Below are 51,371 nucleotides of genomic sequence, written 5' to 3' on the forward strand. Positions count from 1 at the left end.
ATCCAGGCCCATGCGCTTCAGCGACTGGTCGAGGCTGGCGATCAGGTACTTCCTGCTGCCGCCGATGCCGCCATACGGGCCCGGCCACATGTCCCAGCCGGCCTTGGTCGAGACGATCAGCTCGTCCCGGTACGGCGCGAGATCGCTCGCCATCACCCGGCCGAAATTTTCTTCGGCCGATCCGTAGGGCGGGCCGTAGTTGTTCGCCAGGTCGAAATGCGTCACGCCGCGATCGAACGCATGACGCAGGATGGCGCGGCCGGTCTCGAAGACATCGGTGCCGCCGAAGTTCTGCCACAGGCCGAGCGAGATGGCCGGCAGGTCGATGCCGCTGCGGCCGCAGCGGCGGTAAGGCATGAGGTTGTCGTAACGGTTGGAGGCTGCTTGGTAAGTCACGCTGGGGCTCCGGTGGAGGGCTGCGGGGACGGCCGGATGAAGCCCCTCATGTTACGCTTCCGGCGCATGCATCGACGACCTCCGCGCCACCCCGCATGACCACGTTCGCTTCGGCCCTGCGGCTGTGGTCGGTCATGCTCGCGTGCGGCCTGGCCGTGTTGCTTGCGTCCGTCCTTCTCGGCGGCGCGGATTCCACGCTGGCGGCGTCCTGGGGGGCGCTGGTGTCGCCGGCGGATACGCCCATGCATGCCATCGTCTGGGAGCTGCGCGTACCGCGCGCCGTGGCGGCCTACGGGGTTGGTGGCCTCCTGGCCGTCTCCGGTTGCCTCATGCAGATCCTGGTGCGCAACCCCCTGGCCGACCCCTATACGCTGGGCCTCTCCGGCGGGGCCGCCGTCGGCGCGCTGGGGGCCATGCTGGCTGGCGCCGGTGCGGTGGTCACGGCCATGGGCGCGGCCGCCGGTGCGTTGCTCGCCTGCGTGGCCGTCTTCGTGCTCGCCCACCGCGATCTGCTCGCCCGCGCCCGCGCGGCGCAGCGCGAGGATTCCACCGACCTGATCCTCATCGGCGTGATGCTCGCCTCGGGCTTCGGTGCCATCGTGAGCATGATGCTGGTCCTCGCGCCCGACAAGAACTTGCGCGGCATGTTGTTCTGGATGATGGGCGACCTGAGCGGCGTCGCGAACTGGCTGCTGCCGGTTGCGCTGCTCCTGGCCTGTGTCCTTTTCATCGTTCCGCTCGGCCGCCAGCTCAACCTGCTGATGCGCGGCGAGGAATCGGCCAGCGCCCTGGGCGTGCGCCCGAACGTGGTGAAGTCGGCGATCTTCGTCGTCGCCTCGCTCGCGACCGCCGTGGCGGTGACCACCGCGGGCACGGTCGGCTTCGTGGGCCTCGTGGTGCCGCATGCACTGCGGCGCATCATCGGCAACGACCAGCGCGTGTTGCTGCCGGCCTGCGCGATCGGTGGCGGCATCGTGGTCGTGATTGCCGACACGGTGTCGCGCGTCGTCGCCGACCCGATCCAGTTACCGGTGGGTGCGGTCATGGCGATCATCGGCGTGCCGACCTTCATGTTCCTGCTGGTGCGGCGCCGATGAGCCTGGAACTCGCCGCCGAATCGCTGGCCCTCTCGATGCGCGGCCGCACGCTGGTCGAAGCCCTCGACATGCGCGTGGCGCCGGGCGAGGTCTGGTGCGTGCTCGGTCCCAACGGCGCCGGCAAGTCCACGCTGTTGCGGACCCTGGCCGGACTGAGGGCCGCGGACGGTGGCCGCGTGCTGCTCGGTGACCGCGACATCGCCGCTTACCGCCCGATCGACCTCGCCCGCCGCCGCGGATTCCTTCCGCAGACGATCGTGGACGCCTTCAGCCTCACGGTGATGGAAGCGGTCATGGCGGCGCGCCATCCGCGGTTGCCCTTCTGGGCCTGGGGCGAGCGGGATACCGGCGCCGCCGAACAGGCCTTGCACACCTTCGAACTGGAAGCGATGGCCGATCGCGACGTCACCACGCTTTCCGGCGGCGAACGGCAGCGTGTGAACATCGCCGCGCTGTTCACCCAGGACGTAGATGTGCTGCTGCTGGACGAGCCGCTGTCGTCGCTGGACCTGCATCACCAGATGAAGACACTGCACGAGCTGATGCGTGCCGCGTCCACGCAGGGCAAGTCGGTGGTCTATACCGTGCACGACATCAACCTGGCCTTCCAGCATGCGACGCATGCGGTGCTGCTCGACGGCAGGGGCCATGCCCTGGCGGGGCTGAAGGACGATGTCGTGACCAGCGAGCACCTCAGTGCCGCCTTCCACCATCCCATCCAGGGCGTGACGCTCGGCGGCGAGCCGTTCTTCCGCGCCGGACGCCTGCACGGAACGCCGCCATGATCCGCCGCCTCGCCTGCCTGTGCCTGCTGGTCTCGACCTCGGCCATGGCCTCGGTGAGCGTGGTCGACGATGCCGGACGCACCGTCACGCTTCCCGCTCCGGCCCATCGCATCGTGAGCCTGGCGCCGAACGTGACCGACGCCCTGTTCGCCGCGGGCGCGGGAGCTTATGTGGTGGGAACCTCGCGCTTCACGGACTACCCCGCGGAAGCGAGGAAGGTACCGGTCGTGGGCGATGCGACCATGATCGACCTCGAACGCATCGTCGGCCTGAAGCCGGACATCGTCGTCGTATGGAAGAGCGGCAACGCAGCCGCACAGGTCGACAAGCTGGTTCGTCTGGGCCTGCCGGTGTTCTATGCGGAAACGACCCGCCTGGCGGACGTCGCTTCGGCCGTGCGCCGGTTCGGCAGGCTCGCCGGTACCAGCGAGGTGGCCGAACGGAATGCGCGTGCGTTCCAGGCGAGCGTCGAACAGCTGCGTTCGACCTACGCAGGGAAACGGCGCCTGAAAGTGTTCTTCCAGATCTGGGACCGGCCCCTGATGACGATCGGCCGTGAACAGATCATCGACGATGCGCTCGATCTCTGCGGCGGCGACAACATTTTCGCCGACCTCGCGCAGGCCGCTCCCGCCGTGAGCCGCGAAGCGGTGCTTGCACGCGATCCCGACGTCATCATGAGCGGCGGCGGGACCGGCGAGTCGCTCGAAAGCTGGAAACAGGCCGGTTTCCTCGCAGCGGTGAAAAACGGCAATGTGCTCTCCATCGATGCCCCGACCCTGGCCCTGCCCTCGCCGTCGATCCTGCCGGGTGTCATCACCCTGTGCCGCGCTCTGGACGGGGCGCGCAAGCGGGCCGCTCCATGAGCAGCGGGAACCGTTGCGCTCTTCGTCACATCGGCCTTCGCTAAACTCCGGTCCTCTTCACAGGATCGCAGCAGATGACCGCCCACCCCGGTGCCCCGCTGGACCAGAACCACCTCCAATGGCTCGAGCGAGGCGGCGAGACGGGCGCGCTGATCCGCGCCTTCGACTGGACCGCGACCGGTCTCGGACCGATCGAGACCTGGCCGCAGAGCCTGCGTACCGTCACCGGCATGCTGCTGCTTTCCCCCGTGCCCATCGTGCTGCTGTGGGGTGAGAAGGGCATCATGATCTACAACGACGCCTATTCCGTCTTTGCCGGCAGCCGTCACCCTGCCCTGCTCGGGTCGGAGGTTCGCAAGGGGTGGGCCGAGGTCGCCGACTTCAACGACAACGTGATGCGCGTGGGCCTGGCCGGCGGCACTCTGGCGTACAAGGACCAGGAGCTGACCCTCATACGGCACGGCAGGCCGGAGCCTGTGTGGATGGATCTGGATTATTCGCCCGTTCTGGACGAAAGCGGCAAGCCCGGTGGCGTGATCGCCATCGTGGTGGAGACCACCGAGCGCGTGCTCGCCGAAGCCGCGATACGTGAAAGCGAGCGTCGCTTCCGTGAAAAACTGGAAGCGAAGATGGCCGAGCGTACCGAAGCCCTGCGCCGCAGCGAGGAAAACATACGCAAGGCCGAGCTCGCGTTGATGCAGGCCCAGAAAATGGAGGCGCTGGGCAATCTCACCGGCGGTATCGCGCACGACTTCAACAACCTCCTCATGGCCGTGCACGGCAGCCTGGAAATGCTGCGCGAGCGGATGCCGCAGGATCCCCCGCTGCTTCGCCTGCTCGACAACGCGATGGCGGGCGCGCAACGCGGCAGCACCCTTACCCGGCGCATGCTCGCCTATGCCCGCCGGCAGGAACTGAAAACCGAGTGCGTCGACCTGCGCCACCTGGTCGAGGGCATGCACGAACTGATGCAGCGGACGATGGGCGGCACCGTCGTGGTGGAGACACGTTTCGCGCCGGAACTTCCTCCCGTGGAGGCGGATGCCAACCAGCTGGAAGCCGCCCTGCTCAATCTTGCCGTGAACGCGCGCGATGCGATGGACGGCGCGGGCACCATCGTCATCGCAACCGACGAACGCTGGGTAGAGGGCGCGGAAGGCGCGCTGCAACCGGGCCATTATGTCCGCCTGTCGTTATCGGATACGGGTGCCGGCATGGACGAGACCACGCTGGAACGTGCGACGGAGCCTTTCTTCACCACCAAGGGGGTGGGCAAGGGCACGGGCCTCGGCCTTTCGATGGTGCACGGTCTCGCCGAACAACTGGGTGGCGCATTGATCCTGCACAGCCGCAAGGATGAAGGCACCACGGCAGAGATATGGCTTCCCGCCGCCGCGCGCAGCAATCCGGCTGTGCCTTCGTCCACGCCCCCACCGGCCACCGGTCGCGTGCCGTCCACGCGTTCGCTGCGGATTCTCACCGTCGACGACGACGAACTCGTACGCGCCACCACGGTGGAGATGCTGGAAGACCTGGGCTACGCCGTCATCGCCGCACGTTCCGGCCCGGAAGCGCTGCGCCTTATCGACGGTGCCGGCGTGGACCTCGTCATCACCGACCACGCCATGCCGCAGATGACCGGCGCGCAACTCGCAACCCATCTGCGCGAGCGCTATCCGGGCCTCCCCGTCGTTCTCGCGACCGGCTACGCCGATCTGCCGGCAGGACTGCAGCTCGACCTGCCACGCCTCGCCAAGCCGTATTCGCAGGATGCGCTGGCGCGGATGGTGGCACAGGTGATGCCGTCATGAGCCTGGCCCCTGCTGGATAGCGCCGGCGGGTCGTCTCGGAGACACGCTGACTCGCTCCGGCGCCGCTGTAGTACCATCCACGCACTTCACCCCGCTCGAGGTATTCGTTCCATGCGCCAGTAATGCCTGCGCCCGACCACCGGGCGAACGTCGATCTTCTCCGTCACGGAGAAGCGCATGGCATTGCGGGAAACACGCATGACGAAGACCTTTCTGACGCTCGATCGCGTCACCTGTGTCCTGCCGGGCGGCAGGCTCCTCTTTTCCGATCTCAGCGAGTCCTTCGACGGACGCCGTACGGGACTCGTAGGGCGTAACGGCGCAGGCAAGAGCGTACTGGCACGCATCCTTGCCGGCCGGTACGAACCGACGCATGGACGCTGCACCCGCAACGATGCCGTGTACTACCTCGCGCAGCGCGCCGCGGACGACGGCGAGATGACCGTCGCGGAGCTTGCCGGTGTCGGTGAGGCCATGTCCGCACTGTCACGCATCGAGTCCGGAAGCAGCGAACAGCGCGACTTCGACGCCGTGGGCGACCGCTGGGACATTCGCCAGCGCCTGCGCGACCTGCTGGATGCCGAAGGGCTGGCGCATGTCGATGAAGCCGGCCGCGCACGCATGCTGAGCGGCGGTGAGGCGATGCGCGTGGCCTTGCTCGGTGCGCGCCTGCACGATGCCGGCTACCTCATCCTCGACGAACCCAGCAACCACCTGGACGGCGAAGGGCGGAGAGACCTCCGGCGCTGGCTGCGCGAGTGGACCGGGGGTTTGCTCGTCATCAGCCACGATCGCGAGTTGCTGTCCGATGTGGAACGCATCGTTGAACTGTCGCCGCTCGGTTTACGCAGCTATGGCGGGGACTATGCCTTCTACGCCGAGGCGCGCCGCGAGGAACGCGAGGCGGCGCAGCGCGCGCTCGACGCGAGTCGGGTGGAACGGAAACGCGGCGAGAAGGCACTGCGCGAACAGCAGGAGCACCAGGAGCGCCGCCAGGCACGCGGCCAGCGCGAGGCGGGCGAAGCCAACCTGCCGCGGATCATGCTCGGCGGCCGGAAGAGTCGCAGCGAGTCGACGGCCGGAAGACTGGGGCGCCAGCGGGATGCCGCACGCGAATCGCTGACGGGAAAGGTGGCCGAAGCTGCCAGGCACGTGGACAACGAGCCGATGCCCGCGGTGCTGACACCGCAGACGACCGGTGTGACGGGACGACGGGTTGCCGTCCTCGAGGGCGTGCTGCTTCCGCACGTCCGCGGCGCGGCGCGAACCGTCGATCTCATCCTCCGGGGAGGGCAGCGCGTCGGTGTCACGGGCCCTAACGGCAGCGGCAAGTCGACCCTGCTGCAAGTGCTGGCCGGACGCATCGCACCCCGTTCCGGGCGGGTGGACCTGCCGGTACGTACGGCGTGGCTGGATCAACGCCTCGCCACGCTAGACCCTTCGCGGCCGCTGATCGGGCAGATGCAGGAATGCGCTCCCCTGGCGAGCGAGGATGCGCTGCGCCTGCGCCTCGCCCTGCTCGGCCTGGATGCAGACAAGGTAACCACGCCGGTGGAAAACCTGAGCGGCGGCGAGCGCCTCAAGGCCGCGCTTTCCCACGCACTGGCGGCCGAGCCGCCAGCGCAACTGTTGCTGCTGGACGAGCCCGGCAACCATCTCGACATCGCTTCGCTGGAAGCGGTGGAAGCCATGTTGATGCAGTACGAGGGTGCCCTCGTCGTGGTTTCGCACGACGAGACATTCCTCGATCGCATAGGCCTCACGGATCGACTCTCGCCGACGCCGGCGGGGTGGGTGATGCAGCCGTGGTGAACGGCCGCACCGTTCAGTCCTTGGGCGCCTTGTCCGCCGCCTGCGGCAAGCGATAACGCTGCTTGCCGTAAGCCCAGCTGGGCCACAGTGCATGCGCCAGGGCCACCTTCTCCAACTGCGGGTCCACCGTCTCCGGGTCCAGCTTTTCGCCGTCCACGGTGTAGCGGTACTGCGTCGCGGGCTGGTTGGGGCGCAGCACCAGCAGCGTGTCGTTGCGCAGGTAACCGTAGTTGTCGCCGTACTGCATGATCGCGCGGTCCGGATAGCGCTGGGTGAGGTCGGCGCCGAGCATCGGGTGTTCGCTGCTGATGCCGATCAACGAAAGCAGCGTGGGTGCCAGGTCGACCTGGCTCACGATGTGGTCGTCCTTCTTCACCGGCACGCCGGCGCCGAGGATCAGTGCCGGAATGTGGAAGTGACGCACCGGCACGAGGCTGGCGCCGAACACGCGGGCGTCGTGGTCGGCCACTACCAGGAACACGGTGTGGTTCCAGTACGGCGACTGCTTTGCCTTGGCGAAGAACTGGCCGATCGACCAGTCGGCGTAGCGCACCGCGTTGGCGTTGCTCGCCGGATCGCCTTCGGCCTTGATGCGCCCGGCCGGGTATTCCCACGGCGTATGGTTGGATACGGAGAAGGCCACGGTCAGCGTGGGTTTGTCGCCGTCGTCGAGCAGGCGCTGGTGCAATTCGTTGAACATGTCTTCGTCGGACGCGCCCCAGGAACCGACGAACGCCGGCTTGGTCTTGAAGGTGGCGCGGTCCACCACTTCATTGAAGCCGTTGCCGAAGAAGAACGAGCGCATGTTGTCGAAGTGCGCCTCGCCGCCGTAGAGGAAGCGCGTGTGGTAACCGAAGGTATCCAGCAACGCACCGAGCGTGAAGAAATCGCGCTGGCTGCGCGGAAGTTTCAGCACGGCCTCGGCGGGCGTGGGCAGGAAACCGGTCGTCACGGCTTCCAGGCCGCGCGCGCTGCGCGTGCCGGTGGCATAGGTACGGGTGAGCCACCAGCCCTCGTTCGACAGCTTGTCCAGCTCGGGGGTATAGCCGGCGCCGCCGAGGCTGCCGACGAACTGCGCGCCGAGGCTTTCTTCCAGGATGATGACGAGGTTGAGCGGCTTGTCGCCCTGTTGCGTGGCCTGCTGGCGGTGCAGGCTCGGGTAGTGCGGATCCAGCGGCGCGCCGTCGAATCCGGCGGCGCTGCGCACGATGGATTGCATCTCTTCCTCGGGCATCTTCCCGTAGACGGCCGAGGCCGAGCGCTCGTTGCCCAGCGCGATGGCAGCATTGAGCACGTTGTACAGCGAGTTGAGCGGCAGAGTGTTCACCATGGCATCGTTGGTGAACGCCACCTGCGATGCATTCAGCGGGCGATGCTGCAGCGTGCCGCGGCCGGCGAGGAAGAGCACGACGAAGGCCAGCACCGTCGCCACCGGACGCATCCATCCGCGCATCGGCACGGGGTCGGGCCGGCGCGTGGGCAACAGGCGGAAACCGATCCACCCGATCAGCGCGAAAACGAGGAGCGCTCCGGCGACCACCAGCTTGTAACCGTGCCAGAGCATCGCCAGCACCTCGTTCGGGCTGGTGAGGTACTCGAAGTAGAGGCGGTTGGGACGGGTGTCGTACTCGACGATGAACTGTGGCGTCGACACCTCCAGCAGGACGAAGGCGAGCCACCAGAAACGGAGCCACCACGCGGCGATTCGCGTGGGCCACGCCCGGTGGCCCAGCCAGGGCGAGAGTAGCGCCGGCCATGCGACGATCATGGCGATCAGCGACAGGTCGATGCGCCAGCCGCCCAGCAGGATGGGCCACAATCCGCCGGCATCGTGCACGCGGGACCATTGCCACAGCGACAGGCCAAGGCGCGACAGGGTCAGGAACACGAGGGCGGCGACGATGAAACGCCAGGTAAGCTTGCGCACGGTGGTCGGTCCGGATCACGTTACAGGGCCATGACTTTACACTGAGCGCCCTTTCGACAACTTACGACGGCCTTTCGGCCGCCGCGCGAGGAACCACGATGTTCAGACTGGCCGAGGCCAAGCCGATCGCCACCGGGCACGTCCGCGAGGTGTACCAGCACCCGGACGATGCCGACCTGCTGATCAAGGTGATCGCCAGCGATTCCATCGAGGAACGCTGGAATAAGGCGCCGTGGTACCGCCGCATGGCGCGCAGCGGGCCGTATAAGGATTTCGTCCGCGAATTCCGCGAGTACGTCACCGGGATCTACGTGGGCGGGTATGCCACGTCCCCGGTCGCCCGTGTCGTCGGCCTGGAGATGACCGACATCGGCCTCGGCCAGATCGTGGAGAAGGTGCGCGCCCCGGACGGGCGGCTGGCACCCACGCTGCACGACTGGGTGAAGGCCGAGGGCTTCACCGCGAAGACGCAGGCGGAGCTGGAGGCGTTCTACGCGCGGCTGCTCTCGCACAACACCATCGCCGCCGACCTGCACGCGTGGAACGTGGTGTACGGCGAGGACTCCCGCGGCGGGCCGCGCCTCATCATGATCGACGGCTTCGGCGAGAAGAACATCATCCCGCACTGCTCGATGAGCCGCGCGCACAACGCGTCGCGGACGAAGAAGAAGTACGAGCGGATGCTGCGCCGGACGAAGGCAGAAGCCCCAGCGCACCTGTAGGAGCGCGCCTGCGCGCGACATCTTTTCGCGTCAGTCCCCCAGCTGGCGCGCCAGCTCTAAGTCACGGCCTCAAAAGATGTCGCGCGCAGGGCGCGCTCCTACCGTTCGGGTGCGCTGGGTTTGCAGCCGGGTTTCGACGCCTCCGCCGGCAGCAGTGCGAAGCGGGTGCGGTTCGCCACGCCGAGCCGCACGACCTTGCCGTCCACGATGCACTCGTCGAAGGCCTCCTCGTTGATGAGGAGCCAGCGATGCGCGGGATCCGCCTGCTGCCAGGCACGGGCATCGCGCAGCTGGGCGGCCGAGTCGCGGGCGAAGCCGAACTCGGTCACCGGCCGGCGCGCCTGGTACATCAGCTCCTCGCGCCAGACCACGAGGCCGAGCTGGCCGTCCTTACCGATCGCGGCGTCGGCCTTCTCCATGAGCTGCCGCGTCGACTGGTTGGCATCCAGCAGCGGATAGGTGCCTACCGGCCAGATGATCCAGGCCAGCGCCATGCCGCCCAGCAGGGCGGCAACGCCGCGGCGTGGACGGAAGACCAGCACCGCAACGAGGAAACCGATGCCGACGGCGATCACGCACCACCACAGCGGCTGCCCATGGCCGGCCATTTCGTAACCTTCGGCGATACGCTGCGCCGCCTTCGGCGCCTTGGCCAGGGCCCAGATTCCCGCGCCGCAGAACACGACGGCACAGGCCACCGCGATCCAGAAGGTGACCCTGGGGAGCCAGCGCGTCTTCAGGAGATCCGCGACCGCGGGCGCCATGGCCAGCGCCAGCATGGGGAGGGCGGGCAGGATGTAGATGGCGCGCTTGCCGCTGGGGATCGAAAAGAACAGCAGCACCAGCGCGCACCACATCAACGGCATCCCGATCCTCGGGTCGCGCAGGCGCAGCGCCTCGCGCCAGCCCGGCACGACAAAGGGAATGAGCAGCCAGGTGGGGATCCACAGGCGCAGGATTACCAGCAGGAAGAACCAGGGCTGTTCCTCGTGCTGCCACGAATTGGCGTAGCGCTCGGCGGTCTGCCGGAACAGGATGTCCTGCACGTAGGCTAGGTACTCGGGGGTGCGCAGCCCGTACGCCGTCGCCAGCATGGGCACCAGCCAGAGCGCGATGGCGAGCAGGAAAGCCAGCGCGCCGCCGGCCCACCGCCAGCCGTCGCCGCGCGTGAGGGCGATGCCCGGCCAGGCCCGGACGCGCATCAGGACGTAAGGCAACAGCATAAGCAGGGCGATCACGCCCACGCCCTTGGTGATGACGCCGAGGCCCGCGGCGAAACAGCCCAGCCAGTACATGCGCCAGTCCGGGCCACGCAGGCAATGGAGCAGGATGCCGGTGTTGGCCAGCGTGATCCAGAAGAGGTTGAGCGGGTCGATCTGGGCGTGCTTGATCACGTCGACGAACTGCATCGTCGCGAGGACCAGGGTGGCGGCGACCAGTCCCACCCGGGCGTTCCACAGACGGCGGCCGAGGTGCCAGACGAGGGCGAGCGTGCCCAGGCCGGAAAATAGCGAGGTGAGCAGAAACGCACCGCGCCAGCCGCCGGTGATCCACATCCAGAACGCTTCCGTCCACATCAGCATGGGCGGCTTGTCCGAATACAGTTCCATGCCCCGGTGCGGGAACAGCCACTGGCCGGACTCGAGCATCTGCCGGGCGACCAGGGCGAAGCGCGGTTCGTCGGGCGGCCAGGGATCGCGCAGGCCGATGCCCGCCCCCAGCACCGCCAGGGCTATCAGGATGAACCAGGCGAATTCGCGGCGCTGGGATCGGTCGTCGGTCGAAAGCATGCGGTGGGTCTGGCTTGGGAGTCGGTGGATCGTAGCGGAGAGGGGCCCCACCTACCCTACCCTTTCCTTAGGGACGGTCTTGCCCCGTCGCGGCACGAGGCCATTTCAATTTTCCGGAGCTGGCACGTCTAGGGGTTTCGCCGGTGCGGAAATCGGCGCTCGTCCCTGCCCGTACGGGCGTCGATTTCCCACCGTGCGATCCTATGACAGCCCCCCAATGAATGCAGTCAGGCAACCCATGGATCCATCGGAGACGAGTGCCTCCCCCGGTGGCGCGCGGGCGGCCCAGGTGGTCAGCCTGTTCCGCGAACACAATGCGGCCCTCGTGGCTTTCCTCCGTGCGCGGCTGAATTCTCTGGCCGATGCGCAGGAGGTGGCGCAGGAGGTTTATCTCAAGCTGCTCTCGCTCGACCAGGACACGCGGATCGACTCGCCCCGGGCCTTCCTGTTCCGCGCGGCCTCCAACCTGGCCGTGGACCGCCTGCGCATGCGCAACGTCCGCGCCGCCGCGCCCGCGGACCCGGACGAGGACGGCTGGCACGTCACCCCGATCCCCGAGCAGCACGCGTCGGCGCACGAACAGTGGCGCGACCTGCGCCAGGCCCTGGACGAACTGCCGGCGAAGACGAGCCGCGCGTTCGTCATGCACGTGATCGACGGCCGCGACTTCGCGGCCATCGCACGTGAGATGAACCTCAGCGAGCGCATGGTGCGCTACCACGTCGGCAACGCGCTCGCGCACTGCCGTCAACGCCGCGACCGCGCGGAGAGCCCCCGATGACTACCACCACGTTTCCGTTCGAACGGCAGATCGAGCACACCGCCGCCGACTGGTGGGCGCGCCTGCGTGACCCCGCACTGCCCGAGACGGCCCTCCTCCAATGGAGCGAATGGCTCGAGGCCGACCCGCGCCATGCCGACGCCTTCGAGCGTGCCTCCGCCCTGGCCGAGGCCGCCGCGGCGATGGATGCCGCCAGCCGCCGCGAGTTGGTGGACCGCTTCGCTCCGTCCCGCCGCCGGCCGCGCCGTGCGCCGCCCCGCTTCGCTCTCGCGCTTGCCGCCGGCGTGGCCCTGGTCGCCCTCGGTGCCGAGCTCTTCCTGCTCCTGCGCCCGGGCGCTGCAGGCGCCCCGCGTCAGTACGTCAGCGAGCGGGCGGGCCATCGCGACATCGATCTCCCGGACGGATCCAGCATCGAGCTGGGCGGCGCCACCTCGGTCACGGCGCGCTACGGCCGCGACGAGCGCGCCATCGACCTGGAAGCGGGCGAGGCCTTCTTCCGCGTGGCCCATGCGCCCCGGCCCTTCGTCGTGAACGCGGGCCCGCTGCGGATCCGCGATCTCGGCACGGCGTTCAATGTCCGCCGCACCGGCGACCGGGTCACGGTGGCGGTCACCGAGGGCCGGGTACGGGTTTCTCCCATGACGGCACAGGGCGACGCGGCCACTGTCGAGCTGGGCGCGGGACGCGAAGTCTCGTTCGATCCCGAGACGCAGGCGATGCGCATCCTCGACGTCGATCCGGCCACGGCCACGGCCTGGCGCGGCCATCGCCTGGAGTTCGTCAACGAGCCGCTGGCGTCGGTGGTGGAAAACGTGAACCGCTACAGCGCCCGGCCGATCCACCTCATAGATCCATCGCTGGGCCGGATGACGTTTACCGGTACCGTCCAGGTCGATACCATCGACAGCTGGGTAGCCGCCCTGCCCCGGGTGTTCCCGGTGCGCGTCGTCACCTATCCCGACCGTCTGGAGCTCGCACTGCAGACGACCGCGGCGCGGGGTGCCCGACCGCGCTGAACGAAAAACCAGACTGGGGCCGCAGGTCTTGCAGTACATGCTTCGCGGGCGTCGGCGCGTACTCACCGGCGCGCTCGCGCTGGCCCTCGTGGTCCATGCGGCCGCGGCCGCCGAAGCACCCGGCGACGGCAGCCCGGGTCCGATACCGTTCTCCATCGCGCCGCAGCCCCTGGCCACGGCCCTGCTGGCCTGGGGCAAGCAGGCGAACGTGCAGGTGCTCACGGCTTCCGGATCCATCGCCAACTGGCGCTCCGGCGGCGCGCACGGCGTCCTGACACCGGATGCGGCGCTCGACGAACTGCTCGAGGGCACCGATCTCGAGCGCGAGTCGTACGACCGGCGCACCGTCGTGGTCCGGCAGAAGCAACAGCCCGGCAATGCTACGGTCGCGCCGATCGATCCGGACGTTGCGTTCGATCCGGCCACGGTCGTGCCCATGGCCACGGTGGACGTACAGGGACTGGTCTCCGACGCCGGCTTCAAGGCCGACACCACGCGTACCGTCACCCGTGGCGAGGCACGCCTGACCGACGTGCCGCAATCGGTGACCGTGGTGACCCACGACGTCATCGAATCGCAGCAGGCCGTCGACATCGGCGACGTGGCCCGTTATGTCGCAGGCGTGCAGTACGTGGACGGTTACGGGGGCTCGCCCCTGTTCCTCATCCGCGGTTTCGACGCGGGGCATGGACTGACCGACGGCATGCCCAACGGCATCGCGCGCAGCGAAGACCTTCCGCCGCTGATCGGCATCGAGCGCGTGGAAGTCCTGCGCGGACCGGAGGCGATCCTCGGCGACGCGTCGCAGAACAACAATTTCGGCGGCTCCATCAACGTGGTGATGAAACGCCCGCAGGCGCAGCCGGTGCGCACCCTCACCTATTCGCTGGGCGAATACGATGGCGCGCGACTCGGCGTCGATTTCGCGGGGGCGGCGTCGAAGGACGGCGCGCTGACCTACCGCCTCGTCGCCGCCGGGCAGCGTGGCGAGAAGACGCCGCAAGGCCACGGCGGGGGCCGCGGCGCCTACCTCGCACCGTCGCTGGCCTGGCAAGGCAGCGACACCCGCGTCATGGGCGGCCTCGAATACGTGGATAACCGCGTGCCCGGCCCGGACCACACCGTGCTGCTCGGACCCAGCCTGGCGACGGCGACGCTCGCCGCAAGGTCGGGCGACGACCCCGCGGATATCTCGCGCTTCCGCACGACGCGTGCCGTCTTCGAGGTGGATCACGGGTTCGACAGCGACTGGACCTTGCACAGCCAGGGGCAATACGTGCGCCAGCGCAGCGACGGGCGCAGCCTTTCCTATCTCTCCACCGGGTTCGCGGGGACGCTGGACGCTGTCGCGCGCAGCTTCCGCTACTCGGGAACCTACTGGACCTGGCAGAACGACCTCAGCACGAGCTTTCGCCACGGCGACGTGACCCACAACGTGCTGCTGGGCTTCGATCTCGCACGCACGCACGCCGGCGACGATGGCGGCGGAAGCATCGAGGAGGGCGATCCGGTGGACTCGCGCGGCCGTGATGCCGTCATCGTCACGCGACCTCTTGCCTACGACCTGCGCAGCACCGCCGATTTCTCGGAGAAGTTCGGTGCTTTCGTCGCCCCGGTCAGCACGACCGTGCAAAACCTGGGTGGCTCATGGCAAACCAATGCCGGGCTCTACCTGCAGGACCAGATCGCGATCGGCGAGCGCTGGAACGTGCTGGCCGCGGTGCGCCGCACCCGCTACCGGCTGGACACCCAGTGGCAGGACGGTTCGCCGCGACGAGTGCACGAATCGCGCTGGATCCCGAAGCTCGGCGTGGTTTACAAGGCCACGCCGGACGTTTCCCTCTACGCGGACATGTCGACCGGTTTCCAGCCCGATCCGCTGCTCGGCAAGGATGGCCAGCCGTTGCCTGTCGCCACCTCGCGGCAGGTGGAAGTGGGCGGGAAGTTCGATCTGTTCGACCAGCGCGCACGGCTCACGGCCGCGCTGTATCGCATCCGGGTCGACCACAGCGTGGACCTGGTGTCGCCGGAGCCGCCGTTCTTCGCGACGCCGGGCCCGGGCCAGACGAACCGTGGCCTCGAAGTCGAATTCGCCGGCCAGGTCGCGCCCGGGCTGGACGTGCTGGCGAGCCTCACCGAGGCGCGCATCGAGAACCACGACGACACCCGTCCCACCGGCGCGCCGAAGCACCAGGCGGCCCTCTGGGCAAGCTATCGTTTCGGCGAGGGCGCGGTGAAACCCTGGGGCGTCGCCGCCGGCGTGCTCGCCCGCAGCCGCAGCCTGGGGCGCACCAGCGCCGACGGCCAGTACTTCGGCATCCCCGGCCAGGCCAGCGTCGAAACGAACGTCTCCCGTTACGGCGAAAACTGGCGCGTGACACTGGGCGTGAAGAACCTCTTCGCGCGCACGCTGTACGCGGTGAACTTCGACGAGACCTTCGTGCCGCTCCGGCAAGGCCGCGTCGTCCTGCTCACGGGCGTTTACGACTTTTAGGTCTTGCCGAACGTCTTCAGGGCGACTTCGCAGGCCTCGCTGCGAAAAGCGTCCCGTTCGGCGCGGCCGCTGGGCGAGGCGGCCAGGGGAATCTCGTAGCAGCCGTCGCTTCCCGGCACACCGCCATGACGGCGCCAGAAACGATCGTAGGCAGCGGCGGTGACGCCGGCCCGGCGGTCAAGCGGGTGCGCTGCATGACCGACGCCGCGCAGGCGTTCGATCCCGTAGTGGCTGGCCAGGGCGCGTACCACCGACAACAGCAGGTCGCGCGGACGCAGCCCGCCCGTCGCCCGGGTGAAACGCGCGATGGCGCCGCGGCCGAGATAGGCCCAGGAGCCGCGCACGGCGCCCACGAGCAGGCCATCGTCGCCGCCGAAAGTGATCGTGCAGGACGAGATCACTTCCTTGTCTGCATTCAACAGGTAAAGCCCCAGTTCGCCGGTGCACTCGTGCTCCGGGGCCCGCGCATGCAGGTAGGCCACCTCGCCGTCGCCAAGCGGCAGGGTGGCCAGCCGCACGTCGTGGCCCTTCAGCAGGCGGCTGCTGATCCGCTCCGGGAACTTCCGGGCCACGAAGCGGTAATGCGCCTCAATGAGCCGTGCCCGCCCGGCCATGTCGAACGACCGCGAGATGTAGTGCGACTGCCAGCGCTCGTACACCCGCGGATTGGACTCGGCCGCCGCCCGCATCGCCCGCGACGCGCCGACCAGGCGCAGCCACTGGGCCTGGCGGCGGAAGGCCGTGAGGGTTCGCAGCAGATAGGCCCAGCGCCGCTCGGGCATCGGCAGCGTGCGGCGCAGGGCGGCGCGCCGGCGGGCGTGGTCGAGAATCAGGGCCAGTGGGCCGCGTTCCTGGCGCTGGGGTACCCAGCTGAGGGGGGCGTCCTCGAAGGGAGCGCTTTGGGGATACCGTGGCTGCATGTCTTAAAGACGTCCCAGCCCCCCGAAATTGAAATCGTGTAGGAGCGCGCCTTGCGCGCGACATCTTTTGGGGCCGTGAGCAACAGGGCCTGTTGCTCTTCGCGAAAACATGTCGCGCGCAAGGCGCGCTCCTACGCAGAGCCTTTGCGCTTGCGGCGTTCGTCGCGCCAGACGATCCAGGCGCCGAGCAGGGTGAGGAAGGCCAGGGCGTACCAGGTGATGGCGTACATCAGGTGGTTGTCGGGGAAGGCGATGACCGTGAGGCCGCCTATCGGGCCGTCGTTGCCCTCGCCACGGCCGGGCGAGGATGCCGCGTCGGCGTCCACGAAATACGGGGCCACCCTGTCCAGGCCTTTCGCCGTGGCGATCGCGGCCACGTCGCGGGAATACCAGCGGTCGTTCGCCGGTTCGTTCTTCTGCAGGAAGGCGCCCTTGGGCTCGCTGATGCGGAGCAGGCCGGAGATCGTCGTCTCGCCCGACGGGCCGGGGGTGCAGGTCGCCTTGCCCCCGCACCATGCGGGCAACACGAAACCACGGTTCACCAGCACGACGTCGCCACTGCGCAGGCGCAACGGCGTCAGCAGCCAGGAACCCATGCCGAGCTCGGTGCTGGCGCGCACGCGTACGCTCCTGTCCTGCAGGAAGGTCCCGGTGAGCTTCACGCGCCGGTACTCGTCGTTGGCCGCGCTCACCACCGGCCACTGCCCGCGTGCCGGGGCATCCACCGGCGCCGCGTGCACGCGCGCGTCGACCCTCGCGACAAGCTCGTGCTTCCACGCGCGCCGGTGCACCTGCCACGTGCCCAGCGCAAGGAATCCGGCGAACAGCACCGCGCCCAGCAAGGCCAGCGCTCCCAGAACGAAGACGCCGCGCGGTCGGCGCGGCGTCTTCATGTCGTCGCCCGTATCCACGTTCAACTCAGGGCAGGTTCTTGGCCTGTTGCTCGGTCATGTCGTGCGACATGCCCGGCATCATGTTCGAGTTCATGTGGTACATGACCCAGATGGAACCGGTGAGGGTGATCACCACCATCACGAGGGTGAAGATCAGCGCCAGCATGGTCCAGCCGCCCTCCGCCTTCGTGTTCATATGCAGGAAGTAGATCATGTGCACCACGATCTGGATCGCGGCGAAGGTGAGGATCACCACCGCCAGCGTCTGCGAGTTCGGGATGACCTTGCCCATCACCAGCCAGAACGGGATCGCCGTGAGCACCACGGCGAGGAAGAACCCCATCATGTAGCCCTTGAGGGTGCTGGGAGCGTGGCCGTCGTCGTGCTCGTGGTGATCGTGCGCGTCGTGGTGGTGGTGCGATTCGATGTGCGCGCTCACGGCAGCACTCCCATCAGGTAAACGAAGGTGAAGACACCGACCCAGACCACGTCCAGGAAGTGCCAGAACATCGACAGGCACATGATGCGGCGCTTGTTGGCCGGGGTGAGGCCGAAACGGCCCACCTGGAACAGCAGCGTGATCAGCCAGACGATGCCGAAGGTCACGTGCAGCCCGTGGGTGCCGACCAGGGTGAAGAACGAGGACAGGAACGCGCTGCGCTGCGGACCCGCGCCCTCGTGGATCATGTGCGCGAACTCGTACATCTCGATGCCGAGGAACGCGGCGCCGAACAGGCCGGTGACGATCAGCCAGGCCATCATCGTGCCACGGCGGTTCTTCTGCATCTCCAGCACGGCGAAGCCGTAGGTGATGGAAGACAGCAGCAGCATGGTCGTGTTGACCGCCACCAGGGGCAGGTCGAACAGGTCCGCGCCGGACGGACCGCCCGCGTAGCTCCGCCCCAGCACGCCGTAGGTGGCGAACAGGCAGGCGAAGATGAGGCAGTCGCTCATCAGGTAGATCCAGAACCCGAGCAAGGTGCCGTTGGCCGGGTGATGGTCCTTGGACATCCAGAACTCGATGTCCTTTTCCGCGATCGCGGCGGAAGGCGTGGCGTGCATATCAGACATGGGCGGCAAGCTCTTCCGTGCGGGCGGCCTCGGTCCGGGCCACGACGTCGGCGGGGATGTGGTAGTCGCGCTTGTAATTGAAGGTATGGCCGATCGCGGTCACGAGCAGCGCCACGAAGGCGAGACCGGCAACGAGGAACATGTGCCAGATCATCGCGAAGCCGAATACGAAGGCGAAGCCGGCGAGGATGATGCCCGCGCCCGTGTTCTTCGGCATGTGGATCGGCAGGTAGCCCTCGAGGCGGCGGCCGGCGTTGCGCTCCTTCATGTCCCACCAGGCGTCGGTGTCGTGGACGACCGGAGTGAACGCGAAGTTGTATTCCGGCGGCGGCGACGAGGTGGACCACTCCAGTGTGCGCCCGTGCCACGGGTCGCCGGTGACGTCGCGCAGTTCGTCGCGGCGCTTGTAGCTGACCCACAGCTGGACGAGGAACGCGCCGATGCCGAGGGCGATGAGGAAGGCGCCGAACGCGGCGATCTGGAACCAGATCTGCAGCGAGGGATCCTCGAAGTGGTTCATGCGGCGGGTAACGCCCATGAAGCCCAGCACGTACAGCGGCATGAAGGCCACCCAGAAGCCCACCAGCCAGAACCAGAAGGACAACTTGCCCCAGAATGGATCGAGCCGGTAACCGAACGCCTTCGGGAACCAGTAGTTGATGCCGGCGAACAAGCCGAAGATGACGCCGCCGATGATCACGTTATGGAAGTGCGCGATCAGGAACAGGCTGTTGTGCAGCAGGAAGTCGGCCGGCGGCACCGCGAGCATGACGCCGGTCATGCCGCCGATCACGAAGGTGACCATGAAGCCGACCGTCCACAGCATGGGCACGTCGAACTTGATCCGGCCGCGGTACATGGTGAACAGCCAGTTGAAGATCTTCGCGCCCGTGGGGATCGAGATGATCATCGTGGTGATGCCGAAGAACGAGTTGACGCTCGCTCCCGAACCCATGGTGAAGAAGTGGTGCAGCCACACCAGGTACGACAGCACCGTGATCACGACCGTGGCGTAGACCATCGAGGCGTAACCGAACAGGCGCTTGCGGCTGAAGGTGGAGGTGACCTCCGAGAACACGCCGAATACCGGCAGCACCAGGATGTAGACCTCGGGATGGCCCCAGATCCAGATCAGGTTCACGTACATCATGGCGTTGCCGCCGAAGTCGTTCGTGAAGAAGTTGGTGCCGACGTAGCGATCGAGCGACAGCAGCACCAGCACCGCCGTCAGCACCGGGAAGGCGGCGACGATCAGCACGTTGGTGCACAGCGAGGTCCAGGTGAAGATCGGCATCTTCATCATCGACATGCCCGGCGCGCGCATCTTCACGATGGTCGCGATCAGGTTGATGCCCGACAGCGTGGTTCCGACGCCGGCCACCTGTAGCGACCATATGTAGTAGTCGACGCCGACGTCCGGACTCTGCGCCAAGCCCGACAGCGGCGGATAGGCCAGCCAGCCGGTGCGCGCGAACTCGCCCACGAACAGCGAGGCCATGACCAGCATCGCGCCGGCCACCGTCATCCAGAAGCTGAAGTTGTTGAGGAAGGGGAAGGCCACGTCGCGCGCGCCGATCTGCAGCGGCACCACGTAGTTCATCAGGCCGGTGACCAGCGGCATCGCCACGAAGAAGATCATGATCACGCCGTGGGCGGTGAAGATCTGGTCGTAGTGGTGCGGCGGCAGGAAGCCCGGGTTGCCGTTGAAGGCGATGGCCTGCTGGGCGCGCATCATGATCGCGTCGGAGAAGCCGCGCAGCAGCATCACGATGCCGAGCACCATGTACATGATGCCGATCTTCTTGTGATCGATGCTGGTGAACCATTCGCTCCAGAGGTAACCCCAGAGCTTGTGCTTCGTGATCAGCGCGAGCAGCGCGACGCCGCCGATGGCGACCGCGGCGAAGGTGCCGACGAGGATCGGCTCGTGGTACGGGATCGCCTCGAGGGTGAGGCGTCCGAAGATCAGTTTAGCTAGATCTGGCATGTTCATTACCGGGCTCGGCAAGGCGTGAATTCGTTGGAGACCGGGGCGCTCAAAGCGGCCGTCCGGCAGGCGTCAGCGGCTGGCCGCCGGCACCGCTGGCGACGCACAGGGCGCCGACGTAGCGCTTGCCGGCATCGGCGAGGCCCACGCGCGCCCGCGTGGCGGCGTCGGGCGAGGTGACGTTGTAGGCACCCACCACGCCCTGCCCGCCCTGCGCGTCGAGCGCCATCATGTCGCTCATGCACATGCGGTTGGACTCGACGCAGCGGTTGAGGATGGCGTTGTACAGGCCGGGCGCCACGGTGCCGTAGTAACGCACCGGCTCCTTCTCGCTCGGCTGCTCGAGCTTCAGGTAGTCCTCGCGGCCGAGCTGGTCGCCGCTGGCCTTGGCCTTGGCCACCCAGGCGTCGAAGTCGGCGTCGGACAGGCTATGGAAGCGGAAACGCATGTCGGAGAAGCCGGCACCGCTGTAATTTGCCGAAATTCCCTCGAAATCGCCGGTCTTGTTCATCACCGCGTTGAGCTTGGTCTCCATCCCCGGCATGGCGTAGATCATGCCGGCCAGCGACGGCACGAAGAACGCGTTCATGACGGTAGAGGCGGTGATGTGGAACTCGATGGGCCGGTCCACCGGAGCGGCCATCTCGTTCACCGTGGCGATGCCCTGCTCGGGGTACAGGAACAGCCATTTCCAGTCGAGCGCGACCACCTCGACCACCAGCGGCTTGCTGTCGGCCGCCACGGCGCGGCCCTGGGCGATCTGCTCCACCGGGCGGTACGGGTCCAGCTTGTGCGTGCTGGTCCAGGTGACGGCGCCCAGGGCGATGATGATCAGCAGCGGGGCCGACCAGATCAGCAGTTCCAGTACCGTGGAATGGTTCCAGTCCGGGTCGTATTCGGCATGGGCGGCCTTGTTCGACTCGCGGTACTTCCAGGCGAAGGCCAGGATCATGAAGATGACCGGGACGATGATGATCAGCATCAGCACCACGGAAATGATGATCAGGTCGCGCTGCTGCCGGGCGATGTCGCCCGAGGGCGAGAGCAGCACGGCGTCGCAGCCCGACAAAAGCAGGGCCAGGGCGGGGATGAGCAATCCGCGCAACATCTTCATGGACTTTCGCATGATGGAGGCAACCGTGGGGACACGAAAAAATACGCCGAACGGCCTGCGGCCACCATAGGACACTTTGTCCCATGGTCCTGCAGGCCGAGTAGTGCGATCCTTCGCTATCCTGCCATCCACCTCCCCGAGCGGGCCGAAGACGATGTCGAGCATTTCACACGCCGATCACAATGCCGCCGAGGGCGCCGAACGCGACGTCCGGCGCCAGCACCAGACCAGCCACGCCGCCGTGGCTCCCGGCGAAATCGCCGTCGGCGTGGTTATCGGCCGCGCCTCGGAGTACTTCGACTTCTTCACGTACGGCATCGCGTCCGTCCTCGTGTTCCCGTCGGTGTTTTTCCCGTTCCTGAGCCAGCTGGACGGCATCCTGCTGGCCTTCACGATCTTCTCGTTCGCCTTCATCGCGCGGCCGATCGGCACGACCCTGTTCATGGCGATCCAGCGCAACTGGAGCCGCGGCACGAAGCTTACCGCCGCCCTGTTCCTGCTGGGCACGTCCACGGTGTGCATGGCCTTCCTGCCGGCCAACACCTCGCACGGCTATACGGTGATCGTGATCCTGGCGGTCCTGCGCTTCTTGCAGGGCATTGCGCTGGGCGGTTCCTGGGACGGCCTGCCCTCCCTGCTCTCGCTGAACGCGCCGAAGAACCGCCGCGGCTGGTACGCCATGCTCGGCCAGCTCGGCGCTCCCACCGGCTTCCTGATCGCCGCCTCGCTGTTCCTGTTCCTGAATACCCAGCTGGCCCGCGAAGACTTCCTGGACTGGGGCTGGCGCTATCCGTTCTTCGTGGCCTTCGCCATCAACGTGGTGGCCCTGTTCGCCCGCCTGCGCCTGGTCGTCACCGAGGAGTACACCCAGCTGCTCGAAGAAGGCCAGCTCGAGCCGATCGGCATCATCGAGATGGTCCGCGCCCAGGGCTACAACCTTTTCATCGGCGCGTTCGCGGCGCTGGCCAGCTATGCCCTGTTCCACATCGTGACGATCTTCCCGCTGTCCTGGATCTCGCTCACCCGTTCCCAGGACATCAACAACGTCCTGATCGTGCAGATCGTGGGCGCCTTCGTGGCGATCCTGGCCACCGTGGCCTCGGGCGTCATCGCCGACAAGGTGGGCCGCCGCAACACCCTGGGCAGCATGGCCGTGCTTATCGGCCTCTTCGCGATCGCCTCGCCCTGGCTGCTCGGCGGCGGCAGGCTCGCCCAGGACGCCTTCCTGGTCATCGGCTTCGGCCTGCTGGGCCTGTCCTACGGCCAGGCCTCGGGCACGGTCACGGCCAACTTCGCCAAGCGCTTCCGCTACACCGGCGCGGCCCTGACCTCCGATTTCGCCTGGCTGATCGGCGCGGCCTTCGCCCCGCTCGTGGCCCTGGGCCTGTCCCACCGCTTCGGCCTGGGCGCGGTCAGCGTATACCTGCTCTCGGGCGTGGCCTGCACCCTGCTGGCCCTGCGCATCAACCGGGCGCTCGAGACCGACAAGAACAAGGCCTGACGGTAGGAGCGCGCCTTGCGCGCGACATGTGTTGAGGCCGAGGCCCGGAGCTGGCGCGCCAGTGTGATGACTGGCGCGAAAAGATGTCGCGCACAGGGTGCGCTCCTACAAAAAATCGCCGCCCGATCTTCGGCGACAAAGTCCTGGCAGCACGGCTACCCTAACGCCATGCTCTTCGACCTCCCCGACCACGACACCCTCTACCGGGCCCTGCTGGATCGCGATCCCGCCTACGACGGCCATGTGTTCGTCGGCGTGACCAGCACCGGCGTCTTCTGCCGGCTGACCTGCCCCGCCCGCAAGCCGAAGCTGGAAAACACCCGCTTCTTCGATTCCGTGGCCGGCTGTTTCGAGGCCGGCTTCCGGCCCTGCCTCCGTTGCCGGCCACTGGACCCGGTGGGCCGGCGCGAGCCGGTGGTCTCGGCGCTCCTTCGTCACCTGGAGGAGGAGCCGGAACGGGTCTGGTCGGAGGACGACCTGGTCCGCCTCGGCTACGACCCTTCCACCGTCCGGCGCAGCTTCAAGCGCCACCTCGGCCTCACCTTCCTCGACATGGCCCGCCTGCGCCGGGCCGGCCGCGGCATGGACCGCCTGGTGGCGGGCGCGAGCGTCATCGACGCGCAGCAGGCGGCGGGTTACGAGTCCGGCAGCGGGTTCCGCGAGGCCATCGTGAAGCTGCTGGGCGACTGCCCGGCCGAACTGCGTGGCCGCGAGTGGCTCAAGGCCGACTGGATCGAGAGCCCGATCGGCAGCATGCTGGCCGTGGCCGACACGCAGGCGCTCCACCTGCTCGAATTCTTCGATCGCACGGCCCTGCCGAACGAACTGAAGCGCCTGCGCGTGGCGACGCGCTCCACGATCACGTTCGGGCGGACGCCGGTCATCGAGCGGATCGAGACGGAGCTGCGCGACTATTTCGCAGGCACCCGGCGTTCGTTCGAAACGCCGCTGGCGATGCATGGCTCGCCGTTCACCCGCGCGGTGTGGGACGAATTGATGGCGATTCCGCCCGGCACCACGCGCAGCTATTCGGAAATCGCCGCGTCGGCCGGGCGGCATACGGCCGTGCGGGCGGTAGCGAGGGCGAACGGTACGAACCAGATCGCGATCGTGATCCCGTGCCACCGCGTGATCGGTGCGGATGGGTCGCTCACGGGTTACGGCGGAGGCCTGTGGCGGAAGGATTGGCTGCTGCGGCACGAACGAAAGTTCGTTTTGTAGGAGCGCGCCTCGCGCGCGACATGTTTTGAGACCGTGACCGGGAGCTGGCGCGCAACCTTATAGACTGGCGCGAAAGTCTGTCGCGCGCAGGCGCGCTCCTACAACGGGTAGGGGCCGTCGTGGAACGTCTTGTCGTGGTAACCCTTCACGCCGATGATGCGCGCCATCTCGCTGCGGAAATCCTCCCCGCGGCGCAGGCATTCCAGCACGAAGGCGAAATCGCGTTTCGGCCGCCAGCCGAGGTCGCGGGTGGCGCGGTGGCTGTCGTACACGCGGTCCAGCGACGGCAGCAATTGCCAGCCGCGCGCGGCGTACAACGCATCGACGTCGGGAAACAGGCGGCGCACCACGGCGGTGGCATCCTGGCGCAACGCCGCCACGTCGCCACGCGAGAACGGCGTCGTCGCCGAAACGATGTAGCGGCCGAACTTCAGAGACGGCGCCCGCTCCAGCGCCGCGAGATGCGCTTCGACGATGTCCTCGATGTCCGCCCGCCGATAGAGCAGTTCGTTGGCCTGCATGTTCACGGTGTCGTACGCGGCACGGACCTGCGCGTTGTCGTCGTCCTCCGGAAAAAATCGCGACGTGCGCAGCACCAGCACCGGCAGCTTGTCCTTCCGCGCGACGAGCTCGCACATCCCCTCGGCGGCGATCTTCGTCGCGCCGTAGATGTTCTTCGGCACCGGCGCCACGTCCTCGTCGATCCACGCCGCCGGCTCGCCCGGCGCGGGCGACAACGCCGCGCCGAAGGCGCTGGTGGTGCTGGTGAAGACGAAGGCCTGCACGCCGTGCGCCACCGCGGCTTCAAGCAAGGCCACGGTGCCGCCCACGTTCGTATCGACGAAGTCGCGCTTCGAATGGGTCGCCACGTGGGGCTTGTGCAGCGTGGCGCTGTGGATCACCCGGCTGATGCCGGACATCGCGTCACGCACGAACGCTTCGTCGTGGATCGAGCCGACGACATGGGTATGCGAGGAGGGCTTGATGTCGAGGCCGCGCACGGCGTGGCCGTCGGCCTGCAGGCGGCGCACCAGCGCTTCGCCGAGGTGGCCGGCGCTGCCGGTGACGAGGACGGTCATCGCCTGTTCCTTCCGTTTACCAGATGAGATCGTCGGGCACGACGAACTGCTTGTAGTAGTCGTCGACATCGTCGTCGGACGGTGCCGGATCGCCTTCCTTGCGCCCATGGTCGAGCACGATCGTCTCGGGGGAGCGGGCGTGAATCTTGTCCGCCGGCATCCGCGGGATCAGCTCGTAGCCCTCGCCCAGGCGGGCGATGACCAGCGCGCCCGAGGCAAGCTGCGCACGCAGCGCCTCGTTGACGAAGAGGCTGGCGATCTTCTCGCCGTCCGGAAAACGGTAGGCGATGTCACCCTCGGGCTTCACCCGGGTGGTCTCGACGATCTGGCGAACCTGCGCGCGTATCTCCCGCGCGCGGGCTTCGGCGTTGCGCTCCGCCGCCAGGGCGCGATCGCGCTCGGCGCGCTCGGCCTGCAACCTGCGCGCGTCCACCTGTTCCTCGGTCGGCGGCGCGGGCGCCTTACCCTGGCGCTGCTTCGCCTGGTCGCGAACGATCTTGGCGGCCTTGTCCTTCTTGACCAGGCCGGCCTTGAGGAGCTGTTCCTGCAAGGGATTGCGCATAGGGATACTTCTTGCCCGCGAAAGCAACGATTCTAACGCGGAAGGGTTGGTTACATCGCGTTACGTGCCTAGGCTTGGAGACCTCCCCGGAGGCAGACCATGCACGCACGCCTGACCCTCGCGCTCGCCGCGCTCCTCGCCCGCCCCGCCTTCGCCGCCGACGGCCTGCCGCCGCGCGCTGCCTGGAAGGCCAGCAGTTCGTCCGAGCAGGTGCCCGCACTCGCGCCGGCCCACGCCATCGACGCCGACGAAACCACTCGCTGGGGCGGTGGTTTCAGTCCTGGGCAGTGGTTCCAGGTGGACCTGGGCAAGGTGGTCAGGATCGGCGGCGTGCGGATCCATTGGGACAGCGGCTTCGCGGCCGCGTATTCGATCCAGACCTCGCTGGACGGTAAGGATTTCCGTCCCGTCTACAGCGTGACCGATGCGCCCGGGGGAACGGAGTTCCTCGTCTTCCCCGCGACCGATGCGCGCTACATACGCCTTGCCGCGCCTGCGCGTACCGCGGACTGGGGTGTCTCCGTCTTCGAGTTCGATCCATTCGCCGCCGCCGATGCCGCGCGGCTCACCGGCCTCGACGGCAACGGCGACGGCGCCCCGCTCTGGGCCGGCGGCAGTGCCCGCGAGATCGTCGGCAAAGGGCCGCATGGCAGCCGACAGCTGGATATCGCGCTGCCCCGCGCGCTGGACGTCGCCGGTATCGAAGTGACCTGGACCGGACCGCGCGACGGCGTCACCCTGGAAGCACGCGATGCGCAGGGCCGCTGGAGCACACTGGACAGTGACCCCGGCAGCCTGGGCGACACCTCGTACCTCGCCGCGCGCAAGGCCAGCGCGACGACCGCGATGCGCCTCGTCGTAGGCATGAAGGACGGCGCGACGCCGAAGATCAAGCGCCTGCGCTTCCTTGGCCCGGAGCGCGCGATGACGCCGATGAAGCGCTACCAGATCGCTGCCTCGCGCGCGAACGCAGAGCTGTTCCCGTCGTCGCTGCACATGCAGCAGGTCTACTGGACCGCCGTCGGCGTCCCCGCCGGCCTGCAGAAATCCATCTTCGACGAGTACGGCAACATCGAGCCTTTCAAGGGCGGACCACAGGTGCAGGCGATCTGGCGCGATGCGTCCGGTCGAGCCGCCGTTTCCGACGGAACGTCGCGCACGCATGCGCTGCGCGACGGATGGAAGCCGATCCCGTCGATGGGCTGGATGGTACAGGCCGGACTCGGCATGAACAGCGAGGCGGTGGCCGTGCAGGGCAATGGCCAGCCCGTGGTGTTGCTGCGCCATCGGCTGCGCAATGAAGGAAGCACGCCCGTCGACGGCACGCTTGCCCTCGTGGTGCGGCCTATCCAGGTCAATCCGCCGTGGCAGAACGGCGGACCCTCGCCGATCCACGACATAGCCATCGTTGGCGATGCCGCACGCACGGACGTCCGCGTCGAGGGCCGCACGCTGATGTCTTCGCTGACGCCGGTGGATGCCGCAGGCGCGGCGCCGTTCGGCGCCCATGGCGAGACCGAGATCACCGCGCAGGTCGCCGCCGGCAGCGTGCCGTCGAGTCGCGAGGCGCACGACGACGACGGCCTCGCGGCCGGTGTGCTCGATTACCGCGTGCACCTCGCCCCGGGGGAGCAGCGCGACATCATTGTCGCCTTCCCCCTCGGCAATTCGCCGGCCGACGCAAAGGGCCGCCTGCCCGAGCCGCCGCCGGTCGATCGTGCGGCGCTGACCGCCGATGGCTACGAGGCCATCGCCTCGCGCGTGTCGGACGAGTGGCAAAAGCGCCTCGGCGGCGTGGGCATCTCGCTCCCCGATGCCTCGCTGGTGGACATCCTGCGCTCGCAGGCCGCCTACATGCTGGTGAACCAGACCGGCCACGCCATGCAGGCCGGTCCGCGCAATTACAACCGTTCCTTCATTCGCGACGGTGCGGCCACCGCGTCGATCCTTCTGCGCATGGGCGAAACGAAAACGGCACGCGATTACCTGGACTGGTACGCGGCGCATGCCGTGCACGAGAACGGCCTCGTGTCGCCCATCCTCAATGCGGACGGCAGCGTCAACCGCGGCTTCGGCTCCGACATCGAATACGACAGCCAGGGCGAATTCATCAACCTGGTGGCGGACGTCGCGCGCTTCGGCGGCGGGCCGGACAGCGTGAAGCACTACCTGCCCAAGGTACGCGCCGCCATGCGCTTCATGCAGGAATTGCGCGAGCGCACGATGGCGCCCGGCTATCTTTCGAACCTGCCTGCTCCGGAGCGGTTCCACGGGATCATCGCGCCGTCGATCAGCCACGAGGGCTATTCCAGCCCCACGCATAGCTACTGGGACGACTTCTGGGCGCTGAAGGGCTGGCACGATGGCGCGTGGCTCGCGGAGCAGTGGGGCGATCGCGAGCTTGCCACGTATGCGCGCGAGCAGTACGCGGCGCTGCGTACGTCGCTGCGCAAGTCCATCGAGGCGACCATGGCCTGGAAGGGAACGGAAACGCTTCCGGCGGCGGCCGATCTCGGAGACGGCGATCCCACCAGCATCTCCATCGGCATCGACCCCGCCGGCCAGATGGACGTGCTTCCGCACGAGGCGCTGGTGAAGACCTTCGACCGCTATATCGCCGACGTGCGCAAGCGCGAGAAGCCGGGCGAACTGTTCGCCTATACGCCCTACGAGATGCGCAACGTGCTCACTTACGTGCACCTCGACCGGCCGGACGATGCCGCCGAACTGCTCGCGGACGTGGTGCGCGACCGCCGTCCGCCCGAGTGGAACATGTGGGCGGAGGTGGTGCATTCGCGCCTGCGCCATCCGGGTTACCTCGGCGACATGCCGCATACCTGGATCGGTTCCGAATACGCGCGCACGATCTTCGGCATGTTGATGCGCGAGGCCGACGACGGCCTGTACCTGCTGCCCGGCGCGCCGCCCTCGTGGGTTGCCGGAAAGGGGCTTTCGATCGCGCGGCTGCCGGTGGCTTACGGCTCGCTCAACATGCGCGCGCGGCGGGAAGGCGATCGTTTCACGGTGGAACTGGACAAGGGCATTCGCGCCGGTACGCCTGTCCGGGTGTTCTGGCCCGATCGGGTGAAACCAAAGCGGGTGACGGTGGATGGCAAGGCGATCGCCGCATGGGACGCCGATGGCGTGCGGCTGGACAAACCGTTCCACACCCTCGTGGCGGACTACTGAGGCTCAGCGGATACCCAGCGAGCCGAGCTTCGCCACGAGCACGCTCGCCATGCGCCTGGCAGGGAAGCCGCGCACGTCGGCCGTGTAACGAAGCATGCCCACGGCGACGGGCGACGCATCCCCCGTCTCCTCCACGCGCCACGTGAGCACGCCATGGGTGATTCCCGTCGCATCGTCGACCGTCATGCGCAATGGCAGGATGACAAGGCGATGCGAGGCGCCCGTGGCCGACTCCTCGCCGCGCTGCGCGGCGAGAAGGTCCTTTTCGGGAAGCACGGTGCTCCGGCGCCGGCCCTCTCGGTCGGCGACCGTCACGTCCAGGGCCAGGCCGTGGCGGCGAACGAGCTCCTCCACGTCCTCCACCGTGGCTTCCACGTTCGCCGTTCGCAGGCGCTCCGCGAGCGCGCCGTCGAATCGCCTTGCATCGCGGTGCAGACGATCCGAGCCCATGCTGTGCAGGGGCACGAAGGAATAGACCTGGAGCTTCCTGACCGTCAGTTCGCCTTCGGTGTTTACGCGGCTACCCACCGATGCCACCGACGCACAGCCCGCGAGAAGCGACACGCTTGCCGCGACCGCCATCCGAACGGGGCGGCTCATCTGAAAGCGACCAGCACAGTGACCGGGCGGCTGAATTCGCCGCCACCGATAGAGGCCCGGGTGCCTCGCATCCGGACGTTGAAGACGAAGTCTTCGCCCGTGCCAACGGCGGGAAAGCCCACTGCTTTGCCAGGCGTCATGGTTTTCTTGTCCTTGTCTCCGATCTCCAAAGCCACGTTCGATGGCCCCCGGATCGAAAACCAGTCGGGACGGACCGGATCGGCATCGGCCGGTGTGCCGAAGGTGATGTCGGCAACCAGTCCAGCCGGTTCCTTGCACTCTTCGACCGTCAGGCGGAATCCCTTCCACGGGGTGGCCCGGTCGGGATTGTCGAAGTCGAGCAGATGGACCCTGCCCACGTCGACGGACTGGTTGATGCTTTCCGAGGTGATGCTGCACGAGGGCCGGACGAAGGCGAGATCGTAGATCTCCATATGACGAAACGGCGGTGTCGGACGGCCGCCCGGCTCGAACGTCCATTGCTCGGCAATCTTTTTTTCATCGACCTGCCCGTAGTGCACGGGCCCCGTCATCCGGATGATCCGGTACTCCACTTCCACGTGATTCGCACGGACGGGCCCGGGCTGGGTGAACATCAGCTGGTACCGGTGCGGAAAGTCGTGCGCCTTGCTGGATATGAGGTCGGTGAGAACCAGCTGTACGCCGAACCCCGACGGCACCCCGCCGACCGTGAGGGGCACAAGCTGCCCGACCGCCGGCACGATGTACCTCCCCTCGAAAGTGGCGATGCCGGCGTAACAGCTTGCGAGAACGCTGCCGTCGCCCCGCGCGCTTGCCCTGCGCACTTCGAAGCCTTCCGGCATGGCGTTCGACACCACGAGCTGCCTCGTCACGCCAATCTGGTATGTGGCGTCGAACGCCTTGTTGCAACCGTTCTCAGGGGCTGCCATGACGGCGCTCCACGGTCCGGCCGCACACGCGGAAAGCATCAGGAGGGCCGTGAAGCGCGTCGCGTCATGAATCTTCATCTCTACCTCTTTCCGTAAGGAGTGACGTCCACGACGGCGTCGTGGGTCGGGAAGTGTCTGTCCAGCCACAGGGTCCAGCGTGCCGCGCGGCGCATGAGGTCCGCGCGATAGCGGGCGTTTATGCCGGGCGTCCGCGAGTGGTAATTGGATGCCCGCGTCCAGACGTCGCCGCTGTCGCGGTGCAGGTGGCCGCGGATGCGCCACGCCGCGAGCATGAACGGATAGCATCCGGGTGCCGCGACGTCTTCCGCGGTGATGCCGTAGCGGCGCAATTCGCGAAGATAGGCCGTGTTGAATTGCAACGAGCCGACATCGAAGGTTCCGTTCTCGTTGCGTACCCACTGGCCCGGCGTGCCGGCTTCCTTTTCGGCCACCGCGAGCAGGATATTTGCCGGCACGTCATAAGCGAGTGCCGCGGCGAGCGAGCACGTCACCATTTCCTGACGGGCCGATGGAATGTCGGGGAGGCCGTCCATCATTGCGCGTCCTTCGGCGGCGGGTCGGCGTCCGGTTCGACCGGGATGGCAGGAACATCGTCGGCGTGAGTGTGGACAGTCCGCTTGAGCGGAGGACGCCGCTCGTCGTGCGGATCGGTAACATCGATCACATGGGCAGACGAGGCCATTGGAATGGTGCGCACACCACCCTCTTCCACCTCGGGGGGCGCGGCGTGGGAACAACTATCCATGTGAACCGTGTAATCTTCCACCCGTGCACGCGCCGCGATATTGCGCTCCACCGCCGGCAAAGCGTCTGGATCAAGGACGTGATGGGTCTCATTGCGAACGTTTCCTTGGTGGGACGCTGTTGATGCGCCGTGCAGGGCGCGAGGCTGCGATTCTGGGACTGCCGCGCGTGCGTTCGTGGTCTCGATCGCTTCGGCAGACGAGGCGAGAGAAATGGCATGTGTATCCGCCTCCATTTCCAAAGGAGCTCCGCCACGACGGCTTTCCGCGTGACGTGTGCGGTCTCCTTCCCTGACATCCGTCACCACGCGCTGCTCCGCATGCAACGGCGTCCCCTCGGAAAGGATGTGAGAGGTCTCTTCGAGAGTGTTATCCGGATGAGTCTGCGTGTGCTGTATGGAAGAGCCTGAAGCGACGGAGTCTCCGGTTTCCGTGATTGTGCTCGTGCCTGCGCCTATACCGCCGTGCCTGATCGAAGCTGGGCTCCTCCCGGCATCCTGCCGGACATGCGCGCCATGCTCATGAGGGATCGATACGTCCGCCAGGTCCGACCGGCTCGCATCCACCGCCCGGCGATGGCGAGCCTGCGCGTGGTATTCATGATCTCCACGCCGCTCGGGGACGGCTCCGCCGATACCAGACTCGGTACGCGCGGCCTCTGCCGGCGCTGGACCGCCGGTTGCGACCGGTTCGGAGATCGCATCGCCGCGTTCCTGCCGTTCGCCGCCGCGGGCAGTCGTCGGTCCAGGTGTCGCGCGAATTTCGTCCTCGCCGGTTTTTCGGTGCGACGGCCGATCGTCGTGGCTTGAAGCGGGCCCGGATGGGGCCTGCGGCTGGGTCCATGGCTCGACGACCGGTTCCATGGTCGAGCTGTCGGGCACCGCATGGGCGAACGTCTCGGACGGCACCGGGTTTTGTCTGAACACGCTGCCGCCTCCGCCAGAACGATACGGGTCCATCCTGCGCGGACTGCCGAAAGGATCGCTGCCGACGCCGACGTGGAAGGGGTCGGCGGTCCCACCGGCGCTCGTGGACGACCTTTGCACCGCGTCCATGACGGAGTCGGTCCGAACCGAACCAGCCGAGGTGCCTGAACCGCCCGGACCGCCCGGCGATCCGCCTCCCGCAGGCCCCAGGGCCGAACTTCGGGCCGTCGCGATGGCACTGCCCGCCATGCTCGCCGTTCCGGCGAAGAAACCGAGGGTGGACCCCGTGACCAGCGTATAGAGCAGCTGCGGGAGCTTCGTCGACAGGACCAGTACCAGGATCGACCCGGCCAGCATGGCACCGAGGAAGCCGAACCGCGTGGCATCGAGGGCCGAGTTCGACTCCATGATGTCCTCGAAGAAGTTGGTCGCCACCGCGGCGATGAAGCTCAACGCCAGCATCACCAACCCGAGTGCGAGCACGTGCTTGTAGAAATTGACGGCGATGCCCGACGTCCAGCGCGAGCCGCCGAAGCCGAGGAGAAAGATGCCGGCATAGCCGAGCATCCATGCCATGGCCAGTGCCAGCACGAAGTACGCCGAAACGAACGCCATGACGACGAGGATGCCGACGGCCAGTCCGGTCGCGAGCAGCCGGTCGGCCGTGTCGCCGTTGGGCGTTTCCAGGACGACCTGGTAATACACGACCAATGCCTGCCCGAGGAGGCTGCCCGCCTGCGAGCGCATGGATGTGTCGTCGGGACTGGTGCTTCCCAGCTCGAAGAACGAATTGACGATGTCCATGACGAACCCGTCCCCGCCCTGCAGGTCGCCGGCGTTGATGAGGAGCCAGTAGAAGATTCCCGTCGCGACCACGAAGCGGGTCAGCTCCATCAGCAGCTCGCCGATGTCCTGGCGCAGGATGAGCAGGCCCATCGTCCATATGAGACTGAGGGTGGCCAGCGTTATGAACAGCCTTTTCGCGGCTTCGAGGATGTGGTCCTCGCGCGATGTGGCTTCGAGGTTGCGCAGGAGCGCATCGACGAGGTCGCCGACTGGCTCGGCACCGGCGACGGTGGGAATCAGCAGCGCGAGCGCGAATGATCCGGCGAGGATGCCTCGACGTGTACGTGGTTGCATGGACGGCTTTCTGGATGTTCTGCGTGTGGATCAGGTGCGGCGGCGGCTGCCCCCGCCGCCCTCGCTCATCTCGCGGGGAGGAGTGAAGGGGTCCGGTTGACCATCTGCTCGAGGCCCTGGCGCATGCGATTGCCGGTGGCGATCGCCTTGGCATCCCTGTCGGCGGCAACCCGTGCCTCGGCGGCACGTGCTTCCTCCGACACCAGCAGCATCGAGCGAAGCTTCATGAGTTGCGAGACCTGGGAGCCCGCGATGGCATTCGCGACCTGAAGCTGCCGTCCGTGGCCTTCCGCCTTGTTGCTGATGTTGGCGAGCCGCTGGATATTCTCGACGTCCGTATCCAGGGCATTCCTGTCCATCTCGAGAAGATGTGCCAGAGCGTCGTTGGCCGCCTTGCGTGCCCGGGAACCCTCGAAGCGGTTGGCGTCGAAGTCGATGCCGCCTATGGGATCGTCGTAGGCCTCGGCATCCTTGAAGTGGTCGACGAATTGTTCCGTGCCCTGCCCTGCTTTGATCTTTGCCAGGTGAGCCTGCATCTCGAATGGGACAGGAATGGTCACGTCCTCGCCCTTATTGATGGTCCAGTTGAATTCCGCATGGATATCCGTGTTGAACTGTATGTTCCTGTTGATTTCGGTGTTGATCTCGGTCAGCTGGGTCGTGGACTTATCGATGTTGTAAACCGTCGTGCCCTCCTCTGCGTTCCTGAGGGCATTCTTGATAAGTGTCAACTGGACATTCGCCGCGATACTCGAGGCCATCGTGGCTGTGTTGACGAATAGGTTGGCATCGTCCTTCACGAGAACGGCAGCGTGTGCGTTTCCAGCCGCCATCGTCAATGACACCGCAAGGGGAGCCAGCCTGAGCCCCGTCTTCACTGCTTTCATGGGTAAGTGCACCTTCGTAAGGTCCGGCGACAGCCGGGTTGAAAAAGCGGGTCAGTAGTCGAACGCGCGATAAGGCTTTTCGAACGTCAGGTCCTTGACGGCCATGACGTTGAAGCGATAACCGGGGCGGACGTTCAGTGTCGGAGCGATGTTCATGTTCTTCTCGATCATCTTGACCCCCACTTCTCCGATCTGCTGGGCGAGGTTCTGGCTCAGCAGCGCGGAATTGGACGAACCAAACGGATCGTTGCCGGGATTGGTCAGCGACGAGGTCAGGCCGGTGGTGATGCCGGACATGAGGATCGCGGACCCGAACAGGCGCAGGTAATGGCGGTCGACCTGGTCGGTGAAGCCGGCATAACCGGCGCTGTCCACACCTTCCATGGAGCCGATGTCGAAGGCCTTGCCGTCGGGGAAGACGATGCGCTGCCACGCGACGAGGACACGCGACTGCCCGAACACGACACGGTGGTTGTAGCGCCCGATCAGCCGGGAGCCCTGCGGAATCAGGCGGTGACGCCCGGTCGGCGTATCGAAGACGTCCTGGCTCACCTGGGCGATGATCTGCCCGGGCAGGTCGGAATTGATGCCCGAGATCATGGTTGCCGGAATCACCGATCCCGCACGGACTTCGAAGTCGGTGCGCGGCGCCTCCATCTCCGATCCGAGCAGCCAGCGATCCTTCTTCTTTCCGGCCTTCGACGGCTTGCGGTCGAAGGCAGCGTAATCGCCGTCGGCTGCCACCGGGATCCGGTTACCCTGTGCGCCGAAATCGGGACTTGCCGCCGCCTTCTTCTCGTCCTCGTCGTCAGGCTGCGAACCGCCCGATCCGCTCGCCTTGGCGCCGGCCGTCACGCCGGTCTTCGCCAGCATCGCCGTCTGGAACATCTTCATCCGTTCCTTTGCAAGGTTGCCTCGGCCTTCCACGTCCTCCTTCGACGTGCCACCGTCACGCGTCCCCGGCTGCGGTGGCATGTCCGGATCCGCGACGCGCGCGACCGGAAACGAGGCAAACCTTCCCTCGTCCGGATCGGGGACGAGGCCGGCCACCGCACCGCCCGCCAGCATCTGGTCGAGGAGCTGGCTGTTTTCGGGCAGCGCGCTCGACGTCTTCACCGGCGTCTTCGTGGTCTTGTTGCCGCCGCGCTGCAGCGCGACCAGGGCGACCAGAACGACGAACACGATCAGCACGCCGACGACGATGAGCAGCGGCATGTTGTTCACCCGTCGCACGCCGGCGGGCGCATCGCCCGGCCTCGGCAGCAGGTCGGCGTCGGCAATGGCGTCATCGGTACCGGGTCTTTGCTTATCCATGGCGCTCACTCCCGGCGTGCCCACGCGCCGCCGGGATAGGCACGGTTGCCGTCGACCACCCATAGACGGGACAAGGTCGTTTGCCCGATCTTCGCCGTGACGCGGTGCATGCTCCCCTCGATGGGCTCGACCTGGCAGTCGAAGCGCGTGCCCGGCCCGGCCTGGTCTTTCACGGTGAACCCGCGGCCGCGGAGCGCAGCCAGCAGGGCGGTGTCGAAGGCGCCGGACATCGGCCGTGCAGGAACCAGAGCGGTAGCCGTCGCCTCATACACCTCCGCCACGGCGTGCACCACGTCGGTCACGACGGCACGGCGGAGCGGGTCGACATCCGCCGCGGAGACCTGCGGCCGGATGGGGGCCGGCGCGCAACCCGCCACCAGCGCTGCCGCCAGCAAGGGAATGCAGGCCGCCCTCATCGGCGCCTCTCGATCGTGATCTTGCGCTGCCCGAGGCCGACGCCCGTAATGAGCACGGCCTTTTCGAACAGCGTATCGACGACGTAGCGCCCGTCCTGGACGCGGTAGTTCACCATGACTTCGTCGTCCTTCTTGAATACGCTGCCGCTGTCGCGAACCACCAGCAGCGTGGGCGCCTCGCCCTGGGAGAACGTGGAAGGCATCTCGATGATCGTCTTCACGCCGTCGTTGTAGACGCGGCTCGGCTTGAACGGCGCATTGCCGCTGACCCGGTAGCCGAAGTCGAGGTTGCCGAGGTATTCGTTCTTCGACGAAGGCGCCTCCGTCTCCTTGCGCGCCTGCGCCATGGCCGTGCGCTTCTTCACTGCCACCCACTTCGATTCCGCGGATTCCGGATAGGAAAAGGCGACACGGGGCATGTACTCGGTACGATGCGAGCGCAGGCGCAGGTGGTAGGTGCGCCTGTCGGTGGTCACCATGAGGGAGGTTTCGAGGCCCACGTCCAGCGGCTTGATGACAAGGTGCTGCACGGCTTCGTCACCCGCGCCGGACAGGGCCGGCTCGACCAGCCAGCGGACGGAATCGCCCAGGTTCACCGAGCTCACCTGTTCGCCGGGCTCCAGTTCCACGTCGCATACCTGGAGCACGGCGCAGACGATGCTCGGCTGCGACTGGCCATAGAGGAAACGGATCGTACCGTCCGGCCCCGGCACCGGCTTGACCGATGCGGAGGTGCTCGCGATCCATTTGCGCGAGATGTCGAGGCCCGCTTTTTCCTGGGCCGTGAGCTTCGGGTTGTCCGTCGAGAAGAACTGGTTGGCCAGTTCGGTCTCGGTGGTCGCGGCGGCGGCCGCGCCCGTCGCGAGCATCGCCGCGAAGGCGGCAAGAAGGGCTGCTTTCATTGATCGTGCTCTGTCAGAACTGCTTGGTCCAGGAGAAGTCGGAGATGTAGATGCCCAGGGGATTCAGGCGGATCTGGTCTTCGGTCGTATCGGGCGGCATGGGTTGGCTGTTCACGCTCAGCAGCGCGCGCATGCGGAAGGGCTTGCCCATGGGTTCGCCTTTGCGGGTTCGCGGCGTCTCGATCCAGTCCACCTGCCACGTGCTCGCCGTCTGGGGGATCGCCGTGACGATCTCGACATTCACGGTCTGCTTCTCGGCGCGCTTGAACGGATTGGTTTCCGGAGACCCGTTGAGGAAGGTGGTCATCTTGCGGGTTGCCGCGCTCCCGGACGGCATGTACGCATACAGCTTGAAGATCGAGCGGCGCTGCATGGCGATGTCCGGCGTCACCGTGCGGGCGTTCACGATGAACTCCGCCACCGCGGCGCGGACGATGCGCTGGTCCACCTTGTCGGCCTGCCTTGCCGGCGCCACCGCCATGGCTTCGCCAAGCTTGTTCACTTCCACGACATAGGGAACGAATTTCGACTGGCTGCCGATATAGACCACGCCGCCGACCGAACCGAAGGCGATCAGCAGGCTGATCAGCGCCATGGCCTGCCACAAGGTCCGCGAGGCGATCAGGCTGCCGACGTGCGAATTCCAGCTCCGTCGCGCATTCAGGTAGGGATGAGCGAGGCCCTGCGCTGCCGTGCCACCGCGGGCGGCGACTCTCTTCTTCTTCGATTTCATGATCAGACTCCGTAATCCGCGAGCCGCAAGCCCTTGAGCCGCAGCCAGTCATGGACCCAGGCCTCGCCATGGCGAGCCTCGAGGGTGCGGATGGTGGCGATGGATTCCTTGTCGGTGCTGCCGATGAACGCCAATGCCAGCGGCCCGAGGGCCAGGTCGTACAGGCGCCGGCCCTTGTCGGACATGTAGTAGTAGTGGCGTTTCTGCACGGCCGTGGCGAGGATCTCGATCTGGCGTGCGTTCAGGCCCATGCGCCGGTACAGCGCCGAGGCGTCGTCGTCCCTCGCGAAGGGATTCGGGAGGAAGATCTTCGTCGCCGTGGACTCCACGATGACGTCGAGGATGCCCGAGTTCGCCGCGTCCGAGAGGCTCTGCGTCGCCATCACGACGAGGCAGTTCGACTTGCGCAACACCTTCAGCCATTCGCGGATCTTCGCCCGGAAGACCGGATGACCGAGCATCAGCCAGGCCTCGTCCAGGATGATCGCGGCCGGCTGACCCTTCAGCGACGCTTCGATACGGCGGAACAGGTAGAGCAGCACCGGCAACACGTATTTGTCGCCGAGATTCAGCAGGTCTTCGATCTCGAAGACCGCGAAGTCGGAAAGGCGCAAGCCGTCGACGGCCGCATCGAGCAGGTGGCCCATCGTGCCGTCGGCCGTGTAGACCTTCAGCGCCTCGCGGATGGACTCGTCCTGGATCATGAGGACGAATTCCGAGAGCGTGGTCGCGCCGGACTGGTGCATGGACTGCAGCGCGCTGCCGATTTCGTTGCGCTGCGCCGGCGTGGTCTGCACGCCGTTCAGCGCCAGCATCGCATCGATCCACTCCTGCGCCCAGCCGCGGTCGGACTTCGTATCGAGGAATTGCAGCGGGCAGAAGGCCAGCGCCTCGTCGTCCCCCGCCACGTCGAAGTGAAGGCCGCCACAGGCCTTCGCCAGCGGATACAGGGAGCGCCCCTTGTCGAAGCAGTACAGCGACATGCCCTTGTAGCGGCGGAACTGCGCGGCCAGGATGCCGAGATGCGTCGACTTACCCGCGCCGGTGGGGCCGAAGATGAAGGTGTGGCCCAGGTCGTTCACATGCAGGTTCAGCCGGAACGGCGTGGCGCCCTGGGTCACGCACTGCATCAGGGCCGGCGAGTTGGGCGGGTACATCGGACACGGTGCTTCGGCGAGCCCGGTCCAGATCGTCGCGCTGGGCAGCAGGTCGGCGAGGTTCAGCGTGTTGATCTGCGGACGCCGCACGTTCTCCACGCCGTGGCCCGGGAAGCTGCCAAGCAACGCATCCATGGTGTTGATCGTCTCGATGCGGGCTGCGAAGCCGCGTGCGTTGATCGCCTTCTCGATCTGCCTCACCGATCGATCCAGGCGCGAGCGATCCTCGTCGGACACCACCACGACGCTCGTGTAGTAACCCTGGGCGACGAGGCCGCTGTTGATCTCGGCGATCGCCGCTTCGGCATCCTGCATCATCGAAAGGGCGTCGTAGTTCACGGCGCCGGTGTTCGTCTGGAAGATCTGGTCGAAGAAGCCACGGACCTTCTGCCGCCACTTCTTACGGAACTTCTCCATCTGCCGCAGCGCTTCGTGCGGATCCATGAAGATGAAGCGGTTCGACCAGCGATACTCGCTCGGCAGTTCCGCAAGCGAGGTGAGGATCCCGGGATAGGATTCCATCGGGAAGCCTTCGATCGCCACGACCTGCACGAAGCGGCGCCCGATGCGCGGCGCGACGCCCGCCCAGACTTCCTGTCCGCCAACCAGTGCGTCGATGTAGATCGGGTTGTCAGGCAGCATGATCGGATGATCGAGGCCGGTGACGCAGAACTGCAGCCAGCGCAGGAAATCGTCGTGGGTGATCTTGCGGCCTTCCTCGGTAATGCTTGAGTGGCCTTTCAGGCGATGCATGCGGAACACGCTCGACAGCCGGCTCTCGAAGCTCCGGCACTCCCGCTGGAAATCGTTGATGAGGCTGCGGGTCTGTTCCGTGCTGCCGATGACTTCCGCGTCGTCGTCGTCGAACATCATCTCCACGAACTTCCGCTGGGCGATCTGGGGCGGGAAGTACGTGAGCGTCATGACGAGGTAGCCCTCGTACGTGGTACCGAGGCTGTGGAACAGGCGGCGCCGCTCTTCGTCGATCGCCGCGGAGACGGGATCGGGGAAGTGCGACGCCGACGCCGCCGGGTACTCGCGCGCGGGACGGCGCACGGCATCCACATGCAACATCCAGCCGTTGCCCAGGCGCGAAAGCGCCTGGTTGATCCGCATCGAGGCAGTCTCTCGCTGTTCGTCGGTGCTGCTGGCCGCGTCGTCGCCCTCGAACATCCAGGCCGCCATGAAGGCGCCGTTCTTGCAGACGATGACGCCGTCGTCCACCACGGCCGCGTAATTGAGCAGGTCGGATACCGCCTGCCCGTGCGGCCGGCGGAAATCGAGCTTCGGCTCCGCGTCGAGCCGGCGGATGCGCAGCATCAGGAGAATGACGAGGACGGCGGTCACCGCCGCCATCCCCGCGATGATCCACGCCATCATCGGTACTGCCGCTCCTCTGCCGGTCCGTTGACGCGGAATGGCGTCGAGCGCGGCGCGTAATATTTCCTGTAGCGCCGCTGGCGCAGGTATACGTAGCGCATTTTCGGATCGGCCTTGGCCATGGCGCGGAACACCTGGAGCGCCCCGAACCAGAGCGCCAGGCCGAAAATCCCGGCCTTGAGCTCCTGCGCGGAGAAGACCAGCGCCGCGGCCAGGAGGCCTGCGAACATGACCAGCTCGCGGTCGCCTCCCAGTACCAGGCTGTCGCGGTTGCCGGCCCGCCGGATGGGGACGGTGCGGATGGCCATCACACCGTTCCCGGCTGGACCGCGTGGATCGCCAGAACTAATTTGCCACCACCACCGCCATCGCCGCCGGTGGTTCGTTCCCATCCCAGCAGGCGCACGATCGAACCTGCCTGGACAATGACGGCAATCACAAGAACGATGAAGACCATCGTGCGCATGAATCCGCTGATCTCGCCACCGAAGATGAGCATCGCGCCACAGCCGACGATGCCCGCGATGGAGATGACGAAGGGTACGGGTCCGGTGATCGAGTCGGCCAGGTGCTGCAAGCCCTCCTCGTACGGGAGACCGCCGCCCTCTCCGATATCCTCCACGGCAAGCGCAACGCCAGGAAACACGAGGGAAACGACGAGGAAGGCCAGGGCGACCGCCAGGCTCTTGTTGGTGCGAAGTGACTTGAGCAGGAATTTCAAGGGAGTTTCCTCTTGGGTATTCAAAGGTTGCGCAGCAGATAGCGTCCGTCCTCGTAGCCATCCACGGCGACGATTTCCTGGACGCGGCGGCCGCCGGGGGTACGCGCGATATGCACGAGCAGGTGCACCGCTTCGCCGATCAACGGCTCGATGGGCCGCGGGGCATCGCGATGCATGCTGACCAGCATCGCCAGGCGCGAAAGGCCTGCACGCGCGTCGTTGGCGTGGAGCGTGGCCGCTCCACCTTCGTGGCCCGTGTTCCAGGCCATGAGCAGGTCGAGCGCCTCGGGGCCGCGTACCTCGCCGACGAGAATGCGGTCCGGGCGCATGCGCAGCGACGTGCGCAGCAGCTGGGTCATGCCGACGTCGAACGACGTGCGGTACTGGACGAAGTTCTCGGCTGAGCACTGGATCTCGCCCGTGTCCTCGATGATGAACACGCGCTCGTCGCTGTTCGCATCCACCATCTCGCGGATGATCGCGTTGATCAGGGTGGTCTTTCCCGAGCCCGTGCCACCGGTCACGAGGATATTGCGGTGCGCATGGATCGCATGGAGCAGCACCTTCTGTTGCGCGTCGGTCATCGTCTCGCCCAGGACATAGTCGGCGAGGCTGAAGATGGCGATGGCCTTCTTGCGCAGGGCGAAGGTGGGCCCGCTGACGATGGGCGGAAGCTGCGCGGCAAAACGCGAGCCGTCGAGCGGGAACTCCGACTCCAGCACGGGGTTGGCCCGCGTGATCTCCTTGCCGTAGTATCCGGCCGTGGTCTTGATCACGGCCTCGGACTGGCTCGGGCGCATGCTGCCGATGCAGCGCATGCCCTCACCCAGTTTCTCCTGCCACAGGCGATGGTCCGCGTTCAGCATGATTTCGACCGTCTTCGGATCGTTGAACGCATTCATGAAGGTGTCGCCGAGGTCGCGCAGCAGTTTTTCGCGCGCGCGCTCCCTCACCACGGCGGTAGGACCGCCGGTCTGTGCCGCTTCCATATCTTTCCAACTCATGAGAACGCCGGCCCGACCGTCTTGGTCGCCGCCGCCGCTTGTTACCAGCGGGGTGCTTCCGCTTCCCGCGAAGATGAGGCCAGGGTCAAGCCGCTTTTTTCATGGCGAATCCTTCTGTCGCGTCGGAACACGGCGCACGCAGCGAACGGTGCATGCCGTGGTTTTCCAGCTGCTCGGTCGTCGCCGGCAGGTCGATGCGGCAGCTGCCGCCCTCCTCGTCGCCCCAGCTGACGGTCAGCCGCTTTCCGCCCAAGGCGCCGCGCGCGAAGATCTTGCTGCCCTGACCGACCACGCCCACCGCCTGCCCACTGTCGTCGAGCACCGAGGCGCCGAATGGCAGCGGACTTCCATCCGGCTGGGTGGCATGGATGAGCATCGACTGCGCCACGGAGGTCCGGTAGTCGAGGCGGGCGAAGGCGCCGGCGCGCGGTGCGACGGACGCGCTGGTGCTTTCCAGTTCCACGTCGTGCGAGGCCCCGCGAGGATCGATCGCCACCGTATTGAGCTGGTAGGGAAGCAAGCCGCGGATCACCGCATTGCCGCGGCGATCCAGCCGCGCGCCCGCGTGGCTCTCGATGCGCGCACCTGCAGCCCCGGGCGCGTGGACGATGGCATTCGTCTCACCGAGTTCCTGGGCAAGCGTGACGCCGTCGCGATGCGCCACGATGGCCCCGGTCGCGCCCAGGCCATATTGCGTGCTGCCTTGGCCGGAGCGCGCGACGGAGGCCCGGTAGTTGCCCGCATAGCTGCGGTAGGTGACGTTCGCGCTGCCCATGCCCGACGAGGATCGGGAACGGGATTCGGAACGTCCGGCCGCCAGCGTATACATCAGGTCTTCGTTGCCGGCGATCCGGCCATTCAGCCGCGCCTGCAGGCTGGCGTCGCCGCTGCCGTTGCGGTTGTAGGACGCGCTCAGGCTTGGCGACGCCGGCGCGGATCCCAGCGGTAGCGACAACGACAGGTACACGCTGGTGTCTGTTCCGTCGCGGCGGCCGTTTCCGAAGGAGCGGTCGCCAAACAGGTCGCCCAGGCGCGAACGCTGGACCGAAAGGTTATAGCTGAGCGAGCGCCAGCTGCTGCTGTAGCCGAGGGTGTAGCTGACGCCGCGGGAACGGGCGTCCCAGTAATCCACCACCGAGCCGACGAGCGACAGCTGGCCTGCACCGATGGCCTGAGCGATGTTGGCATCGAAGCGGCTTCGTTCGCCGCCCAATACCTCACCTGCCGTGCCGCGGTGGCTGCGTGCACGCAATGCGGCCGCATCCACGACGCCCAGATAGTCGCGCGTCGAAAAGCGCTGGCTCGCGATCCCGAAGTTGGTGCCCGTCGATGAGATCGTGCGCGACCAGCGCAGGCGGGTGCTCACGCCGCGGCGAATGCCCGCCTTGCGGAAGCCTGCGCGCGACCCGGTGACGTCGAGCGCCACGGCACCGAACGGCAGGTTCACCGCCGCGCCCAGCAGGCTTGAGGCGTAGCTGTTGGATAACGTGGTTCCGGCATATAGCGTCGCGTGGTTGATGACGCCGTGCTGCACCGTGCCCTGGAAGATGAAGGGCGTTTCGGCAACGCTCTGCTCGTCGACCTGACCTGCCCAGAGCGCGAAACGCGTGCTGCCCTCGCGCAGCATCTGCGGCACCGCGGTGTACGGCACCATGATGAGCTTCGTGCGGCCATCCGCTTCCGTGATGGTGACTTCAAGATCGCTGCCGTAGCCGGTCGGGTAGAGGTCGTCGATCTCGAACGCCCCCGGGGCCACGTTGCTGCTGTGGATGACGTATCCGTTCTGGCGGACCGTGACCTGGGCATTGCTCTCCGCCACACCGCGGATGACCGGCGCGTACCCGCGCTGCGATGCAGGCAACATGCGCTGGTCGCTCACGATGCCGACGCCGCGCACGCGCACGCTGTCGAGGATGTCGCCGCCCGTGTTGGATTCGCCCAGGGTCAACTGGGCGCGCGCATCCGTGAGGTCGTGCTGCGCGAAGATCTGGTTGTTCCGCCAGCGGCTGCCACCGTTGGAAACGGACAGTGATCCGCTCTGGCGGAGACGCCATCCACCCAGGTTGGCTCCCGCATTGAGGTTGACGAAGCTATCCGTCGACCGCCTGCCGTCACGCCGTACCTGAAAGGTATTGGCGTTGTAGTTCAGCATCGCGGCCTGCTCGCCCTGGTCCCAGAATTCCGGACTGACGTACCCGCGAACCCGCGAAGCGAGAAAGGCCTGCGGAATGCTGACGCGAAGGATCTGTTCCGAGTCGTCGAAATCCGTCGTCGCGCCTGGCACGTACGCCGAAAGGCCGCCGCAGAACGGCTTGTCGTCGAGCGGGGTGACCGACGCATCGCCTTTCGTCCGCTCGGCCAGCTTCCCGGTATCCAGACCGAAGCGGATGAGCATGTCGCGGTCGAAACAAGGCTGCGCGTCGTCGTGATTTTCCACCTGACGGAAGGCGATGTCGCGCGATCCCGGCAGGGGCTCTCCGTTGACCAGCACGCTCGGACGATAAATGCCCGGCAAGGTAGCGTTGCCCCGCTCGAAACGCGAGAGGTCGATGGCACCGTTGGCGGTGTGGATGAAGTCCGAATTGAACGCCGCGCGGGGACCGTACGGCTCCGGCAACGGCTCGGGATTCAGCGGATCGATGGCCGCCGCTTCGGCGATGGCAGGCCCCAACAGGGCGAGCGCCATGGCCAGGGGGCGGCGAGCCAGCCGGTTGCGTGGACGATGGATGGTCATGGGCCGTCGACCGTCTTGCTATGCGGCACGAAGCCGCCGTAGTCGTTGATGCTCTTGTAAGCGACGTGGACACGACCCGGGGGGATGGCCTGCGCAAGTTCACGCGTTATCGCGCCGAGCGGAGGAATGGAGAAAGGCTCGACTTCGATCTCGGTACCGCCGGCAAGAAGGCGAACTTCGTTGAGGGTGACGTGGAACGGGGTCGGATTGGCCACCGTGACACCGCCACCGGCGACGCGTTTCCAGGAGAGCTCTTCCGGCGACGCGTCCGCCGACCCCTTGAGCCCGTTCGGCCGGTAGAACATCTTGAGCCTGTAGCGAAAGGCGAGCTGTATCTTGTTTACGTCCTCTTCCATCCTCGGCTTCGGCGGCACTTCGAGCACGTTGATCCAGAAGACCGATTCGCGGTCGGCGGGAAGTTCACCCCCGGTGTACGCGATGCGCAGCGTCTGCGACTTGCCGGCTTCGACGCGCGAGATGGGCGGGGTCAGGTTGAATGGCACGTCGACGTGTTCGGGTGTCGACTTGTGATCGCCATCGTCGATCCATGCCTGGGTCAGGCTGGGTGCCTTGCCGACATTGCTCACCTTGACCGTGATTTCCCTGGCGCCGGCGGCATAGACGTAGCGCGTTCCGTTCATCACGATGCTCGCCGATGCGGTTCCGGCGGCACCCGTGGCGACGACGACAGCCCATAGGCAGATGCGGCGGCTGGCTTTGCGGATCGTTCCTTGCATGATTCGGTACTTCCTATGCACTGCTGTCGATCGCCGGCATGCGCCGGCGATCGAGGTCTTTCTTACGGTTCGAAACGCACCGAATAGGTCACGGAGCTGTTCGCCGTACCCGCGGTGACGGCGCCGATGCGCTCGAAGGCCGCGGTATGCAACAGGACCGCCTGGTTGTCGACGACGGTTTCCTTGATCGGATTCTGGTCCGCGTCCCAAGGATTGATCTTGTTGCCGTCCTTGTCGAACAGACGGAACTGCACGCCCTGGGCCGTACCGGTGGTGATGAGGCCACCCGTCAGCGGATCCACCGTCGATCCGGGCTCGAAATGCGCCCACACCTTGGTGCCATTCGTGCACGTGGTCTCGCCGGGCTCGCCGATGAAGATGCGCATGCCGGTGAGGCCTGCGTTGTCGCCGACCCTCGGCATGTCACCGGCATTCACGCCGTCGATGTTCACGGTGAAGTCCGGACTGCCGCCCTGCTCGCCGCCGCTGATGGTGCAGCTCACGGTGCTGATCGAACCCGTGAAAGTAATGGTACCGGTGGTTGCAAAGGCGGCCGGAGCCGCCAGCCCTGCAATGAGCAGGGCCGAGGTGATTGTCTTGAGGTTCATCCGATTACCTTGTTACGTTCTAGGAAAGCAACGACCCGTTGGGCCGTCGGCCTGGGGAGGCACGGGGCCTTCCCCCGTGCTCACGCAGCCGAGTGCCCGAACTACGCGAGCCGGGAAAGTGTGTCGGATTTCGCCTACAAGCCAAATAGAAGTTTGCTCAAAAATCTGACTTTCTTTCAGAAGTTCGAAGCGTCTCGCAATTTGCGAAAGTTGCCGGCGTTCTCATGAAAGCTGCTCCCGATTGTGTTATCGGAAGCGCCTCGTCACGCGTTACTGCCCGATGTTGCGCAGCGCCTTGCCGCTCATGAGGTTCCGTTCGATCTGCTCGAGCGTCACGTTCTTGGTTTCGGGCACGAGCCAGAAAGTCAGGCCGATGAAGAGCGCATTGAAGGCGGCATACAGCCAGAAGGTATGCGCATTGCCGATGCCGTTGAGCAGGCTGAGGAAGGTGGCGCCAACGATCATGTTGACGATCCAGTTCGTGAACGTGGAGCAGGCGATGCCGAAGTCGCGTCCCTTGAGCGGCTGCACCTCGGCGCAGATGGCCCAGATCAACGGCCCGGCGGACATGGCGAAACCCACGATGAAGAAGAGGAGCATGCCCACCGTCAGGAGCTGCTCGGCATGCGAGCCGATCCCCAGCGCCATCATCGTGCCGACCGAGCCAAGGCCCACCACCATCATGGCGAAGCCGGCGTAGAGGATCGGCTTGCGGCCCAGGCGGTCGACGAAGGCGAGCGCGATCAGCGTGGCGAGCATGTTCGTGAGGCCAACGATGGCCGTGAACCACATCTGGGCCTGCGTGTCGTAGCCCATCTCCTTGAAGATGCGCGGCGCGTAGTACATCACCACATTGATGCCGGTGAGCTGTTGCATCACCTGCAGCAGCACGCCGAGGCCCACCGAGCGGCGGAAGTTGGGATTTTCGCGGAACATGCTGAAGCCGTGCTGGCGTGTCTTCAGCTGTTCGTCGATATCGGCCATCTCGCGCCTCACTACCGCATCGTCGCCGCACAGCTTAGTCAGCACCGTTTCCGCTTCCTTCCGCCGGCCCATCAGCAGGAGCCAGCGCGGACTGTCGGGGAGGAAGAAGAGACCGACGAGGAAGAGCAGGCCAGGTGCGGCGATGATGCCGAGCATCCAGCGCCAGTTGCCGCTGCTGCTGAAGGCCGTGTCGGAGAGGAAGGCCAGCAGGATGCCCGTGGTGATCATCAGCTGGTAGGCGGAGATCATCGCGCCGCGGATGCGTTCGGGCGCCACCTCGGCAAGGTATAGGGGCGCGGTGAAGGCCGCGATGCCGATGGCCAGGCCGAGCACGAAGCGCGCGACGATCAGGATCGTCGCCGTGCCCGCCACCGCACAGAACAGCGAGCCGGCGACGAACAGCACGCCGGCGAGCATGAGGGAGCGTTTGCGTCCCAGTGCTGCCGACATCCATCCGGCGCCGACCGAGCCGACGGCCGCGCCGGCCATCATCGCGCTGACGATCCACTCGATGACGCTGTCGGTGACCTTGAATTCCGCCTGGATGAACTGGGTGGCGCCGGAGATCACGCCGACGTCGAGGCCGAACATGAGGCCAGCCAGCGCGGCAAGGATGCAGGTGGTGACGATGGCTGCCTTGGGGTGGGCAGCCTTTACTTCATTCTTCGCAACGTCCATCAGGGGTCCTTTGGGAACGGTCCGGGCAATTGGATGCCGTGGCATGTATCGAGGTCGTCAATTCAGGCGGCTGGCGCCCAGGGGTCGTAACTTCCGAAGTACCAGAGGTGGCCTTCCGGATCGCGGGCGGAGTAACCGGCGCCACCGTATTCCTTCTCTTCGTACCCGTCGACGATGACGGCGCCCGCATGGCGCGCCTTCTCGTAGTGAGCGCGCACGTCCTCCACGATGACGCAGGGACACTGCGTCTCCATGCCGCCGACGTCGTCCGGCTGCACGATGTACTGGCTGAAGGCGGTGTCGTTGCGCGCCGAACCGAGCATGATCATGCCGCCGCGATAGGTGAGCTGTGCATGGTCGACGATGCGGGGATCGTCGGCGTTCCTGTACACGGCCTGTGCGTGGAAGCCGAACGCGGAACAGAGGAAGTCGATCGCCGCGAGGGCGTCCTTGTAACGGAGACACGGAATGATCGTGCTGTTCATGGCTGGGGTCCCCTCCCGTGGAACCCCCTACGTTACCCCCGAACCCGGTCCGTGAACACGGCTCCTGCTACTCGAGCAGCCCGACGACCAGCTGGCGCGAGTCCGTCCGTCCCTGGCTGTCCACCACCCGGACAAGGAACCGTCCGGCACGCTCGGGCGCCCACATCAGTGGCTGGCCGTTGGGCACGCTGCCCAGGTAAGCATCGTCGACGAACCAGTACAGGGTCTGCGACCCGGCATCGGCCGTGGCGGTGAAAGCAATCCGCTCGCCGCCCAGCCGCGACACGCGTACCTGGTAACTGCTGCCCTTCAGGGGCGAGGTGATCCGGGGCGGATCGCCCCCGGGCTGTCCCCCGTCCTGGCAATCCGGCAGAGCCGGCGGCGTGCGGCGCGGCATGCCCGCCTGGGCGAATACCCGTGCCAGGTCGGAAGGCCAGTACTCGTAGACCTCGATTCGCGTCCGCTGCGGATCGTAAGGCGGGCACGCGGGCTTCCCCGTGGCGGCATCGATGACCACCGGCCGGTGCACGTCGCTTACCCGGATGGGCGATTTGCCCGGAATGAACCAGGTACTGCCGACCTGCGGGCACCACCTGTTGGGAAGATCGCCGCTGGCGAGGCAGACCGGCACGCGGCGCAGGTTCGGCGGGTTTCGCCGGACCGGCTCGGCGAGGCCGGGACGCTCGGCGCGCAAGGCATCGGCAATGCGGAAGAACAGCGGTGCCGCCGCGTCGATGCCCACGAAGGCCGGGTTTCCCGCGCCGTCGAAGTTGCCGATCCACACCACAAGCACGTAAGGTCCGAAGCTGCCCGCGGTCCACGCATCGCGGAAACTCCATGACGTCCCGGTTTTCCAGTACACCGGAAGGCGCGAGGGTTGCGTCGCGACATCGTCGGGACGCGGGTTCTGGCGCAGGATATCCATCACCATGAAGCTCGCCTCCTCGCTCAGGAGACGCGTACCGCGTGTCTTCGGCGCGTCCTGGAGCAGGCGCAGCGGCCGCAGCTCGCCGCGGTTGGCCAGCATGGCGTAGAGGCCGCCGAGTTCCTGCATCGTGACTTCGCCGCCGCCGAGGACCAGTGCCAGGCCGTAGTGCTGCTCGCTGGCCATGCGCGAGATACCGGCATCGCGCAGGAACTGGTAGAGATTGGGCGAGGCGAGCTTCGCGGCGATCTGCACGGCGGGAATGTTGCGGCTGCGCACCAGGGCCTGCGTCGCGGTCACCGGACCGAGGAAATGACCGTCGAAGTTTTCCGGCGTATAGGGACCGAAGGCGGACGGTACGTCGCGCAGCACGGTTTCCGGATGAAGCACGCCCTGGTCGAAGCCCAGCGCATAGATGAAGGGCTTGAGCGTCGAACCTGGCGAGCGCTTCGCCAGGGTGCCATTGACCTGGCCCTGGATCGCTGCGTCGAAGTAGTCCGCCGACCCGACCATCGCCTTCACTCCCATGTCGCGCGTGTCGATCAGGAGCGCCGCGGCGTTGCGTATGCCGCGATCGCCACTGCGTTCCACGTATTGCCGCACCTGCCGTTCGAGGGTGTGCTGCAGGCCGAGGTCGAGCGTCGTCGCGACGCGCATCTCGTCGCTGCCGTCGAGGCGACGCTCCGCCAGTACCTGCTCGACGAAATGCGGCGCTTCGAACGGCAGGCGGGACAGCGGACGCAGCCGCAAGGGCAGGTCGAACAGCGGGCGCGCCGCGGCATCCGCGGGGTGTTCGGCTATCCAGCGGGAGAACAGGCGGTCGCGCGATGCCTTCAGCGCCTTGTCGATCACCGCCACGCCGTCGACCCGCCCGGGCAGGCCGCGTGCCGGCTCCTGGGGGATCACGGCGAGGGTCAGGGCCTCCGGCAGGCTGAGTCGCGCCGGCGCCTTGCCAAAATAGGCGAGGCTCGCGGCACCGGCGCCTTCCACGTTGCGGCCGAACGGCGCGGCATTGAGATAGGCCTCGAGGATGTCGTGCTTCGAGTGGAACAGTTCGAGCTGGAGCGCCCGGCCCACCTGCACGATCTTGCCACCCGGGCTGCGCGTGTCCAGGCGCCACATGAGGCGGGCCAGCTGCATCGTGATGGTGGAACCGCCCTGTGGATGATGGCCCCGCGCATACGTCATCCATGCGCCGCGCAGCAGACCCCAGGCGCTTACCCCCGGATGCCAGCGGAAACAGCGGTCTTCGTGGAGCAACACCGCATCGACCATGGCCGGCGACATGTCCTCGAGCGGCACCCACAGGCGATAGCGCTGGTCGCTCGCGAGGGTAAGGCGCAGCAGATGGCCATTCGCGTCATAGACAGCCGTGGACGATGGAAACGACGCGCGCAGCGGCTCGTGCGGCCAGAGCCGGCACCCGATCAGGATGCCGGCGAGGATCAGCAGCGCGGCAAGCGCGTTATGCCAGCGGGGAAGACGCAGCCTCAGGGTTTACGCTCCACCGTCAGCGCGCCGCCGCCCGGTGCGCGCGCCTGCACGCTGCGGTCGTACAGCGACTGGGCCAATGCAGGCGGTATCACGAACCTGCCGGCATTCGTGGCCTTGATGCGGTAGACGAATTCCTGCACGTCGCGGCTCGCGTAACCGTAGACCACGACCCGGTCCTCGCGCACGTCGGCATAGTCAGGCTTCCAGGTGGACTCCGGGTTGCCGATCGGCGAACGCCAGGCCGGCGCGTCTTCGGGCTCCGCCCCGCCTTCCTCACTGCCCTCATCGCCCTCATCGCCCTCCGCGGAGGATTCGTCGGAGCGCTGCGAGGGTGCTACGGCCGGGGCGGGCGGTGCCGTGTCGAGCACCGGCTCGAAGCCGCCGGGCAGCAGATCGACGATGGCTACGTCGGCGACACCGTCATCCTTCGTGGCGCGAATGCGCACGTGCACGTCGACCTCGTCGCCCGTTTGCACGGTATCGACCGGCTTGCCGTCAAGCGTGGTGTAACTGCGGGTGATCTCGAGCCCGTCCTTGCGAACCTCGGTCGACGGCCTGCGGTCGAAACCGGTCTGGGCCACGCCATACCAGGCCGTCGTATCGGCATCGTTGACCAGGCGAAGCCGCTGCGTACCGGCGGACCAATGCGCATCGAGGATCGAACCCTTGGGAGCGCCCACCGGCGTCACCGTGCCGTTTGCGGCCACGGCACCGATGGAAAGCTTCGCCGTGTCGCCGCCGCCATCCTTCGCCCAGGCATCCAGCGCGAGGATGATCATGCCCGACGACAAGGTGTTGTAGTGGCCCCTGCCCAGCGGACGCACCAGGTTCTCGATC

42 protein-coding genes and 1 pseudogene are annotated in these 51,371 nt (G+C 66.7%); 12 read left to right on the top strand and 31 right to left on the bottom strand.

All coding sequences use genetic code 11. The annotated features are described in order from the left end of the window. Positions 1-357 (bottom strand): aldo/keto reductase (locus tag ACR9ZH_RS13020; protein WP_481291218.1); only part of this gene is annotated, 357 nt, incomplete at its 3' end. Between the two features lie 134 nt (positions 358-491). On the opposite strand from ACR9ZH_RS13020, the gene ACR9ZH_RS13025 reads away from it, so the two are divergent. The 5 genes from ACR9ZH_RS13025 to ACR9ZH_RS13045 all read left to right on the top strand — a co-directional run bounded on the left by ACR9ZH_RS13025 (position 492) and on the right by ACR9ZH_RS13045 (position 6,767). Then, a complete protein-coding gene (locus ACR9ZH_RS13025) occupies positions 492-1,493 on the top strand; it encodes a FecCD family ABC transporter permease (RefSeq protein ID WP_481291180.1) in 1,002 nt (333 codons plus the stop codon). After that, a complete protein-coding gene (locus ACR9ZH_RS13030; protein WP_481291181.1) occupies positions 1,490-2,278 on the top strand; it encodes an ABC transporter ATP-binding protein in 789 nt (262 codons plus the stop codon). The genes ACR9ZH_RS13025 and ACR9ZH_RS13030 overlap by 4 nt, the downstream gene beginning before the upstream one ends. Next, positions 2,275-3,144 carry a cobalamin-binding protein gene (locus ACR9ZH_RS13035; protein ID WP_481291182.1) on the top strand — a complete coding sequence of 290 codons (870 nt, stop codon included), beginning with the start codon at positions 2,275-2,277 and terminating at the stop codon, positions 3,142-3,144. The genes ACR9ZH_RS13030 and ACR9ZH_RS13035 overlap by 4 nt, the downstream gene beginning before the upstream one ends. A 74-nt stretch (positions 3,145-3,218) precedes the next feature. Continuing rightward, entirely contained in the window at positions 3,219-4,955 is a 1,737-nt protein-coding gene (locus ACR9ZH_RS13040) for a response regulator (RefSeq protein ID WP_481291183.1), read from the top strand. Positions 4,956-5,153: 198 nt separating this feature from the next. Then, positions 5,154-6,767, top strand: coding sequence for an ABC-F family ATP-binding cassette domain-containing protein (locus tag ACR9ZH_RS13045; protein WP_481291184.1), 1,614 nt, complete (start codon positions 5,154-5,156; stop codon positions 6,765-6,767). Between the two features lie 13 nt (positions 6,768-6,780). On the opposite strand, the gene ACR9ZH_RS13050 is transcribed toward ACR9ZH_RS13045, so the two are convergent. Beyond that, positions 6,781-8,694 carry an LTA synthase family protein gene (locus ACR9ZH_RS13050; RefSeq protein WP_481291185.1) on the bottom strand — a complete coding sequence of 638 codons (1,914 nt, stop codon included), beginning with the start codon at positions 8,692-8,694 and terminating at the stop codon, positions 6,781-6,783. Positions 8,695-8,792: 98 nt separating this feature from the next. On the opposite strand from ACR9ZH_RS13050, the gene ACR9ZH_RS13055 reads away from it, so the two are divergent. Next, positions 8,793-9,416, top strand: coding sequence for a YrbL family protein (locus ACR9ZH_RS13055; protein WP_481291186.1), 624 nt, complete (start codon positions 8,793-8,795; stop codon positions 9,414-9,416). Positions 9,417-9,514: 98 nt separating this feature from the next. Here the strand turns inward: ACR9ZH_RS13055 and ACR9ZH_RS13060 are convergent, their stop codons facing one another. Then, a complete protein-coding gene (locus tag ACR9ZH_RS13060) occupies positions 9,515-11,206 on the bottom strand; it encodes an ArnT family glycosyltransferase (RefSeq protein WP_481291187.1) in 1,692 nt (563 codons plus the stop codon). 238 nt (positions 11,207-11,444) lie between these two features. Between ACR9ZH_RS13060 and ACR9ZH_RS13065 the strand changes: the two genes are divergently transcribed. Genes ACR9ZH_RS13065 through ACR9ZH_RS13075 form a run of 3 tightly spaced genes read left to right on the top strand, consistent with a single transcriptional unit; the run spans position 11,445 to position 15,497 of the window. Further along, positions 11,445-11,987, top strand: coding sequence for an RNA polymerase sigma factor (locus tag ACR9ZH_RS13065; RefSeq protein ID WP_481291188.1), 543 nt, complete (start codon positions 11,445-11,447; stop codon positions 11,985-11,987). Then, the gene (locus tag ACR9ZH_RS13070; protein WP_481291189.1) at positions 11,984-13,003 is read left to right on the top strand and encodes a FecR family protein; all 1,020 of its coding nucleotides are present in this window, start codon (positions 11,984-11,986) and stop codon (positions 13,001-13,003) included. Before ACR9ZH_RS13065 ends, ACR9ZH_RS13070 begins: the two co-directional genes overlap by 4 nt. A 37-nt stretch (positions 13,004-13,040) precedes the next feature. Further along, on the top strand, positions 13,041-15,497 hold the full coding sequence (locus tag ACR9ZH_RS13075) for a TonB-dependent siderophore receptor (RefSeq protein ID WP_481291190.1): 2,457 nt from the start codon (positions 13,041-13,043) through the stop codon (positions 15,495-15,497). On the opposite strand, the gene ACR9ZH_RS13080 is transcribed toward ACR9ZH_RS13075, so the two are convergent. The 6 genes from ACR9ZH_RS13080 to cyoA all read right to left on the bottom strand — a co-directional run bounded on the left by ACR9ZH_RS13080 (position 15,494) and on the right by cyoA (position 21,494). Further along, positions 15,494-16,417: a DUF535 family protein gene (locus tag ACR9ZH_RS13080; protein ID WP_481291191.1), complete on the bottom strand. Its 924-nt coding sequence runs from the start codon at positions 16,415-16,417 to the stop codon at positions 15,494-15,496. The two genes, ACR9ZH_RS13075 and ACR9ZH_RS13080, sit on opposite strands and share 4 nt — an antisense overlap. A gap of 131 nt (positions 16,418-16,548) precedes the next feature. Beyond that, positions 16,549-17,328 (bottom strand): SURF1 family protein, encoded by a 780-nt coding sequence (locus ACR9ZH_RS13085; protein WP_481291219.1) that lies wholly within the window; start codon positions 17,326-17,328, stop codon positions 16,549-16,551. 7 nt (positions 17,329-17,335) lie between these two features. Continuing rightward, complete coding sequence (gene cyoD, locus ACR9ZH_RS13090; RefSeq protein ID WP_481291192.1) at positions 17,336-17,749, bottom strand: cytochrome o ubiquinol oxidase subunit IV; 414 nt, start codon at positions 17,747-17,749, stop codon at positions 17,336-17,338. Further along, on the bottom strand, positions 17,746-18,321 hold the full coding sequence (cyoC, locus tag ACR9ZH_RS13095; RefSeq protein WP_481291220.1) for a cytochrome o ubiquinol oxidase subunit III: 576 nt from the start codon (positions 18,319-18,321) through the stop codon (positions 17,746-17,748). Before cyoC ends, cyoD begins: the two co-directional genes overlap by 4 nt. Positions 18,322-18,373: 52 nt before the next feature. Beyond that, on the bottom strand, positions 18,374-20,368 hold the full coding sequence (gene cyoB, locus ACR9ZH_RS13100; RefSeq protein ID WP_481291193.1) for a cytochrome o ubiquinol oxidase subunit I: 1,995 nt from the start codon (positions 20,366-20,368) through the stop codon (positions 18,374-18,376). A 49-nt stretch (positions 20,369-20,417) separates the two neighbouring features. Then, complete coding sequence (gene cyoA, locus ACR9ZH_RS13105) at positions 20,418-21,494, bottom strand: ubiquinol oxidase subunit II (RefSeq protein WP_481291194.1); 1,077 nt, start codon at positions 21,492-21,494, stop codon at positions 20,418-20,420. Positions 21,495-21,636: 142 nt separating this feature from the next. Between cyoA and ACR9ZH_RS13110 the strand changes: the two genes are divergently transcribed. Together ACR9ZH_RS13110 and ACR9ZH_RS13115 are read left to right on the top strand one after the other, a co-directional pair. Next, positions 21,637-22,983, top strand: coding sequence for an MFS transporter (locus ACR9ZH_RS13110; protein WP_481291195.1), 1,347 nt, complete (start codon positions 21,637-21,639; stop codon positions 22,981-22,983). A gap of 168 nt (positions 22,984-23,151) precedes the next feature. Beyond that, entirely contained in the window at positions 23,152-24,204 is a 1,053-nt protein-coding gene (locus ACR9ZH_RS13115; protein WP_481291196.1) for a bifunctional transcriptional activator/DNA repair enzyme AdaA, read from the top strand. Positions 24,205-24,302: 98 nt separating this feature from the next. On the opposite strand, the gene ACR9ZH_RS13120 is transcribed toward ACR9ZH_RS13115, so the two are convergent. Together ACR9ZH_RS13120 and ACR9ZH_RS13125 are read right to left on the bottom strand one after the other, a co-directional pair. Continuing rightward, positions 24,303-25,283: an NAD-dependent epimerase/dehydratase family protein gene (locus ACR9ZH_RS13120; protein ID WP_481291197.1), complete on the bottom strand. Its 981-nt coding sequence runs from the start codon at positions 25,281-25,283 to the stop codon at positions 24,303-24,305. A gap of 16 nt (positions 25,284-25,299) precedes the next feature. Continuing rightward, complete coding sequence (locus tag ACR9ZH_RS13125) at positions 25,300-25,845, bottom strand: DUF2058 domain-containing protein (RefSeq protein ID WP_481291198.1); 546 nt, start codon at positions 25,843-25,845, stop codon at positions 25,300-25,302. A 99-nt stretch (positions 25,846-25,944) separates the two neighbouring features. Here ACR9ZH_RS13125 and ACR9ZH_RS13130 point away from each other — a divergent pair, with 99 nt between their 5' ends. After that, positions 25,945-29,034, top strand: a complete 3,090-nt coding sequence (locus tag ACR9ZH_RS13130; RefSeq protein WP_481291199.1) for a discoidin domain-containing protein — start codon at positions 25,945-25,947, stop codon at positions 29,032-29,034. 3 nt (positions 29,035-29,037) lie between these two features. On the opposite strand, the gene ACR9ZH_RS13135 is transcribed toward ACR9ZH_RS13130, so the two are convergent. From ACR9ZH_RS13135 to ACR9ZH_RS13230, 20 genes and pseudogenes are all read right to left on the bottom strand, one after another. After that, a complete protein-coding gene (locus ACR9ZH_RS13135; protein ID WP_481291200.1) occupies positions 29,038-29,634 on the bottom strand; it encodes a hypothetical protein in 597 nt (198 codons plus the stop codon). After that, positions 29,631-30,623 (bottom strand): fimbrial protein, encoded by a 993-nt coding sequence (locus tag ACR9ZH_RS13140; RefSeq protein WP_481291201.1) that lies wholly within the window; start codon positions 30,621-30,623, stop codon positions 29,631-29,633. The genes ACR9ZH_RS13135 and ACR9ZH_RS13140 overlap by 4 nt, the downstream gene beginning before the upstream one ends. Positions 30,624-30,655: 32 nt before the next feature. Continuing rightward, a pseudogene (locus ACR9ZH_RS13145) lies at positions 30,656-31,099 on the bottom strand (lysozyme family protein); the annotation flags it as partial. Beyond that, the gene (locus tag ACR9ZH_RS13150) at positions 31,099-33,375 is read right to left on the bottom strand and encodes a type IV secretion system protein (protein WP_481291202.1); all 2,277 of its coding nucleotides are present in this window, start codon (positions 33,373-33,375) and stop codon (positions 31,099-31,101) included. The gene ACR9ZH_RS13150 and the pseudogene ACR9ZH_RS13145, both read right to left, overlap by 1 nt. Positions 33,376-33,440: 65 nt before the next feature. Continuing rightward, positions 33,441-34,262, bottom strand: coding sequence for a hypothetical protein (locus ACR9ZH_RS13155; RefSeq protein ID WP_481291203.1), 822 nt, complete (start codon positions 34,260-34,262; stop codon positions 33,441-33,443). Between the two features lie 51 nt (positions 34,263-34,313). Next, positions 34,314-35,576: a TrbI/VirB10 family protein gene (locus ACR9ZH_RS13160; RefSeq protein ID WP_481291204.1), complete on the bottom strand. Its 1,263-nt coding sequence runs from the start codon at positions 35,574-35,576 to the stop codon at positions 34,314-34,316. Positions 35,577-35,581: 5 nt separating this feature from the next. Then, on the bottom strand, positions 35,582-35,992 hold the full coding sequence (locus ACR9ZH_RS13165) for a hypothetical protein (RefSeq protein WP_481291205.1): 411 nt from the start codon (positions 35,990-35,992) through the stop codon (positions 35,582-35,584). Continuing rightward, the gene (gene trbG, locus ACR9ZH_RS13170) at positions 35,989-36,894 is read right to left on the bottom strand and encodes a P-type conjugative transfer protein TrbG (RefSeq protein WP_481291206.1); all 906 of its coding nucleotides are present in this window, start codon (positions 36,892-36,894) and stop codon (positions 35,989-35,991) included. Before trbG ends, ACR9ZH_RS13165 begins: the two co-directional genes overlap by 4 nt. Before the next feature lie 13 nt (positions 36,895-36,907). After that, a complete protein-coding gene (locus ACR9ZH_RS13175) occupies positions 36,908-37,627 on the bottom strand; it encodes a VirB8/TrbF family protein (RefSeq protein ID WP_481291207.1) in 720 nt (239 codons plus the stop codon). Positions 37,628-37,629: 2 nt separating this feature from the next. Next, on the bottom strand, positions 37,630-40,164 hold the full coding sequence (locus tag ACR9ZH_RS13180; RefSeq protein WP_481291208.1) for a VirB4 family type IV secretion/conjugal transfer ATPase: 2,535 nt from the start codon (positions 40,162-40,164) through the stop codon (positions 37,630-37,632). Then, positions 40,161-40,472, bottom strand: a complete 312-nt coding sequence (locus ACR9ZH_RS13185; protein WP_481291209.1) for a conjugal transfer protein TrbD — start codon at positions 40,470-40,472, stop codon at positions 40,161-40,163. Before ACR9ZH_RS13185 ends, ACR9ZH_RS13180 begins: the two co-directional genes overlap by 4 nt. Further along, entirely contained in the window at positions 40,472-40,885 is a 414-nt protein-coding gene (locus ACR9ZH_RS13190) for a TrbC/VirB2 family protein (RefSeq protein WP_481291210.1), read from the bottom strand. Before ACR9ZH_RS13190 ends, ACR9ZH_RS13185 begins: the two co-directional genes overlap by 1 nt. A gap of 20 nt (positions 40,886-40,905) precedes the next feature. Beyond that, positions 40,906-41,889, bottom strand: coding sequence for a P-type conjugative transfer ATPase TrbB (gene trbB / locus ACR9ZH_RS13195; protein ID WP_481291211.1), 984 nt, complete (start codon positions 41,887-41,889; stop codon positions 40,906-40,908). A gap of 85 nt (positions 41,890-41,974) precedes the next feature. Further along, positions 41,975-44,623, bottom strand: coding sequence for a fimbria/pilus outer membrane usher protein (locus ACR9ZH_RS13200; RefSeq protein WP_481291212.1), 2,649 nt, complete (start codon positions 44,621-44,623; stop codon positions 41,975-41,977). After that, positions 44,620-45,360: a fimbrial biogenesis chaperone gene (locus tag ACR9ZH_RS13205; protein WP_481291213.1), complete on the bottom strand. Its 741-nt coding sequence runs from the start codon at positions 45,358-45,360 to the stop codon at positions 44,620-44,622. Before ACR9ZH_RS13205 ends, ACR9ZH_RS13200 begins: the two co-directional genes overlap by 4 nt. A gap of 62 nt (positions 45,361-45,422) precedes the next feature. Further along, positions 45,423-45,968 (bottom strand): fimbrial protein, encoded by a 546-nt coding sequence (locus tag ACR9ZH_RS13210; protein WP_481291214.1) that lies wholly within the window; start codon positions 45,966-45,968, stop codon positions 45,423-45,425. 270 nt (positions 45,969-46,238) lie between these two features. After that, the gene (locus ACR9ZH_RS13215; protein WP_481291215.1) at positions 46,239-47,630 is read right to left on the bottom strand and encodes a sugar porter family MFS transporter; all 1,392 of its coding nucleotides are present in this window, start codon (positions 47,628-47,630) and stop codon (positions 46,239-46,241) included. 62 nt (positions 47,631-47,692) lie between these two features. Beyond that, positions 47,693-48,115 carry a VOC family protein gene (locus ACR9ZH_RS13220; RefSeq protein ID WP_481291216.1) on the bottom strand — a complete coding sequence of 141 codons (423 nt, stop codon included), beginning with the start codon at positions 48,113-48,115 and terminating at the stop codon, positions 47,693-47,695. Positions 48,116-48,182: 67 nt separating this feature from the next. Further along, the gene (gene pbpC / locus ACR9ZH_RS13225; RefSeq protein WP_481291221.1) at positions 48,183-50,534 is read right to left on the bottom strand and encodes a penicillin-binding protein 1C; all 2,352 of its coding nucleotides are present in this window, start codon (positions 50,532-50,534) and stop codon (positions 48,183-48,185) included. Further along, a partial coding sequence (locus ACR9ZH_RS13230; RefSeq protein WP_481291217.1) for an alpha-2-macroglobulin family protein occupies positions 50,531-51,371 on the bottom strand: 841 nt, incomplete at its 5' end. The genes ACR9ZH_RS13230 and pbpC, both read right to left, overlap by 4 nt.

It is taken from the genome of Luteibacter sp. SVR4-7G, assembly GCF_056755555.1.

Excerpts from the sequence above, each read along its gene's own strand:
- ACR9ZH_RS13080 (WP_481291191.1), bottom strand. The coding sequence starts at position 16,417 with ATGCAGCCACGGTATCCCCAAAGCGCTCCCTTCGAGGACGCCCCCCTC.
- ACR9ZH_RS13210 (WP_481291214.1), bottom strand. The coding sequence starts at position 45,968 with ATGAACCTCAAGACAATCACCTCGGCCCTGCTCATTGCAGGGCTGGCG.
- ACR9ZH_RS13130 (WP_481291199.1), top strand. The coding sequence starts at position 25,945 with ATGCACGCACGCCTGACCCTCGCGCTCGCCGCGCTCCTCGCCCGCCCC.
- ACR9ZH_RS13200 (WP_481291212.1), bottom strand. The coding sequence starts at position 44,623 with ATGACCATCCATCGTCCACGCAACCGGCTGGCTCGCCGCCCCCTGGCC.
- ACR9ZH_RS13075 (WP_481291190.1), top strand. The coding sequence starts at position 13,041 with ATGCTTCGCGGGCGTCGGCGCGTACTCACCGGCGCGCTCGCGCTGGCC.
- ACR9ZH_RS13110 (WP_481291195.1), top strand. The coding sequence starts at position 21,637 with ATGTCGAGCATTTCACACGCCGATCACAATGCCGCCGAGGGCGCCGAA.
- ACR9ZH_RS13060 (WP_481291187.1), bottom strand. The coding sequence starts at position 11,206 with ATGCTTTCGACCGACGACCGATCCCAGCGCCGCGAATTCGCCTGGTTC.
- ACR9ZH_RS13165 (WP_481291205.1), bottom strand. The coding sequence starts at position 35,992 with ATGAGGGCGGCCTGCATTCCCTTGCTGGCGGCAGCGCTGGTGGCGGGT.
- ACR9ZH_RS13030 (WP_481291181.1), top strand. The coding sequence starts at position 1,490 with ATGAGCCTGGAACTCGCCGCCGAATCGCTGGCCCTCTCGATGCGCGGC.
- ACR9ZH_RS13185 (WP_481291209.1), bottom strand. The coding sequence starts at position 40,472 with ATGGCCATCCGCACCGTCCCCATCCGGCGGGCCGGCAACCGCGACAGC.
- ACR9ZH_RS13205 (WP_481291213.1), bottom strand. The coding sequence starts at position 45,360 with ATGCAAGGAACGATCCGCAAAGCCAGCCGCCGCATCTGCCTATGGGCT.
- ACR9ZH_RS13055 (WP_481291186.1), top strand. The coding sequence starts at position 8,793 with ATGTTCAGACTGGCCGAGGCCAAGCCGATCGCCACCGGGCACGTCCGC.
- ACR9ZH_RS13125 (WP_481291198.1), bottom strand. The coding sequence starts at position 25,845 with ATGCGCAATCCCTTGCAGGAACAGCTCCTCAAGGCCGGCCTGGTCAAG.
- cyoB (WP_481291193.1), bottom strand. The coding sequence starts at position 20,368 with ATGCCAGATCTAGCTAAACTGATCTTCGGACGCCTCACCCTCGAGGCG.
- ACR9ZH_RS13215 (WP_481291215.1), bottom strand. The coding sequence starts at position 47,630 with ATGGACGTTGCGAAGAATGAAGTAAAGGCTGCCCACCCCAAGGCAGCC.
- ACR9ZH_RS13135 (WP_481291200.1), bottom strand. The coding sequence starts at position 29,634 with ATGAGCCGCCCCGTTCGGATGGCGGTCGCGGCAAGCGTGTCGCTTCTC.
- ACR9ZH_RS13155 (WP_481291203.1), bottom strand. The coding sequence starts at position 34,262 with ATGAAAGCAGTGAAGACGGGGCTCAGGCTGGCTCCCCTTGCGGTGTCA.
- ACR9ZH_RS13025 (WP_481291180.1), top strand. The coding sequence starts at position 492 with ATGACCACGTTCGCTTCGGCCCTGCGGCTGTGGTCGGTCATGCTCGCG.
- ACR9ZH_RS13220 (WP_481291216.1), bottom strand. The coding sequence starts at position 48,115 with ATGAACAGCACGATCATTCCGTGTCTCCGTTACAAGGACGCCCTCGCG.
- ACR9ZH_RS13040 (WP_481291183.1), top strand. The coding sequence starts at position 3,219 with ATGACCGCCCACCCCGGTGCCCCGCTGGACCAGAACCACCTCCAATGG.
- ACR9ZH_RS13180 (WP_481291208.1), bottom strand. The coding sequence starts at position 40,164 with ATGATGGCGTGGATCATCGCGGGGATGGCGGCGGTGACCGCCGTCCTC.
- trbB (WP_481291211.1), bottom strand. The coding sequence starts at position 41,889 with ATGAGTTGGAAAGATATGGAAGCGGCACAGACCGGCGGTCCTACCGCC.
- ACR9ZH_RS13140 (WP_481291201.1), bottom strand. The coding sequence starts at position 30,623 with ATGAAGATTCATGACGCGACGCGCTTCACGGCCCTCCTGATGCTTTCC.
- ACR9ZH_RS13150 (WP_481291202.1), bottom strand. The coding sequence starts at position 33,375 with ATGCAACCACGTACACGTCGAGGCATCCTCGCCGGATCATTCGCGCTC.
- ACR9ZH_RS13160 (WP_481291204.1), bottom strand. The coding sequence starts at position 35,576 with ATGGATAAGCAAAGACCCGGTACCGATGACGCCATTGCCGACGCCGAC.
- ACR9ZH_RS13045 (WP_481291184.1), top strand. The coding sequence starts at position 5,154 with ATGACGAAGACCTTTCTGACGCTCGATCGCGTCACCTGTGTCCTGCCG.
- ACR9ZH_RS13120 (WP_481291197.1), bottom strand. The coding sequence starts at position 25,283 with ATGACCGTCCTCGTCACCGGCAGCGCCGGCCACCTCGGCGAAGCGCTG.
- cyoA (WP_481291194.1), bottom strand. The coding sequence starts at position 21,494 with ATGCGAAAGTCCATGAAGATGTTGCGCGGATTGCTCATCCCCGCCCTG.
- trbG (WP_481291206.1), bottom strand. The coding sequence starts at position 36,894 with ATGAAAGCAGCCCTTCTTGCCGCCTTCGCGGCGATGCTCGCGACGGGC.
- ACR9ZH_RS13070 (WP_481291189.1), top strand. The coding sequence starts at position 11,984 with ATGACTACCACCACGTTTCCGTTCGAACGGCAGATCGAGCACACCGCC.
- ACR9ZH_RS13065 (WP_481291188.1), top strand. The coding sequence starts at position 11,445 with ATGGATCCATCGGAGACGAGTGCCTCCCCCGGTGGCGCGCGGGCGGCC.
- ACR9ZH_RS13175 (WP_481291207.1), bottom strand. The coding sequence starts at position 37,627 with ATGAAATCGAAGAAGAAGAGAGTCGCCGCCCGCGGTGGCACGGCAGCG.
- ACR9ZH_RS13115 (WP_481291196.1), top strand. The coding sequence starts at position 23,152 with ATGCTCTTCGACCTCCCCGACCACGACACCCTCTACCGGGCCCTGCTG.
- ACR9ZH_RS13035 (WP_481291182.1), top strand. The coding sequence starts at position 2,275 with ATGATCCGCCGCCTCGCCTGCCTGTGCCTGCTGGTCTCGACCTCGGCC.
- cyoC (WP_481291220.1), bottom strand. The coding sequence starts at position 18,321 with ATGTCCAAGGACCATCACCCGGCCAACGGCACCTTGCTCGGGTTCTGG.